The sequence below is a fragment of the Pseudomonas sp. P39-UII1 genome (genome assembly GCF_039672635.1).
Classification (GTDB): Bacteria; Pseudomonadota; Gammaproteobacteria; order Pseudomonadales; family Pseudomonadaceae; genus Aquipseudomonas.
On sequence record NZ_JBDFPP010000003.1, the window covers coordinates 113,461 to 169,057 of the forward strand.

Consider the following 55,597-nt stretch of genomic DNA (forward strand, 5'->3'; position numbering starts at 1 on the left):
CAGCAATGCCAACCGCGATGCCTTCGAGGCGGCACTGGGGCTGCGGGTGCAGGATGAGCTGGCCTTGTATGCGCAGAGTGAGCAGCGGTCGCTGCAGGCTTGTGCGCAGGCGTTGAACCTGCGGTCGCTGTAAAAAAGGGCCGCTTTGCGGCCCATCGCGGCTGAAGCCGCTGCTACAGGTACGGCGCAGGGAGTGCGGTCAACGGGTTATCTATACCCGAAACCGATCCACTTCCTGGCGCAACTGCGCCGCCAACCCCTCCAGCTCACGCGCGGTAAAGGCCAGTTCATTGGCCACATCCCGCTGTTCACTGTTGGCCTGGGCAATGCTCTGCAGGTTGCGGCTGAGCACGGTCGCGGTGCTGCTCTGCTCCTGGGTGGCCGTACTGATCACCGTGAACTGCTCACCCGCCACCCGGCTTTGCTCGTCGATGCGCGCCAGGGCCTCGGCCACCTTGTCGTTGCGCTGCAGGCCTTCCTGCATCAACTGATTACCCTGCTCCAGCGTGCTGATGGCGTGGCCGGTCTGTTGCTGGATGCTGGCAATCATCCCGGAAATCTCATCGGTCGCCTGGCGAGTGCGTGCTGCCAGGCCGCGGACCTCATCTGCGACCACGGCGAAACCGCGGCCCTGTTCGCCAGCACGCGCCGCTTCGATGGCAGCGTTGAGGGCCAGCAGGTTGGTCTGCTCGGCGATCGCGGTAATCACCCCGACGATGCCGCCGATCTCTTGCGAACGTGCGCCCAGCGTGTCCATCACGGTCGCGGTGCCTCCCAGTGCCTCGGCGATCTGGCGCAAAGAGCTCGACGCTTCATCCATGGCCGTGCGGCCAATCCGGGTCTGCTGGGCGTTGTCGCGGGCCATGCGCTCGGTGCCCGCCATGTTGTCGGCAATGTTCATCGAGGTGGCGCTGAATTCTTCCACTGCACCGGCCATGCTGGTGATTTCACCAGACTGCTGGTCCATGCCCTCACAGGCGCCCGCCGACAGGCCGGCCAACGAACGGGCGCGGCCACTGACCTGCTCGGAAGCACCGCGAATGTGCTCGACCATGGTCGCCAGCGCTTCGCCCATCTTGTTGAAACTGCGCGCCAGCTGGCCGATCTCATCATGGCTGGTCACGGCAAGGCGGGCATTGAGGTCGCCAGCGCCCAAGGCATTGGCCTGGCGTACCAGGTCGTCGAGCGGGCGCAGCTTGCGGCGCAGCAACCACAGGGTGGCGGCCACGGCCAGTAGCATCGCCAACAGGCTGCCGATGGCCAGGCGCAGGCCAACGCTCCAGGTTACCTCGCGGATCTCTGCCAAGGGCATGCTGGCAACCACGGTCCATGGGCCTTCGGCAAACGGCGCGGAGGCGCTGAAAGAAGGCTGGTCGGCATTGGCTGGCGGCACCAGCCATTGGCCCTGCTCGTCACGAATGGCCAGCGACCCGGTTTCACCAATACGGAAGCGTTTGAGGTTGCTGAACTGCGCATTCTGCGCGTCGGTGTAGTCGAAACCGACGAACAGTACGGCAATGATCCGGCCGTTGCCGTCGTTCACCGGTACATAGCGGGTCATGTAGTTGCGCTCGAACAGCACCGCCCGGCCCACGTACATCTGCCCCGCCAGCAGCTTCGCGTACGCCGGATGCTGGCGGTCGAGCTGGGTACCGATCGCGCGGCTGCCATCCTGTTTTTTCAGGTTGGTGGTGATGCGCACGAAGTCGTCACCGCTGCGCACGAACAGCGTGGCGATGCCGGCGGTCATCTGCTGGAATTCGTCCACCTGCTGGAAATCGTTGTTCAGCAAGTGGTCACCCAGGTACAGGGCCGGCGTGGCCTGCCCGGCAACCTGTACCGTTTCGCCGGCATGCAGCGAAAGGCCAGAGGCAAAGCGACGCTCGAACAAGCCGCTAAGGCGTTGGGTGTTGTCCTTGAGCGAACCATGGAAGGTTTCCAGCTGGTCGGCCAGCAGCCGCGCTTCGCTGGCCAGGTGCGCCTGGCGCGTGGCGAGGTTGGCGTCGTCCAGGGAACGGAGGGCGAACAGAGTACTGCCGGTGATCACCAACGCCAGCACAATGGCGAGGGCGATACCGAGCTGCGAAGCGATTCGGGCACGCGGTTGAGACATGGGGAAGCTCCTGGCAGGTGGCCTGGATCATCCTGATCACGTGGACCGCCTGCTGTTTGTCGACGGAGAATCGCGCCCTCTTTCCGGGACGCTGGTGCAAGTAAATCGGCGTCGCAGGCGAATACTTGAGTGTCGGACCGGGGTATTCGCAAACGTTTTCTTTAGCCTGCACTGGCCTCATCGCGGGCAAGCCCGCTCCTACAGGGATTGCGGGGGTGCAAGCTCTGCGGTGTGCCTGGGAAGAGGCCAGTGAGGGCGATCAAAGACCCGGCAGAATGCGCACATCCGGCAAGTTCACCGCCGCCGCCTCTTCCTGCAAAAACACACTCAAGCGCCGCAACCGCTCACCCCCTGGGCGGGTGCGCGGCCACACCAGGTAGTAATCCATGCCACTGGGCACTGCTGTCGGCCAGGGCAGGCTCAAGCGCCCGTGGGCCACGTCTTCGGCAACCATCAGCAGGTCGCCCATGGAGATCCCGTAGCCGCGGGCCGCAGCGATCATGCCCAGCTCCAGCGTGTCGAACACCTGCCCGCCCTTGAGCGAAACGCTGTCGGCCAGGCCCATGCGCTCCAGCCATTCGCGCCAGTCACGCTTGTCGGGGGTGGGGTGCAGCAGCTCGATGCCGGCCAACCGGCGTTGGTCCAACGGGCCTTCCTTGAGCAAGTCCGGTGCCCCCACCGGAATCAACAGCTCGGAGAACAAGCGCCGGACCTCCCAGTCCGGCGGGAACACGCCGTCACTGAGCAGTACTGCGCAGTCGAAGGGCTCCTGATTGAAGTCGACATGATCGACGTCCATCCAGGCGCTGGTCAGTTGCACTTCGTTGCCGGGCTGCAAGTGACGGAACTGGCTCAGGCGCGCCAGCAGCCAGCGCATGGTCAGGGTTGAAGGCGCCTTCATGCGCAAGATGTCGTCTTCGCCGCGCAAGGTATCGCACGCCCGCTCCAGTGCGGCGAAGCCCTCACGCACGCCCGGCAACAGCACCCGCGCGGCCTCGGTCAGTTGCAGGCTGCGGCCGCTGCGGATGAACAGGCGGCAGGCGAAGTGATCTTCCAGGGTACGGATGTGCCGGCTGACCGCACTCTGGGTGATCGACAGCTCATGGCCGGCACGGGTGAAAGAGCTGAGCCGGGCGGCGGCTTCGAATGCGCGCAGCGCATACAGCGGAGGCAGCTGACGGGACATGGGGCACCTGCATACGGGGCGGCGAAGGGATGCTTGTGATCATATATGCATGAGTTGAACTCATGCCAACCATCGCTTTTATCCTTTTGTGCAAAGTTGACCGAAGCCTCAGAATCGTCCCTCGCTCACAGAGTCAGGCCAAAAGGACCCCACCATGCACGTTGCGCCCACCACAGAACTCAAGGCTTTGCTGCGCCTGGCCGGGCCGCTGATCGCCTCGCAGTTGGCGCACATGCTGATGGTGCTCACCGACACCCTGATGATGGCCCGCATCAGCCCCCAAGCCCTGGCGGGCGGTGGCCTGGGCGCGGCTAGCTATTCGTTCGTGTCGATCTTCTGCCTGGGCGTGATTGCGGCGGTCGGTACGCTGGTGGCGATTCGCAAGGGCGCCAATGACATCGAAGGCGCCACCCGCCTTGCGCAAAACGGCCTGTGGCTGGCCTGGGGCCTGGCACTGGTCGCGGCGCTGGCCCTGTGGAACCTCAAACCGGTGCTGCTGCTGTTCGGCCAGCAGCCCGAAAACGTCGAGTCGGCCACGCAATTCCTCACTTTGTTACCGCTGGCGCTGCCCGGTTACCTGACCTTCATGGCCTTGCGCGGCTTCACCAGCGCTTTGGGCCGTTCGACGCCGGTGATGGTCATCAGCCTGGTCGGCACGGTGCTCAACTACCTGTTCAACGTCGCGCTGATCGAAGGCATGTTCGGCCTGCCCAAGCTGGGGCTGATGGGCATCGGCATGGTCACTGCCGTGGTATCGATGGGCATGGCAATCGCCTTGGCCCTGTACATCCGCTGGCACCCGGCCTACGCCGAGTACCCGCTGCGCAAGGGCTTGTCGCGCCCTTCCCTGCCCGCCCTGCGCGAACTGTGGCGGCTGGGTTTGCCAATCGGCGGCACCTACATGGTGGAAGTCGGCCTGTTCGCCTTTGCCGCCTTGTGCATGGGCGTGCTTGGCAGCACGGAGCTGGCGGCCCACCAGATTGCCCTGCAGATCGTTTCGACCGCATTCATGGTGCCGACCGGGCTGTCCTATGCGGTGACCATGCGGGTCGGGCTGTACTACGGCGCCGGCAACCTGCTGGCGGCACGCAGTGCCGGGCGCGTGGGCATCAGCTTCGGCGCGATGATCATGTTCGCCTTCGCCGCGCTGTTCTGGCTGCGCCCGGAAATGCTGGTGAGCCTGTTCATCGATGGCAATGACCCGGCGTTTGCGCAGATCTACCAGTTGGCGGTGAGCCTGCTGATGGTCGCGGCCTGGTTTGAACTGTTCGACGGCGTGCAGACCATTGCCATGGGCTCGATACGGGGGCTGAAGGATGCCAAGACCACCTTCCTGATCGGGCTTTGCTGCTACTGGCTGGTTGGGGCGCCGAGTGCGTGGCTGCTGACGTTCAACTTCGGTGGCGGCGCGGTGGGGGTGTGGTGGGGGCTGGCGTTGGGCTTGGCCTGTGCATCGGTGGCGTTGACCATTGCCTTCGAGTGGCGAATGAAGCGGATGCTAGGGAAGGCCGGCGTCAGCAAAGAGGCTGCTGTTTCGGCCTGACTTGAGGGCCCCATCGCCGGCAAGCCGGCTCCTACAGGGATGGCACAGCCCTGGAGGTCGGCGTGGGAGCCGGCTTGCCAGCGATAGGGGCTAGAGCACCTGCGCCAGCTTGCGCTCGGACGCCTGCTGCAAATACGCCACCAACTCCCCCACCGGCAGCGGCTTGCTGACCAGAAACCCTTGCACCTGGTCACAACCAAACCCGCGCAGCAACGCCATCTGTTCGTGGCTCTCGACACCCTCGGCCACGACCTCGAGGTTGAGGTTGTGCGCCAGGTTGATCATCGCGTGCACCAGCTTGCGGTTCTCTTCGCGCATCTCCATGCCAGCGACGAAACTGCGGTCGACCTTGAGCAGAGTGATCGGCAGGCTGTTCAAATGCACGAACGAAGAGAAGCCGGTGCCGAAATCGTCCAGCGAGAACCGCACGCCAAGGCGCCCCAGGGCATCCATGGTCTGGCGGACCAATTCGTTGCGGCGCATGACCGCCGTCTCGGTCAACTCGAACTCCAGCCAGCGAGCATCGACGCCGTGCTCGATGATCAAGCGGCTCAGCGTGGCCAATAGCTGGCTGTCCTGGAACTGGCGAAAGCTCAGGTTTACCGCCATGTGCAGCGGCGCCAGGCCGCTCTCGCGCAGGGCCTGCATGTCGCGCAACGCGCGGGAGATGACCCAGTAGCCCAGCGGCACGATCAGCCCGCTCTGTTCGGCCAGCGGCACGAATTCGCTTGGCGGCAACAGGCCGCGCTCGGCATGGCGCCAGCGCACCAGCGCCTCCAGGCCGACGATGCGGCCGTCGGCCAGGTTCAGCCGCGGCTGGTAGTGCAGTTCAAGTTCATCGCGGCGCAGGGCCCGGCGCAGTTCGCCTTCCAGGTCGGCAAGGCTGCGGGCGTTGCGGTTGATCCGTTCGTTGAATACATGGAAGGTGCAGCCCTGGCTGCTCTTGGCCTGGCGCATGGCGATGTGCGCATGCCACATCAACGGGTCCGCGCCACTTTGCGCGCGGGCGTGGGCCAGGCCCAGGCTGCAGCCGAGCAGCAGGCTTTCGCCGTCGATCCAGTACGGCTCGGCCAAGGCCTCGACGATGCGTTCGGCGATGAACTCGGCGCGGCCAGTGTCGCGGCGCGTGTCGATCAGCAAGGCGAATTCGTCGCTGCCCAGGCGCGCCAGCTGGTCACCGGCCTCCAGTTGCAGCTTGAGGCGCGACACCACCTGCAGGATCAGGCGGTCGCCACCCTGATGGCCGAGGGCATCGTTGACGTGGCGAAAGTTGTCCAGGTCCAGGTGCCCGAGCGCCACCCCGCGCCCTTCGTTCTCGGCCAGGCGAGCGGTCAGCAGGGCCTGGAAGCCCTGGCGGTTGGCGATACCGGTCAGCGGGTCCTGTTCGGCCAGGCGCTGCAAGGTGGCAACCAGCACCCCGCGTTCGCGCACATGACGCAACGAACGGCGCAGGGCATCGGCATTGAGTTGGTCACGCACCAGCCAGTCGCTGACACCCGTGGGCGGCGCCTCGGGCTCGTGATCGAGCAACAGAATGGTCGGCAAGTCGCAGCGCCCGGGCGCCGGTTGCAGGGCCGGGGTGGCCAGTATCACCGCCTGACGGTCATGGCTGAACAGGCTGTCGACCGCCGCCCAGTTCGGCGCGGTCAGCAGTACTGCTGAACCTTCCAACGGCAGCAGGCATTCGCGCAGCAAGGCGGCCCACTCCGGCTCATCAGCCAACAACAGCAAACGCAAAGGTTCGACAGGCGTGGACAAGCGGGCTCCTTAAAGCTTGGACGGTGACACGAGGGAGGCCGGGTATGCTACTGCAGAAATGAAAATGATTTTCACTTTTAGACATATCCCTGCCCACAGCGCGTCCCGACACATTTTGACGTGCATCCTGCTCGAAAGTCGCTCAACCGGCAAATACGATTTTTTCAGTTAATAGCATTAGCCAAACTAATGATCTGCGCAGGCAGAAAGTCTGACTCACACGTCAGACGGTCGCGCCACAACGGCCCCATGCCTGTTAGAATGCGCGGCTATTTTCTGGCGACCCCCGGTTTCTAGCATGTCCCGACTCAATCCCAGGCAACAGGAAGCCCGTGACTACGTCGGCGGCCCTCTTTTGGTGCTCGCCGGTGCAGGCTCCGGCAAGACCAGCGTAATCACGCGCAAGATTGCCCACCTGATCCAGAACTGCGGCATCCGTGCCCAGTACATCGTCGCGATGACCTTCACCAACAAGGCCGCGCGCGAGATGAAGGAACGGGTCGCTACGCTGCTGCGCCCGGGGGAAGGCCGGGGCCTGACGGTGTGCACGTTCCACAACCTGGGGCTGAACATCATCCGCAAGGAGCACGACAAGCTGGGCTACAAGCCAGGCTTCTCGATCTTCGACGAGTCCGACATCAAGGCGCTGCTGTCGGACATCATGCAGAAGGAATACTCGGGCGACGACGGCATCGACGAGATCAAGAACATGATCGGTGCCTGGAAGAACGACCTGATCCTCCCCGCCGAAGCCCTGGAAAAAGCCCGCAACCCGCGCGAACAGACCGCCGCCATCGTCTACACCCACTACCAGCGCACGCTCAAGGCGTTCAACGCAGTGGACTTCGATGACCTGATCCTGCAGCCGGTCAAGCTGTTCCAGGAGCACCCCGAGGTGCTCGAGCGCTGGCAGAACCGCGTGCGTTACCTGCTGGTGGACGAATACCAGGACACCAACGCCAGCCAGTACCTGCTGGTGAAAATGCTCATTGGCATGCGCAACCAGTTCACCGTGGTGGGTGATGACGACCAGTCGATCTACGCCTGGCGTGGCGCGCGCCCCGAGAACCTGATGCTGCTCAAGGAGGATTACCCCTCCCTGAAGATCGTCATGCTCGAGCAGAACTACCGCTCCACCAGCCGCATCCTGCGCTGCGCCAACGTGCTGATCGCCAACAACCCGCATGCGTTCGAGAAGCAGCTGTGGAGCGAAATGGGTGTGGGCGACGAGATCCGCGTGATCCGCTGCAAGAACGAGGAAGCCGAGGCCGAACGCGTAGCCATGGAAATCCTCACCTTGCACCTGCGCACCAACCGCCCGTACAGCGACTTCGCCATCCTCTACCGCGGCAACTACCAGGCCAAGCTCATCGAACTGAAGCTGCAGCACCACCAGGTGCCCTATCGCCTGTCGGGCGGCAACAGCTTCTTCGGCCGCCAGGAGGTCAAGGACCTGATGGCCTACCTGCGCCTGTTGGTGAACCCGGACGACGATAACGCTTACCTGCGGGTGATCAACGTGCCGCGCCGGGAAATCGGCTCGACCACCCTGGAAAAGCTCGGCAACTACTCGACCGAGCGCGGCATCTCGATGTACGCCGCCAGCGAGGAGCTGGGCCTGGGCGAGCACCTGGACGCTCGCTATACCGAGCGCCTGCAGCGCTTCAAGCACTGGCTCGACGGGGTGCGCCACAAGGTGGCCCTCGATGACCCGATCGCGGCGCTGCACGAGATGATCCGCGACATCGACTACGAGAACTGGATCCGCCAGCAGACCGCCAGCGACAAGGCTGCGGAGTTTCGCATCAGCAACGTCTGGTTCCTGGTCGAAGCGCTGAAGAACACCCTCGAAAAGGATGAAGAGGGTGACATGACGATCGAGGACGCCATCGGCAAGCTGGTGTTGCGCGACATGCTCGAGCGTCAGCAGGAAGAGGAAGAAAACGCCGAGGGCGTGCAGATGATGACCCTGCATGCCTCCAAAGGCCTGGAATTCCCTTACGTGTTCATCATGGGCATGGAGGAGGAAATTCTCCCCCACCGCTCGAGCATCGAGGCCGACACCATCGAAGAAGAACGCCGCCTGGCCTACGTGGGCATCACCCGCGCACGCCAGACCCTGGCCTTCACCTTCGCCGCCAAACGCAAGCAATACGGCGAAATCATCGATTGCACGCCCAGCCGGTTCCTGGATGAACTGCCGCCAGACGACCTGGCCTGGGAAGGCCTGGACGATGCGCCCGTTGAAGTCAAAGCCGCGCGGGGCAACAACGCGCTGGCCGATATCCGGGCAATGCTCAAACGCTGATCAACCATTACTCTTTAACTTTGCCGCTTCTTGCGGCCACCTTTGCTACATCGGAGATACACAGTGGAAGCACTGCAGCAGAAGATTCGCGAAGAAGGCATCGTGCTTTCCGATCAAGTTCTCAAAGTCGACGCGTTTCTCAACCACCAGATCGACCCTGCCCTGATGCAGCTGATCGGTGACGAGTTCGCCCGCCTTTACGCCGATGCCGGCGTGACCAAGATCGTCACCATCGAAGCCTCGGGTATTGCCCCGGCGGTGATGACCGGCCTGAAGCTGGGCGTACCGGTGATCTTTGCACGCAAGCACCAGTCGCTGACGCTGACCGAGAACCTGCTGACTGCCACGGTGTACTCCTTCACCAAGCAGACCGAGAACACCGTGGCTATTTCGCCGCGCCACCTCAACAGCAGCGACCGCGTGCTGGTCATCGACGACTTCCTGGCCAACGGCAAGGCGTCGCAGGCGCTGATCTCGATCATCAAGCAGGCCGGCGCCACCGTGGCAGGCCTGGGTATCGTCATCGAGAAGTCGTTCCAGGGCGGCCGTGCCGAGCTGGACAGCCAGGGCTACCGCGTTGAATCGCTGGCTCGGGTGAAGTCGCTGGAAGGTGGCGTGGTCAGCTTTATCGAGTGATCGCCAGGGGGCCCTCCACGGCCCTTTCCGACCGGTCCGGCGCCCCGGCAAGGCCGCTCCTGCAGGGCAATCCATACCCTCGCAGGAGCGGCCTCGTGCGCGATGGCCTGCAACGCAGCCCCGGCAATCTTCAGGTCGCCGCCAACCCTGCCAGCAATAGCCGCTGATACAGCTCTTCCTTCAAGCCCTGCGGAGCGTCCAGCCCCATCCGCTGCAAGTGCCGTTGATACCCCTCCGGCCCCGGCGCATCCAGCGCGGCCTTGCCCAGCTCCAGCAGCTCGCTCAACTTGAACTTGCTCTTGAGCCAGTTCAACGCCCGCAGCAAGTCTCGCTCCTCGGCGGTAAAATCCGTGCCCAGCGGATACTCCGGGAACAGCCGCACATGCCGCGCTCTGATTGCTTCAAGCCGCTCAGGCGTGTTGTCGGTAAACCGCGCATCCAGCTGAAAATCCTTTGCCAACTTGCCGGCCTTTTTGGCCTGCTCGATCAGCTCAGCCTGAAATCGCGAATCACTGACCGCCAGCAATCGCGTAATCACTTCACTGTCGGTCTGCCCGCGCAGGTCAGCGATGCCGTACTCGGTCACCACAATGTCGCGCAAGTGCCGAGGGATGGTGCAGTGGCCGTAGGCCCAAAGCAGGTTGGAACTGACGTCGCCGCCCGCCTCACGCCAACTGCGCAGTAGTAGGATCGAGCGCCCGCCCTCCAGCGCATGGCCCTGGGCGACGAAGTTGTACTGCCCGCCAACACCGCTGAGTACGCGGCCATCCTCCAGCTGGTCGGCCACCCCCGCACCGAGCAAGGTCATGGTGAACACCGTGTTGATGAAGCGCGCATCGCGGCGTTGCCGGCGCTTGAGTTCCTCCTGGCCATACAGCTCGTTGATGAAGCTGATACGCGTCATGGCAAAACGCGCGCGCTGCTCCAGTGGCATGTCCCGCAAACGTTGGTAGAACGCCCGCGGGCCGAGGAAGAAGCCGCCGTGCACCAGCACACCCTGCTCGTCGGCCGGGCGCCGCACCACGCCCGCCTCGGCCAACGCCAGCAGGCCGTTGACGAACATCTCGCTGCAACCGTAGAGGCCTTGGGCGAAGGCATCCAGCCCGCCTTCACGCTCGATCAGCGCCTGCCATGGGCCGACGTCCAGTTCATCCATCAAGGCCCGGTAGCCGACGTTGTCGCCCTGGCGGGCCAGCAACGCGGCGGCCACCGCATCGCCCATGGCACCAATGCCGATCTGCAGCGTGCCGCCATCGCGCACCAGCGTGCTGGCATGCAGGCCGATGCAATGGTCCTGGGTGGTGACCGGCATGTTCGGGGTAGAGAACAGGCGGTGTTGCTCGGCCTGGTCGATCAACAGGTCGAATGCCTCCATGCCCAGCTCCGCGTCGCCGGGCATGTAGGGCAGCTCGGCATGCACCTGGCCGAGCATGAGGATGGTTTCACCGGCCTCGCGCCGCTTGGCGACCATCGGCAGCAGGTCGAGGGTGATGTCGGGGTTGCAGGCCAGGCTCAAGTGCACCGGTTTTTCCGGCGTGGCGGCGACCAGTTGGGCGATCAGGTTCAAACCCTTGGCGTTGATGTCGCGGGCGGCGTGGCTGTAGTTGCTGCTGACGTAGTCCTGCTGGGCGCAATCACTGTGCAGCAGGCTGCCGGGCTGCATGAAGAACTGCTCGACCCGGATGTTCGGCGGTAGCTGATCGTTGCGCAGGTCGGCGAGGTAGGTGAGTTCTTCGTAATCGGCGAATACGCGCTCGATGAAGGGCTCGAGAAAACGCCGTTGCAGGCCGTCGCCCAGGGGTGGCCGCCCAAGCGACAACGCCGTGTAGATCGTCAGCTGTCGCTCCGGCAGTTCGCGCACCCGGGCATACAGCGCATTGACGAAGGCATTGGGTTTGCCAAGACCCAACGGCAGGCCCATGTGAATGTGTGCCGGCAGGCGTGACAAGACCTGCTCGACTGCCTGGTCGATGGAACAGAGGTGCATCTTGGCCTCCTGAGTCTTCCGTGGGTTCAGGGGTTGGACATGAACCGCCGCGGGTTCGTTGCCTGCACAAAAACAAAGCCCGCCATTGCAGGCGGGCCGTGGGTGACTCAGCCGTGGCTCAAAGCCCGGACATCTTCTGGATGGCGCCCTTCAGGTCATCATCCGAGCAATCGGCACAGGTGCCTTTCGGTGGCATGGCGTTGATGCCGGTAATGGCCTTGGCGAGGATGCCATCCAGGCCACCCTGGTGGTCGGCGCGCTCTTTCCAGGCGGCGGTATCACCGATTTTCGGCGCACCCAGCAGGCCGGTGCCGTGGCATGCATTGCAGTGCTTGGCGATGATGTCATCCGGGGTCTTGGCGCCGCCACCGCCGGCGGTGGCCGCCACTTCCATGCCTTTGCATTCCTGGCCCTGAACACACACCTGGCCAACTGGCTCCAGGCGTTTGGCGATGTCGTCGTTGGTCGCAGCGGTTGCGCTCATTGCCCATAGGGCGAATACGGCTGCTGGTACGGCCAGCATCTTCTTGATTTGGTTCACGCGTACACCCTCATGGTGGCTAATCACGCCCGCGGCCACGGTAATGCGAGCGTTGAAAAGTATAGCGGGAACCCGGAAGCCGTGAAACGACCCTACTCGGGAAAGGGATATTGCCGAAACAAAGCACTGCGCTGGATCAAAAGTTCGACGGCGTGGCGGCGCTGATCAGCCGGGCGGGCTCATTGAACGGGTTGCGAAAGCGGTGCGGGCGGGTGCTTTCGAAGTAGTAGCTGTCGCCTTCCTCGAGGATGAAGATCTCGTTGCCGACTACCAGTTCCAGGCGGCCTTCCAGGAGGATGCCGGTTTCTTCGCCATCGTGGGTGAGCATCTCGGCGCCGGTGTCGGCACCCGGTGGGTAGACCTCGGTGAGAAACGCTATGGCACGGTTGGGGTGCGACTTGCCCACCAGTTTCATGGTCACCGCGCCATCGGAGATGTCGATCAGCTCGTGGGCCTTGTAGACGATCTGGGAAGGGCTTTCGGCTTCAAGCTCCACCGAGAAGAACTCGACCATGGACATGGGAATGCCGCTCAGCACCTTGCGCAACGAGCTGATCGAGGGGCTTACGCTGTTTTTCTCGATCATCGAGATGGTGCTGTTGGTCACACCCGCGCGTTTGGCGAGTTCACGCTGGGACAGGCCCTTGAGCTTGCGGATGGCTTGCAGTCGTTCGCCGACGTCCAAAGCTGGAGCCTCCTGAAACGGTGAGATGGCGGGGTGAATGTGAACGATATCATGGCAATGCCGTTCAGTATTTACAACACACCGCCCCTCAGGCTGTCCGCTTCAGCGTGTCATTCGCCGTAATAGTCCAGCGGCACGCGCTTCAGGTTGCAGAAGATCTGGTAGGGAATCGTCCCGGCGTGCATCGCCACTTCGCTGGCCAGCACCTGCTTGCCCCACAACTCGACCGGGCTGCCGATGTTCGCCTCGGGCACATCGGTGAGGTCGATGCACAGCATGTCCATGGAGACGCGGCCAATCAGCTGGCTGCGCTTGCCGGCGACCATCACCGGTGTGCCGGTCGGCGCCTGGCGAGGGTAGCCATCGGCGTAACCCATGGCGACCACACCGACGCGGGTCGGCCGCGGGCTGATGAACTTGGCGCCGTAGCCTACCGGCTCGCCGGCTGGCAGTTCACGCACGCTGATGACGCGCGATTGCAGGGTCATTACCGGCTGCAGGCGCTCGGCCTGGGCCTGCTGCACTTCGAACGGTGTGGCGCCGTACAGCATGATGCCTGGCCGTACCCAGTCACTCGGGGCCTGCGGCCAGGCCAGTACGCCGGGCGAGTTGCGCAGGCTGCATTCCGCGGCCAAGCCTTGGCGGGTGGCGTTGAACACGGCTATCTGCTGGGCGGTGGCGTCGTCGTCCAGTTCGTCGGCACGGGCGAAGTGGCTCATCAGCACGATGCGCGAAACTTTGCCGCTGGCCAGCAGGCGCTGGTAGGCCTCTTGATAGTCCTTGGCGTGCAGGCCGACACGGTGCATGCCGCTGTCGAGCTTGAGCCAGACAGTCAGCGGCTTGTGCACCGAGGTCTTTTCGATGGCTTCCAGTTGCCACAGCGAATGCACCACACACCACAGGTCGTGTTCAGCCATCAGTGCCAGTTCGCTGGCTTCGAAGAAGCCTTCGAGCAGCAATATCGGGGCCTGGATACCCGCCCCGCGCAGCTCCAGCGCCTCTTCGATGCAAGCCACGGCAAAGCCGTCTGCTTCGGTTTCCAGGGCCAGGGCGCAACGCACGGCACCGTGCCCGTAGGCATCGGCTTTGATCACGGCGAGGGCTTTGGCGCCGGTCAGTTCACGGGCGAGGCGGTAGTTGTGGCGCAGGGCCTGCAGGTCGATCAGGGCACGGGCGGGGCGCATGGCGGCAGCCTTATGGTGGTTCAGGTTGAAAACAGTGTTGGATTCATCGCTGGCAAGCCGGCTCCCACAGGTACTGCACAGTGTTCAAACCTGTGCTGCCCCTGTAGGCGCGGGCTTGCCCGCGAGAGGCTGGTGCAGGCGAACTTACTGCTGATGAACGGGTGCCGTCTGGCCTTGCTTGGTAACTTCCCGACTGTTGCCATACCGGGAAATATCCAGGCCTTCGGCGCTGATCTGCGGCTTTCTGCGCGCAATCAGGTCGGCCAGCAGGCGACCGGAACCACAGGCCATGGTCCAACCCAGCGTACCGTGACCGGTGTTGAGGAACAGGTTGCGGAACTTGGTGGCACCTACGATCGGCGTACCGTCCGGGGTGGCCGGGCGCAGGCCAGTCCAGAAACTCGCCTGGCTCAGGTCACCGCCACGAGGATAAAGGTCGTTGACGATCATCTCCAGCGTTTCGCGCCGGCGCGGGTTCAGCGACAGGTCAAAACCGGCGATTTCAGCCATGCCGCCGACCCGGATGCGGTTGTCGAAACGGGTGATCGCAACCTTGTAGGTTTCGTCGAGAATGGTCGAGGTCGGCGCCATGTCGGCGTTGGTGATCGGTACGGTCAGTGAATAACCCTTCAGCGGGTACACCGGCGCCTTGATGCCCAGCGGCTTGAGCATCTGCGGCGAGTAGCTGCCCAGCGCAAGCACGTAGCGGTCGGCGGTTTCCAGCTTGCCGTCGATCCACACACCGTTGATACGGTCGCCGGCGAAGTCCAGGCGCTGAATGTCCTGGCCGAAACGGAATTCCACGCCCAGGTTGCGGGCCATTTCGGCGAGCTTGGTGGTGAACAGCTGGCAGTCGCCGGTCTGGTCGTTGGGCAGGCGCAGGGCGCCGGCGAGGATATCCTTGACCCCAGCCAGCGCCGGTTCGACGCGGGCAATGCCATCGCGGTCGAGCAATTCATAAGGCACGCCGGACTGCTCGAGCACGGCGATGTCCTTGGCGGCGGCATCCACCTGAGCCTGGGTGCGGAACAGCTGGGTGGTGCCCAGGGTACGGCTTTCGTAGGCGATGCCGGTTTCGGCACGCAGCTCGTCGAGGCAGTCGCGGCTGTACTCGGACAGGCGCACCATGCGTTCCTTGTTCACCGCATAACGGTTGGCGGTGCAGTTGCGCAGCATCTGCGCCATCCACAGGTACTGATCGACGTCGCCGGTCAGCTTGATGGCCAGCGGCGCGTGGCGCTCCAACAGCCATTTCACGGCTTTCAGCGGCACACCTGGGGCAGCCCAGGGCGAGGCATAGCCGGGCGAGATCTGGCCGGCGTTGGCAAAGCTGGTTTCCATGGCCACCGCCGGCTGGCGATCGACCACCGTGACCTCGAAACCTTGCCGGGCCAGATAATAGGCACTGGCGGTTCCGATGACACCGCTCCCAAGTACCAGAACTCGCATTGTTGATCCCTCGCACGCGGCGCACCGCATTTTTGTTGAAATGGCTTGGATGCGCGCAGTATAAAAATTACAGACCAGTGCAATTCACTATATAAAAGCCTATATTTGGCGAGAATTCTCGGCAAAATCGCCTTTCACGGAGGGGCATCCCCTATGAGAACCCAGCACCAGAGCAAGCGTGAACTGGACAAGATCGACCGCAACATCCTGCGGATCCTGCAGAATGACGGGCGTATTTCCTTCACCGAACTGGGCGAAAAAGTTGGGCTGTCCACCACCCCTTGCACCGAACGCGTACGCCGCCTGGAGCGCGAGGGCATCATCATGGGCTACAACGCCCGGCTCAACCCGCAGCACCTGAAGGGCAGCCTGCTGGTGTTCGTGGAGATCAGCCTGGACTACAAGTCTGGCGACACCTTCGAGGAATTCCGCCGCGCGGTGCTCAAACTGCCGCACGTGTTGGAATGCCACTTGGTATCGGGTGATTTCGACTACCTGGTGAAGGCACGTATTTCGGAGATGGCGTCGTATCGCAAGCTGCTGGGCGACATCCTGCTCAAACTGCCGCACGTGCGCGAATCGAAGAGCTACATCGTGATGGAAGAAGTGAAGGAAAGCCTCTGCCTGCCGATCCCGGACTGAGGCTAGACCAGCACCTGGCGGGTAGTGGCAATGAACCGGTGAACGAGCTGCTCGGCCTCGGGCTCGATCATCGGGTCCGGGCCGCGCCCGCGGGGGCAGGCCATGCGTGGGGTGGTGCCGAACAGGCGGCAGATCATCGGCCGCTCTTCGTACACCGTGCAGCCGTTGGGGCCCAGGTGCACGCAGTCCAGGCGTTGCATGGCCGCCTCCTGCTCGGCCTGCGACTTGCGCGGCAGGCGGGCCATTTCTTCGGCAGACGTGGTCACCGGGCCGCAGCAATCGTGGCAGCCGGGTTCGCATTCGAAAGAAGGGATGAGTTCACGCAGGAACTGGATCTTGTGGCGGTTGCAGGACATGGTGGATACAAGGCAAAGAATTTGGGTGGATTATAGGCCCATTCCCCGGCAAGCCGGCTGCCACCGGTAACCCACTGGTCTCATGAGAGGTGAAGATTCAGTAGGCGCCGGCTTGCCGGCGATGAGGCCGGTTGCCCCACCTTGAAACCCCACTTATCCTCCCCTTTCTGTCTAGACACCCAGGACCTGCCCAATGATCCACAGCGCGCAGCACGCCGCCTCCTACTACGCCGCCAGCAGCGCGCCACACCCTGACCACCCCTTCCTGCAAGGCGAGCACAGCGCAGACGTGTGCATCATCGGCGGCGGCTACTCGGGCCTGAACACTGCCATCGAGCTGGCCGAACGCGGCCTGTCGGTGATTCTGCTGGAGGCACGCAAGCTTGGCTGGGGTGCCAGCGGGCGCAATGGTGGCCAGCTCATACGCGGCGTCGGCCATGGCCTGGAGCAGTTCCTGCCGGTGATTGGTGAGGACGGTGTGCGCAGCATGAAGTTGATGGGGCTGGAAGCCGTGGAAATCGTCCGTGAACGGGTCGAGCGCCACGCCATCGCTTGCGACCTGACCTGGGGCTACTGCGATTTGGCCAACAAGCCCGGCGAGCTGCAAGGCTTCGCCGAAGAGGCTGAGGAACTGCGCAGCCTGGGCTACCGCCACGAACTGCGGCTGGTGCAAAAGGACGATATCCACAGCGTGGTCGGCTCCAACCGTTACGTTGGTGGCCTGATCGACATGGGCTCGGGGCACCTGCACCCACTCAACCTGGCACTGGGCGAAGCGGCGGTGGCCAGCCGCCTGGGTGTGCAGTTGTTCGAGCAGTCAGAGGTCAGCCGGATCGAGTACGGCCCTGAGGTAAAGGTGCATACCGCCCAGGGCCGGGTGCGCGCCAAGACCTTGGTGATGTGCTGCAACGCCTACCACAACGACCTCAACCGCGAGCTGGGCGGTAAGGTGCTGCCGGCCGGCAGCTATATCATCGCCACCGAACCGCTTGGCCAGGCACGCGCGCGCCAGCTGTTGCCGCAGAACATGGCGGTGTGCGACCAGCGCGTGGCACTGGACTACTATCGCCTGTCCGCCGACCACCGCCTGCTGTTCGGTGGCGCCTGCCATTACTCCGGCCGCGACCCGCAGGACATTGCCGCCTACATGCGGCCAAAGATGCTCAAGGTCTTTCCCGAACTGGCCGACGTGCGCATCGACTACCAGTGGGGTGGCATGATCGGCATCGGCGCCAACCGCCTGCCGCAGATCGGCCGCCTGGCCAGCCAGCCGAACGTCTATTACGCCCAGGCCTACTCCGGCCATGGGCTCAACGCCACTCACCTGGCTGCGCGCCTGCTGGGCGAGGCGATCAGCGGCCAGCAGAGCGGGCGCTTTGACCTGTTCGCCAAAGTGCCGCACATCACCTTCCCCGGCGGCAAGCATTTACGCTCGCCGCTGCTGGCGTTGGGGATGCTCTGGCACAGGCTCAAAGAGCTGGCGTGAAGCCGCAGCGATTGAGGTGGGCGTCTCATTCCTTCCAGAAGGGTTTTTGCCCTTCAACCCGGGCCTGCTCCCAGCTCAGCCCGATATCACGCAGCTGATTGTCATCCAGCTGCAGCAGCGCCCTGCGGGTGCGCCAGCGGTGCAGCATCAGCCCCCAGCGGCCCAGGTCGGCCGGTGCATTGCAGACCTTGGCTTTCTGCCCTGCTTCCAGTTCCTTGACCATCAGTTGCAAGCGCACATCGCTCATGCCACCCATCGCTGCGTTCTCCCATTCAGTGGTTACCGTAGAGAGAGCATGCGCGCTGACGACCTAAGCAATACAGAACCAACACAGCCTTATTATTCCCATACAGAATTGGCGGCAAACCAGCTGAATGCTGTATTTTCGGCAAAACTGTACTGGTCTGTGCTGTGATTTTGCGCTGGAGTATGCCGTGACGCTCTACCTGAACCTCGCCGAACTGCTCGGCGCCCGCATTGAGCAAGGTCTTTACCGCCCCGGCCAGCGCCTGCCATCGGTGCGCGCACTGAGCATGGAGCATGGCGTCAGCTTGAGTACCGTGCAGCAGGCCTACCGCATGCTGGAAGACAGCGGCATGGTGTCGCCAAGGCCCAAGTCGGGCTATTTCGTCAGCGACCATCGCCACTCCGCCGCCCTGCCCGCCGTCAGCCGCCCGGCCCAACGCCCGGTGGACATCTCGCAGTGGGAGCAGGTGCTCGAGCTGGTGCGCAGCACCCCGCGCAAGGACGTGATCCAGCTCGGCCGCGGCATGCCCGACATCGACAGCCCCAGCCTCAAGCCCTTGCTGCGCAGCCTCGCCCAGCTCAGCCGCCGGCAGGACATGCCGGGGCTGTATTACGACAATATTCACGGCAACCTCGCCCTGCGCGAACAGATCGCTCGCCTGATGCTCGACTCCGGCTGCCGCCTGGGGCCTGCCGACCTGGTGGTAACGACCGGTTGCCACGAGGCGCTGTCGTGCAGCATCCGCGCGGTGTGCGAGCCAGGTGACATTGTTGCGGTCGACTCGCCAAGCTTCCACGGTGCCATGCAGACCCTCAAGGGCCTGGGCATGAAAGCCTTGGAAATCCCCACCGACCCGATCACCGGCATCAGCCTGGAAGCGCTGGAGCTGGCCTTGGAGCAGTGGCCGATCAAGCTCATCCAGATCACCCCGAGCTGCAACAATCCGCTCGGCTACATCATGCCCGAAGCACGCAAGAAGGCCCTGCTAAGCCTGGCCCAGCGCTATGACGTGGCGATCCTGGAAGACGATGTGTATGGCGACCTGGCCTACACCTACCCGCGCCCGCGTACCCTCAAGTCGTTCGACGACGACGGCCGCGTGCTGCTGTGCAGCTCGTTCTCCAAGACCCTCGCCCCTGGCCTGCGCATCGGCTGGGTCGCCCCTGGGCGCTACCTGGAGCGGGTGCTGCACATGAAATACATCAGCACCGGCAGCACCGCCACCCAGCCACAGCTGGCCATCGCCGATTTCATCGCCGCCGGGCATTACCAGCCGCACGTGCGGCGCATGCGCAGCCAGTACCAGCGCGGCCGCGACCTGATGAGCGATTGGGTAAGCCGCTACTTCCCAGCGGGCACCCGCGTCAGCCGGCCCCAGGGCGGCTTCATGCTGTGGGTGGAATTACCTGAACATTTCGATACGCTGCGGTTGAACCGCGCTTTACTGGAACAGGGCGTGCAGGTGGCCGTAGGCAGCATTTTTTCGGCCTCGGGCAAGTTCCGCCACTGCCTGCGGATGAACTTCGCCGCGCGGCCCACCCCGCAAATCGAGGATGCGGTGCGCAAAGTGGGTGAAACCGCCCTTCGTCTACTGGATGAAGACAACACTGGCGGGTAACTTTGCGCCGCCTTCCACGGTCCAACCTCTCAGGCCTTTGCTGTACAGGACGATTCACCTTTGAGACTCCAGCGAGCTCTGCCTCTGCTGCTGGTGCTGCTCGGCCTTGCAGGCTGCGCCAGCGTCGGCATGCCCCGCGAAACCAGCCAGGCACTACCGGCCAAGGATTCTGCCTTCGGCCGCTCGGTGCTGCGCCAGGCCGCCCCCTATGAAGGGCGCTCCGGCTTTCGCCTGCTACCCAACAGCAACGAGGCCTTCCGCGCCCGTGCCGAGCTGATCCGCAACGCTCAGGCGAGCATCGACCTGCAGTACTACATCGTGCACGATGGCCTCAGCACCCGCGCCCTTGTTCACGAACTGCTGCGCGCCGCCGACCGGGGTGTGCGCGTGCGCATCCTGCTCGACGACACCACCAGTGATGGCCTGGACACCATCATGGGCACCCTCGACGCCCATCCGAATATCCAGATCCGCGTGTTCAACCCGCTGCACCTGGGCCGCAGCACCGGCGCCACCCGGGCGGTGGGCCGTCTATTCAATTTGTCGCGCCAGCACCGGCGCATGCACAACAAGCTGTTCCTGGTGGACAGCAGCATGGCGATCGTCGGCGGGCGCAACCTGGGCGACGAGTATTTCGATGCCGAGCCCAACCTCAACTTCACCGACATCGACATGCTCGGCGTGGGCCCGGTCGCGGAACAGCTCGGGCACGGCTTCGACCAGTACTGGAACAGCGCCCTCAGCCGGCCTATCGGTGACTTCCTCTGGCAGCAGCCTGACGCTGACGACCTGCGCGCCAGCCGCCATCGTCTGGAGGTATCGCTGGCCGAGGCACGGGTAAAACGCAAGGCGCTGTATGACCGCTTGATGGCCTACCAGTCCCAACCGCGCCTGGATGTCTGGCGCAACGAGCTGATCTGGGCCCACAGCTCGGCACTCTGGGATGCGCCGAGCAAGGTGCTGGCCGATGACGAGCCGGACCCGCACCTGTTGATGAGCCAGCAGTTGGCGCCGGACCTGGCCAGCGTGCACAAGGAGCTGATCCTGGTATCAGCCTACTTCGTGCCGGGGGAGCCAGGCCTGCTGTACCTGACTGGCCGTGCCGACGCCGGGGCGTCGGTGAGGCTGCTGACCAATTCGCTGGAAGCCACCGATGTACCGGCGGTGCATGGTGGGTATGCGCCGTACCGCCGGGCGCTGCTCGAGCACGGCGTGCAGCTGTTCGAGCTGCGGCGCCAGCCTGGCGACCCCAGCGCCGGCCGGCTGAGCTTCCGTGGCAGCTCCGATTCGAGCCTGCACAGCAAGGCGATCGTCTTCGACCGGCGCAAGACGTTCATCGGCTCGTTCAACTTCGACCCGCGCTCGGTGCTGTGGAACACCGAGGTGGGCGTGCTGGTGGACAGCCCGGAACTGGCCGAATACACCCGCGAGCTGGCCTTGCAGGGTATGGCGCCAGCGCTGAGCTATCAGGTCAGGTTGGCAGATGACAACCTGGTCTGGGTGACCGAGGACAACGGCCAGCTGCACACACTGACGGCAGAGCCCGGCGGGCTGTGGCGGCGTTTCAATGCGTGGATCAGCAAGGCGGTCGGTCTGGAGAAGATGCTGTAGCTGCCGTGGGCGCTTTGCGCCCCACAGGACATCAGGCAGCGGCAGGTTCGAAGGCGCCACGACGGCGGGTCAACACCACCAGCCCCGCCGCCCCGAAAGCCATCAGCAGCGGCAACGCATGACCGCTGAGCCACTGGCTCCCCGCACCGGCCAGCAACGGCCCCAACAGGCAGCCTATACCCCACAGCTGCGCCACATGGGCGTTGGCGCGCACTAGCGCATCATCCCGATAACGCTCGCCGATCAGTATCAGCGACAAGGTGAACAAACCACCGGCACTGGCCCCGAACAGCACCCACAACGGCCAGATCACCGGCGTGTGCAGCAGCAGCGGAATCGCCAGGCTGGAACACAGCAAGGTGACCGCGCAACCGGTGAACAGCGTGCGCCGCGACATGTGGTCGGCCAACGCACCAATGGGCAGCTGCAGCACCGCGTCACCGACCACCACCGTGCTGACCATGAACAGCGCGAGCTCGGTGCTGAACCCCTGCTGCAGGCAATACACCGGCAACAGGGTGAGGATCATGGCTTCGAAAGAAGCGAACAATGCAATCGCCCAGGCGATCACTGGCAGACGACGGCAGAAGGCAAACAGATCGCGGAAGGTAACGCTGCACGCCTCGGTGCTCGGCGCACCGCCGCGCCCCAACAGCAACAAGGGCGCCAGCAGCAACAGGCCGGTCGCGGCCCAGAAACCGAAGTCATCGTCGGACCCGAGAAAGCCCAGCACCAGCGGCCCGGCCAGTTGGCTCAAGGCATAGCTGCTGCCATACAGCGCCACCAGCCGACCACGCCACTGCTCGACCACCAACTGGTTGATCCAGCTTTCGCCGAGAATGAACACCACGGTCAGCGACATGCCGATCAATAAGCGCAGCGCCAGCCACAACGGGTAGCTCGGCAGCAAGGCCAGCAGGCCAATCGACAACGCCCCGCCCCACAGGCACAGGCGCATGGCCGAAGGCACGCCGACCCAACCGGCCAGGCGACTGGCCAGGCTGGCACCAATCAGTACGCCCAGCGCCGGCATCGCGGCCATCACGCCGATGGCAAAGCTGCCATAGCCCCAGGCCTCCAGGCGCAGGGACACCAGCGGCATGCTCACACCAAGCGCCAGCCCGACACTGAGCACCGATGCCAGTACGGCGAAGTAGGTCCCCCAACGCATTGCAGCCTCCCAGGCAGAATTCGTGAACAGCAAAAACGACGAAGCCGGGGCAGCGTGAGCCGACCCGGCTATTGTTGGGGCTGCTGTGCAGCCCATCGCCGGCAAGCCGGGCTCCCACAGGTACATCGGAGGCCTTGAGGGCTGCGAAGAGCCTGTGGGAGCTGGCTTGCCGGCGATTGGGCCGCAACGCGGCCCCCTGGTATTACAGCTTGATCCAGGTCGCTTTCAGCTCGGTGTACTTCTCCAGTGCGTGCAGCGACTTGTCACGGCCATTGCCCGACTGCTTGAAGCCACCGAACGGCGCGGTCATGTCGCCGCCGTCGTACTGGTTGACCCAGACGCTGCCAGCGCGCACGGCGCGGGCGGTCTTGTGGGCCTTGGAGATGTCCGAGGTCCAGATACCAGCGGCCAGGCCGTACGGGGTGTCGTTGGCGATGGCGATGGCTTCTTCGGCGGTGTCGAAGGTGATCACCGACAACACTGGGCCGAAGATTTCTTCCTGGGCGATCTTCATGGCATTGGTCACGCCGTCGAAGATGGTTGGCTCGACGTAGGTACCGCCCGTCTCTTCGAGGATGCGCTTGCCACCGGCCAGCAGCTTGGCGCCGTCCTGGTGCCCGGCGTCGATGTACGACAGCACGGTGTTCATCTGCTGGGTGTCGACCAGCGCGCCGACGGTGGTCTGCGGGTCCAGTGGATTGCCCGGTTTCCAGCCTTTGAGGGCCTCGACCACCAACGGCAGGAATTTGTCCTTGATCGAACGCTCGACCAGCAGGCGCGAACCCGCAGTGCAGACTTCGCCCTGGTTGAAGGCGATGGCGCTGGCAGCGGCTTCGGCAGCGGCCTGCAGGTCCGGCGCGTCGGCGAAGACGATGTTCGGGCTCTTGCCGCCGGCTTCCAGCCAGATGCGCTTCATGTTGGATTCGCCGGCGTAGATCATCAGTTGCTTGGCGATCTTGGTCGAACCGGTGAACACCAAGGTGTCGACGTCCATGTGCAGGGCCAGGGCCTTACCCACGGTGTGGCCGTAACCCGGCAACACGTTCAGCACACCGGCCGGGATGCCGGCTTCGATGGCCAACTGAGCGATGCGGATGGCGGTCAGCGGGGATTTTTCGGATGGCTTGAGCACCACCGAGTTACCGGTGGCCAGGGCCGGGCCGAGTTTCCAGCAGGCCATCAGCAGCGGGAAGTTCCACGGTACGATGGCACCGACCACGCCCACTGGCTCACGGGTAACCAGGCCCAGCTGGTCGTGCGGGGTTGGCGCGACTTCGTCGTAGACCTTGTCGATGGCTTCGGCATTCCAGTGCAGGGCTTGGGCCGCGCCTGGGATGTCGATGCTGGAGGAGTCGCCGATCGGCTTGCCCATGTCCAGGGTTTCGAGCAGCGCCAGCTCTTCAACGTTCTTGCGCAGCAGTTCGGCGAAGCGAATCAGCTTGGCCTTGCGCTTGGCCGGGGCCAGGCGCGACCAGACGCCGGAGTCGAAGGTGGCGCGGGCGTTTTCCACGGCGCGGTTGGCGTCGGCCAGGTCGCAGCTGGCGACCTTGGCCAGGAAGCGTCCGTCGACCGGGCTCAGGCAGTCGAACGTTTCACCGGATGCGGCGTCGGTGTATTCGCCGTTGATGAAGGCACGGCCTTCGATCTTCAGTTGCTGGGCACGTTGTTCCCAGTCCGCACGGGTCAGGGTGGTCATACGAAACTCCTCCTCTTGTTTAGGTGCAACGCCGCACTGAGGACTCACAGGCGTTGTCAGAATTCTGGCCGGGCGACAAGCGCACACTGGCAAGCGATACCCTAAACCAGGCCGTGTAAACTATCAATATATTTGACACGAAAGGCCTAAATGCCTACTGATGTGCATTTTATTAAACAACAACAGGAGCCGCACCATGAGCATCGCCAGCATCATCGACTTCGCCCAGGTCCTCACCGAGGCCGAACGCTACCGCCCAGCGGCGGAAAAAATCCTCAAGGGCGAGCCGGATCAGGCGGTCTACAACCACTACTCCAGCCCTTGCGGCCAATTTGCGGCAGGCGTCTGGGAAGGCGAAGTGGGGCAATGGACCGTGAGCTACACCGAGCACGAGTATTGCGAGATCGTTCAAGGCGTTTCGGTGCTGCGCGACCAGGATGGCGGCGCCAAGACCCTGCGGGCGGGTGATCGGTTCGTCATCCCGGCGGGCTTCAAGGGCACTTGGGAGGTACTGGAGCCGTGCCGCAAGATCTATGTGATGTTCGAGCAGAAATAATTATGTAGCTCATGCTTCACGCAGCACTGAAAGAGGATAGCTCTGCCCGCTTCGGGCCATCCTCTTTCAAAGGAAGTCATCATGAACAACGAACAAGTCCTGCAAGCCCTGGCACACCTGATCGGCACCCCATACGAGCCCTCGGTAAAAGCGACCATTTCTGAAATCACAGGCCGCGCTAGGGTCGTGGGGCCCAACGAAATGACCACCAAGGAATACGACACCAATCGCATTCACATCAACACCGACGCCAGCTGCCTGATCCAGGGCTTCGGTTTCGGCTGACCTGTTGCGCAAGCATAAAAAAACCCGCGTCCTTTCGGATGCGGGTTTTTTTTCAGGTCGCCGATCAATTACTTGATCTTGGCTTCCTTGTACACCACGTGCTTGCGAACAACCGGATCATATTTCTTGATCTCGATTTTGTCCGGGGTGGTGCGCTTGTTCTTGTCGGTGGTGTAGAAGTGGCCGGTACCGGCACTCGAAACCAGACGGATCAATTCACGCATGATGTTCTCCCTTAAACCTTGGCGCCAGCTTTACGGATGTCAACCAGAACGGCGTCGATGCCGCGCTTGTCGATGATACGCATGCCCTTGGCAGAAACGCGCAGACGCACGAAGCGGTTCTCGGTTTCAACCCAGAAACGGTGGTGCTGCAGGTTTGGCAGGAAACGACGACGGGTTTTGTTGTTTGCGTGGGAAATGTTGTTCCCGGTTACTGGACCCTTACCAGTAACTTGACAGACTCTCGACATGACTCAGCCCTCTAAAACCACATGCCCAACCCGGCATGGGTTGGCCGCTTAATCTCTCAGTCTTTGGCGCCAGGCGCCGTGATTCTGGAGGTCTTATCGACCGGATCCGCTGATGCGACAGGCCGAGCCCCTAGAAAAGAGCGCTGCTTTATACCAGAAAGACTGCGTTGCAACAACAGATGATGAGCATCTAGCTGAGACAAATGGTGCGCGAGCAGCATAGCGACTGGCTCGCCGCGCTGTCGACCACTCGTCGCCAACCGGCAGAAAAAGAGGGTGGTCATTTGCTGATCCGCGCACTAGGGTAGGACGTTTCCAGACTGCACTGGCAGATGGGCCACTGACAGCCAAGGAGTCACGATGCGTGCCGCCGCCTTTTCCTTATTGATTACCTCCCTGTTTGCCGCCGGCATCGCCCAGGCAGCCCCGCTGAGTGTCTGCAGCGAAGCCAGCCCCGAAGGCTTCGACGTGGTCCAGTATAACTCGCTGACCACCACCAATGCCTCGGCAGACGTGCTGATGAACCGGCTGGTGGAGTTCGACGCCACCCAAGGCAAGGTCGTACCCAGCCTAGCGCAAAGCTGGACGGTTTCGGCTGACGGCCTGACCTACGACTTCAAGCTGCGCGATGGCGTCAAATTCCACACCACGCCGTACTTCAAGCCAACCCGTGAACTGAACGCCGACGACGTGCTGTTCAGCTTCCAGCGCATGCTCTACCCCGCCCACGCCTGGCACAAGACCGCGCCAGGTGGCTACCCGCACGCGCAGTCGTTGCAACTGAGCAGCCTGATCAAGTCGATCGATGCGACGGAGCCGAACAGCGTGCGCTTCACCCTGAGCCACGCCGACGCCACTTTCCTGGCCACCCTGAGCATGGGCTTCGCTTCGATCTACTCCGCCGAATACGCCGACAAGCTGCTCAAGGCCGGTACGCCGGAAAAACTCAACAGCCAGCCGATCGGCACCGGCCCGTTCGTCTTCCAGCGCTTCCAGAAGGATGCCGTGGTGCGCTACCGCGCCAACCCTGACTACTTCGACGGCAAACCTGCCGTCGACCCGCTGATCTTCGCGATCACCACCGATGCCAACGTGCGCTTGCAAAAGCTCAAGCGCGGCGAATGCCAGGTAGCCCTGTCGCCCAAGCCCTTGGACATCGCCGAAGCGGGCAAGGACGGTAACCTCAAGGTCGCGACCACGCCTGCCTTCATGACTGCCTTCGTCGCCATCAACAGCGAACACCCGCCGCTGGACAAGCCCGAAGTACGCCAGGCCATCAACCTGGCCTTCGACAAGCAGGCCTACCTCAAGACCGTTTTTGAAGACACTGCCACCGCCGCCAATGGCCCCTACCCACCCAACACCTGGAGCTACGCCAAGGACCTGCCCGGCTACCCGCAGGACCTGAACAAAGCCAAGGCCCTGTTGACCAAGGCCGGCTTTGCCGATGGTTTCAGCACCACTATCTGGACCCGCCCGTCGGGCAGCCTGCTCAACCCCAACCCGAGCCTGGGCGCGCAGATGCTGCAGGCAGACCTGGGCAAGATCGGCATCAAGGCCGAGATCCGCGTGATCGAATGGGGCGAGCTGATACGCCGGGCCAAAGCGGGCGAGCATGACCTGCTGTTCATGGGCTGGGCCGGTGACAACGGCGACCCGGACAACTTCCTCAGCCCGCAGTTTTCCTGCGCAGCGGTCAAGTCGGGCACCAACTTCGCGCGGTTTTGCGACAACCGCCTCGATCAGCTGATCAGTGCCGGCCGTACCACCAACGACCAGAGCGTGCGCAGTCGGCTTTACCAGCAGGCGCAGACCTTGATTCAGCAGCAGGCTTTGTGGGTGCCGCTGGCGCACCCGACGGCAGCGACGCTGTTGCGTGACGGGGTCGAAGGGTATCAGGTGAGCCCGTTCGGGCGCCTGGATTTCAGCAAGGTTTCGGTAAACCGCTGAGTCCGAGGGCGCCTGCACTGGCCCTTTCGCGGGGCAAGCCCGCTCCCACAGAGTAAACGCTAACTTACTGATTTGGCGGGGATCCTGTAGGAGCGGCTTCAGCCGCTCCCACAGGTTCTCCACCCTTCCCTGCGGGGAGTGGGAGCGGGCCTGCCCTGCGAAGAGGCCGGCACATGGACACCGCTAAGCAACAATCCACCCCTGCTCGACCATCGACAACGGCTCCCCATCACCGACAATGATGTGATCGAGTACCCGCACATCGATCAGCCCCAACGCGCGCTTCAACGATAGCGTCATGTGCACATCCTCCTGGCTCGGCTCGCTGTTCCCCGAAGGGTGGTTGTGGCAAAGAATCAACGCCGCCGCATTGTGCAGCAACGCCCGGCGCACTACTTCGCGCGGGTAGATGCTGGCCCTGTCAATCGTCCCCCTGAACAGGATCTCGAACGCCAGCGGCCTATGCTTGGTATCCAGAAAAAGGCAACCGAACACTTCACTGGTCTCATGGCGCAGCATGGCCTTCAGGTAACGCCGCACCGCCACTGGGCTTTCCAGAACAGGCGTGCGCTCGATGCCTTCATCCAGATAACGTCGGCCAATTTCCAGCAGCGCCTGCAACTGCGCGTATTTCACCGGCCCCAGGCCAGGCTCGCGCAAAACGGCTTCGCGATCCGCCTCAAGAAATTGCCGCAGCCCTCCAAACCGCACCAGCAGCCCGCGCGCCAGGTCCAGCACGTTACGCCCGGCCACGCCCGAGCCCAGCAACACGGCCACCAGTTCGGCATCCGATAACACCACCGCCCCTCGCGACAACAGCTTCTCCCTCGGCCGTTCATCAACCGGCCACTCCCTGATATTCATCCCTGCTCCTTGGTCCTGCTGCGGCACGTTTGGGCCCTGTGTTAATCTATTTCGCCTCGTACATGCGACGTTCTGCCGCAGGCAGTCTTGTTCGTCGCCGCCCGCTCTCACTGGAAAAAGGCAAGCCTATGCAGCGGCTGTATCGCAAGCGCATCGTTCTCGGCGTAGGGGGCGGCATTGCCGCCTACAAGAGCGCCGAACTGATTCGCCGTCTCCTGGAGCACGGCGCGCAAGTGCGCGTCGTCATGACCCGCGGTGGTGCTGAATTCATCACCCCGCTGACCTTGCAGGCGCTGTCCGGCCACCCGGTACACATGGATCTGCTCGACCCCGCCGCCGAAGCGGCCATGGGCCACATCGAACTGGCCAAGTGGGCCGACCTGGTGCTGATTGCCCCGGCTACCGCCGACCTCATGGCACGCATGGCCCAAGGCATGGCCGACGACTTGCTGACCACCCTGGTGCTGGCCACGGACGCCACCGTGGCCGTGGCCCCGGCCATGAACCAGGCGATGTGGCGCGACCCGGCCACCCAGGCCAACCTGGAGGTGCTCAAGGGCCGTGGCATCCAGGTGTTCGGCCCGGCGTCCGGCAGCCAGGCCTGCGGCGACGTGGGCCTGGGCCGCATGCTCGAAGCCACCGACCTGGCCTGGTGCGCCGCCGAAAGCTTCAAGCGCCAGGCGCTCACCGGCAAGCACGTGCTGATCACCGCCGGCCCGACTCAGGAAAACATCGACCCGGTGCGCTACATCACCAATCATAGCTCGGGGAAGATGGGTTTCGCCCTGGCCGAAGCGGCCGCTGAAGCTGGTGCTCGGGTGACCCTCGTCACCGGCCCGGTGCACCTGCAGACCCCCGACCGGGTCAACCGGATCGACGTGGTCAGCGCGCGGGACATGCTCGCAGCCTGTGAGGCGGCCATGCCATGCGACCTGTTCATCGCCTCGGCAGCAGTTGCGGACTACCGCCCAGAGGTGGTTGCCACGCAAAAACTCAAGAAGGATCCTACGACCGGCGACGGCATGCTGCTGCAGATGGTGCGCAATCCCGATATCCTTGCCACTATCGCTGGCCGCAACGACCGCCCGTTCAGCGTCGGCTTTGCCGCCGAGACCGAACATTTGCTCGATTACGCCACGCGCAAGCTCAAGGACAAGAACCTCGACCTGATCGTCGCCAATGATGTGGCCAACCCCAGCATCGGCTTCAACAGCGAAGAGAACGCCTTGACCGTGATCGACCGCCAGCAGCACCAGACCCTCTTCGCGCAGACCAGCAAGGGCAAAATTGCCCGGCAACTGGTCGCCTTCATCGCCGAACGGCTCAATCAGGTTCAATAAGCTCCATGCACGCTCTTCAAGCCAAGATTCTCGACCCACGCCTGGGCAGCGAATTCCCGCTGCCGCAATACGCCACACCCGGCTCTGCCGGCCTCGACCTGCGCGCCCTGCTGAAAGAAGACACCGTCCTCGAGCCGGGCCAGACCCTGCTGATCCCTACCGGCCTGTCGATCTACATCGGCGACCCGGGTTTGGCGGCCATGATCCTGCCGCGCTCGGGCCTGGGCCATAAGCACGGCATCGTGCTGGGCAACCTGGTCGGCCTGATCGACTCGGATTACCAGGGCGAGCTGATGGTGTCGTGCTGGAACCGCGGCAACACGCCATTCACCATCGCTGTCGGCGAACGCATCGCCCAGCTGGTGCTGGTGCCGGTGGTGCAAGCGCATTTCGACATCGTCGAGGCGTTTGACGAAAGCCAGCGCGGCAGCGGCGGGTTTGGCCACTCCGGCAGTCACTGACCGCCCGTCGAACGTTCAGGCCATGGATGGCGAACTCTCTGACGAAACCACCGTCCAAGCGTTCAGTTTGCGCCTGCCCAGACAGCCTTTGACTAATGGAGCTTCCAGAGATGAACGATATGGCCCACCTGGTCCCCGCATTGCCTGACAGCATTTTCCGCGCCTATGACATCCGCGGCGTGGTCGGCAAGACCCTGCACGCCGAAACCGCCTACTGGATCGGCCGCGCCATCGGCGCCCAGACCCTCGCCCAGGGCGAGCCACAGATCTCCGTTGGCCGCGACGGCCGCTTGTCCGGCCCGATGTTGGTCGAGCAACTGATCCAAGGCCTGGTCGACGCCGGTTGCCAAGTCAGCGACGTCGGCCTGGTGCCGACACCCGCGCTGTACTACGCAGCCAACGTGCTGGCCGGCAAGTCCGGTGTGATGCTTACCGGTAGCCACAACCCGTCTGACTACAACGGTTTCAAGATCGTCATCGCCGGCGATACCTTGGCCAACGAGCAGATCCAGGCCCTGCTGACCCGCCTGAAAACCAACGACCTGACCCGTGCCGAAGGCAGCGTGGAAAAGGTCGAGATCCTTCAGCGCTATTACCAGCAAATCGTTGCCGACGTGAAGCTGGCGAAGAAGCTCAAGGTAGTGGTGGACTGCGGCAACGGCGCTGCCGGTGTGATCGCGCCACAGCTGATCGAAGCCTTGGGCTGCGAAGTCATCCCGCTGTTCTGCGAGGTGGATGGCAACTTCCCCAACCACCACCCGGACCCGGGCAAGCCCGAAAACCTTGAAGACTTGATCGCCAAGGTCAAGGAAACCAACGCCGACATCGGCCTGGCCTTCGATGGCGACGGCGACCGAGTGGGCGTGGTGACCAACACCGGCAGCATCGTCTACCCCGACCGCCTGCTCATGCTGTTTGCCCAGGACGTGCTGTCGCGCAACCCAGGCGCCGAGATCATCTTCGACGTCAAATGCACCCGCCGCCTGACCCCGCTGATTGAACAGCACGGCGGCCGCGCACTGATGTGGAAGACCGGCCACTCGTTGATCAAAAAGAAGATGAAACAGACTGGCTCGCTGCTGGCAGGCGAGATGAGTGGGCACATCTTCATCAAGGAACGCTGGTTCGGCTTCGACGACGGCATCTACAGCGCCGCCCGCCTGCTGGAGATCCTCAGCAAGGCCGGGCAAGACGCCGAAAGCCTGTTCGCGGCGTTCCCGAACGATATTTCCACGCCGGAAATCAATATTGATGTGACCGACGAGGGTAAATTCAGCATCATTGATGCACTGCAACGCGACGCCGACTGGGGCGACGCCAGCCTGACCACCATCGACGGTGTGCGGGTCGACTACGCCCAGGGCTGGGGCCTGGTACGCGCCTCCAACACCACACCGGTGCTGGTACTGCGCTTCGAGGCCGAAAGCGACGCCGAATTGCAACGTATCAAGGATGTTTTCCGCGCCCAGTTGCTGCGGGTTGCCCCTGAGCTGCAACTGCCGTTCTGACCGACTATCTGTTCCTTACAGGAGCCCTGCATGACCCTCGATCGCGATGCCGCTTCCCATGTAGCCGAGGTTTTGTCCGAAGCACTGCCTTACATCCGCCGCTTTGTCGGCAAGACCCTGGTGATCAAGTACGGCGGCAACGCGATGGAGAGCGAAGAGCTCAAGACCGGCTTTGCCCGGGACATCGTGCTGATGAAGGCCGTGGGCATCAACCCGGTGGTCGTGCACGGCGGTGGCCCGCAGATCGGTGACCTGCTCAAGCGCCTGTCGATCGAAAGCCACTTCATCGATGGCATGCGCGTCACCGACGCGGCGACCATGGACGTGGTTGAAATGGTGCTGGGTGGCCAGGTCAACAAGGACATCGTCAACCTGATCAACCGCCACGGCGGCAGCGCCATCGGCCTGACCGGCAAAGACGCGGAACTGATCCGCGCCAGGAAGCTCACCGTGAGCCGCCAGACGCCAGAGATGACCCAGCCGGAAATCATCGACATCGGCCACGTAGGCGAGGTGGTCAGCGTCAATACCGACCTGCTCAACATGCTGGTGAAGGGCGACTTCATCCCGGTGATCGCGCCCATCGGCGTGGGTGCCAACGGTGAGTCGTACAACATCAACGCCGACCTGGTTGCGGGCAAGGTGGCCGAAGCACTGAAAGCCGAGAAGCTGATGCTGCTGACCAACATCGCCGGCCTGATGGACAAGCAAGGCCAGGTGCTGACCGGCCTGACCACCGAGCAGGTCAATGAGCTGATCGCCGACGGCACCATCTACGGCGGCATGCTGCCGAAGATCAAGTGCGCATTGGATGCGGTGCAGGGCGGCGTAACGACCTCGCACATCATCGACGGCCGCGTGCCGAATGCGGTCTTGCTGGAGATCTTCACAGACAGTGGCGTGGGCACCCTGATCAGCAACCGCAAGCGTCACTGATTCGTCTGCATTGGCTTCATCGCCGGCAAGCCGGCTCCCACAGGTAACTCACTGAACCAAAAAAACAGCGGGGATCATTGTGGGAGCCGGCTTGCCGGCGATAGGGCCAGAAAAGGCACAGATACAAAAAAAGGCGACCCGCAAAGGTCGCCTTTTTCGTTACCGAGCCGGCATCAGATACCGTACTGCGCCCGATAAGCCTCGACAGCAGGCAGATGCTGCTTGAGCTGCGGGTCATCAGCCAGGAACTCCAGTACCTGGGTCAGCGAAACGATGCTGACTACCGGGATACCGAAGTCACGTTCCACTTCCTGGATCGCCGACAGCTCGCCATTGCCGCGCTCTTCGCGGTTGAGGGCGATCAGCACGCCAGCGGCCTTGGCCTGCTGGGCGTTGATGATCTGCATGACCTCGCGGATGGCGGTACCGGCAGTGATCACGTCGTCGATGATCAACACTTCACCGGCCAGAGGCGCGCCTACCAGGCTGCCGCCTTCACCGTGATCCTTGGCTTCCTTGCGGTTGAAGCACCATGGCACGTCGAGCTGATGCTGATCGGCCAGGGCCACGGCGGTGGTCGCCGCCAGGGGGATGCCCTTGTAGGCGGGGCCGAACAACACGTCGAAGGGGATCTTGCTGTCGACGATGGCCGCCGCGTAGCAACGACCCAGCTCAGCCAGGGCGGAGCCCGTGTTGAACAGGCCGGCATTGAAGAAATACGGGCTGGTACGCCCCGATTTCAGGGTGAATTCACCGAAGCGCAGAACGCCGCGATCGATGGCAAAACGGATAAAGTCGCGCTGATACGGCTGCATGGAAAGTCCCGGACACCACGGATTTAGCTAAATGGGTTGAGCTCGGGTATCATACACGCACGAGATTTTTGGGGCCATTTATGCGGATCATCAGTGTGAACGTAAATGGCATTCAGGCTGCGGCCGAGCGTGGATTGCTCAGCTGGTTGCAAGCCCAGAATGCCGACGTCATCTGCCTTCAGGATACCCGCGCCTCGGCCTTTGAACTCGACGACCCAGCTTTCCAGCTCGATGGCTATTTCCTTTATGCCTGCGACGCGGAGGTGCCCGCCCAAGGTGGCGTGGCGCTTTACTCGCGCATGCAGCCCAAGGCAGTCATCACCGGCCTGGGCTTCGAGACAGCCGACCGCTACGGGCGTTATCTGCAAGCAGATTTCGACAAAGTCAGTATTGCCAGCCTGCTGCTGCCTTCGGGCATGAACGGCGACGACGACTTGAACCAGAAATTCAAGTTGATGGACGACTTCGCCAAGTACCTGGACAAGCAGCGCCGCAAGCGCCGCGAATACATCTACTGCGGCTCGTTCTACGTGGCACAGCAGAAGCTCGACATCAAAAACTGGCGTGACAGCCAGCAGTCGCCGGGCTTCCTGCCGCCGGAGCGTGCCTGGATGGATGCGATCACTGGCGACATGGGCTACGTGGATGCCCTGCGTGAAGTCAGCCGTGAAGGCGACCAGTACAGCTGGTGGCCAGACAACGAACAGGCCGAGATGCTCAACCTGGGCTACCGGTTCGACTACCAGATCCTCACCCCGGGCCTGCGCCGCTTCGTGCGCAATGCTCGCCTGCCGCGTCAGCCGCGCTTCTCGCAACACGCGCCGCTGATCGTCGACTACGACTGGACGTTGACCATCTAAAAAGCATTGGGGCCGCTTCGCGCCCCATCGCCGGCAGCCCGGCTCCCACAACGACCGCGCAGACCTCAAGTCATGCGCCGTAGCTGTTGGAGCCGGCTTGCCGGCGATGGGCCGCAAGGCGGCCCCAATTGCTATCAATCAGTCAGCGAGCGCGGCGTTCTGCAGCTCGAAGATATCGTTCATGCCCTTTTGCGCCAGCGCCAGCATGGCGTTGAAGTCTTCAGGCTGGAACGGCGCACCTTCGGCAGTACCCTGCACTTCGATGAAACCACCGGCGCTGGTCATGACCACGTTCAAGTCGGTTTCGGCAGCGGAGTCTTCCGGGTAGTCCAGGTCGAGCACCGCTTCGCCCTGGTACATGCCCACCGATACCGCAGCGATCATGTGCTTGAGCGGGTTGCCAGCCTTCAGGCCGCCACGCTTCTTGATCACTGCCAGGGCATCGACCAGCGCGACCATGGCGCCAGTGATCGACGCGGTGCGGGTACCGCCGTCGGCCTGGATCACGTCGCAATCGATGTACAGGGTGATGTCACCCAGCTTGCTCATGTCCAGCGCGGCACGCAGCGAGCGGCCGATCAGGCGCTGGATTTCCAGGGTACGGCCACCCTGCTTGCCACGGCTGGCTTCACGCTGGTTACGCTCACCGGTGGAGCGCGGCAGCATGCCGTATTCGGCAGTCAGCCAACCTTGGCCCTGACCTTTGAGGAAGCGCGGCACGCCGTTTTCAACGCTGACCGTGCAGATGACCTTGGTGTCACCGAACTCGACCAGTACCGACCCTTCGGCGTGCTTGGTGTAGTTGCGGGTGATGCGGATCGAGCGGAGCTGATCGGCGGCGCGACCACTTGGACGTTTCATCTGGGATACCTGTACTGGGACTTTGAATCTGCCCAGCATTATAGAGCCCGCTGCCCGGCGAGGACATGCTTATTGTCGCGTCGCGGACAGCCTGTCGCCTTTTCCCCCTGCCAGATGGCGGCTCTGTAACATGGGCGGATTGGGCGCCAAGGCGCCACTGCGCTACAATCCTGCGCCTTGCAGCCAAAAGGCTGCCCCCCCGTTCACTTCATCTACGCGAGGTACCCCCCATGGTGCACAGCATGACCGCTTTTGCTCGTGTCGAGCGCGCAGGCAGCCAAGGCACCCTGGTCTGGGAACTGCGCTCGGTCAACCACCGGTACCTGGAACCCCACCTGCGCCTGCACGACGCCCTGCGCGACCTGGAAGGCGCGGTGCGTGAAGGCCTGCGCCAAGGCCTGTCGCGCGGCAAGGTCGAGTGCACCTTGCGCCTGCACGAAGACAGCAACGGCAAACCGCTGAAAGTCGACCACGTACGCGCTGCACAACTGGTCGCCGCCGCCGAAGAGGTGGCCGGCCTGATCAAGCAGCCGGCGCCGCTCAACCCTCTGGAAGTGCTGTCCTGGCCGGGCGTGCTGGTGGCCGATGCCAGCGACCCGCAGGCACTCAATGCCGAAGCCTTGGCGCTGTTCGACGAAGCCTTGGCTGAACTCAAGGCCGGGCGCCTGCGCGAAGGCCAGGAACTGGCCAGGCTGATCAACGAGCGCCTGGACCAAATGGCCACCGAGGTCACCACCTTGCGCGCCCTGGTCCCGCAGATGCTGGCAGCCCAACGGCAGAAGATCATCGACCGCTTCGGCGACCTCAAGGCCGAGCTCGACCCACAGCGCCTGGAGCAGGAGATGGTGCTGCTGGCGCAAAAGAGCGACGTTGCCGAGGAACTCGACCGCCTCAGCACCCACGTCAACGAAGTACGCCGGGTGCTCAAGTCCGGCGGTGCTGCGGGGCGGCGCCTGGACTTCCTGATGCAGGAACTCAACCGTGAGGCCAACACCCTGGGCTCCAAGGCCTTCGACCCGCGTAGCACGCAAGCGGCGGTCAACCTGAAGGTGCTGATCGAACAGATGCGTGAACAAGTACAGAACATCGAGTAAGGCCACCCCAACCATGAATCACAGCAGCGGCACCCTTTATATCGTCTCGGCCCCATCCGGCGCCGGCAAGACCAGCCTGGTAACGGCCTTGACCAAGGACGACCAGCAGATCCGCGTCTCGGTCTCGCACACCACCCGCGCCATGCGCCCGGGTGAGCAGCACGGGGTGAACTACCACTTCGTCGTTCACGAAGAATTCAAGGCACTGATCGACCAGGGCGACTTCCTGGAGCACGCCGAAGTATTCGGCAACTTCTACGGCACCTCGCGCAGCGCGCTGCAGCAGACCCTCGACCAAGGCTTCGACCTGATTCTCGAAATCGACTGGCAAGGCGCCCAGCAGGTCCGCAAGCTGATGCCTGAGGCCCTGTCGGTATTCATTCTGCCGCCAAGCCAGGAAGCCCTGCGCCATCGTCTGGACGGCCGCGGCCAGGATAGCGAAGCGATCATCGACGGGCGCATGAAGGAAGCGGTCAGCGAGATGGTGCACTACGACGAGTACGACTACGTCATCATCAACGATGAGTTCGGCGCGGCGCTGGAGGAGTTGAAGGCGGTGTTTGTCGCCAACCGGTTGCTGCTGAAGAAACAGCAGCAGCGTCACGGGGCGCTGCTGAAAGAACTGCTTTCCTGATAGAGCGAACGGGGCTGCTCTGCAGCCCAATCGCCGGCAAGCCGGCTCCTACAGAACATGCAACACTGCCATGACTGTGGGAGCCGGCTTGCCGGCGATTGGGCCGCAAAGCGGCCCCTTTCGTTTATTCCTGCAACTGCAGGGTCGCCTGCTGTCGCAGGGTAGCCCCCAGGAAGTAAGCCGGCGCGCGCATCCGCGAGAGCATCATCAGCACGATGCCCAGTGCAGAGATGATCGCCGCAATCACGAACACCAAACCAAGCCCTGCCACATGCGAGCCGCTGCCGAATTCCGGCGAGGCGCTGTCGATGGCGGTGCGCACGAAGATTACCGACAGGATCACCCCACCCACCAGCGGGCACAGGCCGCGCATGAAGAAGTGGCGCAGGCTGGTGAACAGGCTGTGGCGGAAGTACCAGACGCAGGCGAAAGCCGTCAGCGAATAGTAGAAGCAGATCATCATGCCCAGCGCGGTGATGGTGTCAGCCAGCACGTTTTCGCTCAGGGTACGCATGGTCACGTAGAACAGCCCTGCGGCAATGCCGGCGCAGATGGTCGCGTAGCGCGGCGTCTGCGAGCGCGGGCAGACCTTGGCAAAGCGTTCTGGCACCGCCCCGTAGTAGCCCATCGCAAGCAAGGTGCGCGCCGGCGAGACGAAGGTCGACTGCAGCGAAGCTGCGGTGCTGGCCAGCACCGCGATGGACATCAGAATCGCCAGCGGCCCCATGACTGGACCTGCCAGGTGAGCGAAGACGTTCTCCTGGATGCGCGGGTTGTTCAGGCCCAGGCCGTGCTCGCTGATACCGGCAAATTGCAGGGTAGCGATGGCGGTCAACAGGTACAGGCCGAGAATCAGCAGTACCGTCCAGGTCGCCGCCTTGCCCGGCACCTCGTCGCTGCCTATCGATTCTTCGCTGACAGTCAGGCACACGTCCCAGCCCCAGAAGATGAAGATCGACAGCGAGAGCCCCGCGGCAAAGGCCGAGAACGACTCGACCCCGAACGGGTTGAACCAGGCGAAGTCGAATTCCAGCGGCGGCGGCGCGGTGGTCTCGCCGAAGGCGGCGAAGGCGAAGCCGATCAGCACCAGCAGCTGCAACGCCACCAGGCCATATTGCACGGTCATGGTAGTGGCCATGCCGCGGCAACAGATCCACACCGCCATGGCGATGAACACGCAACAGGTCGTGATGTTGATCAGCAGGTTGTCCGCCAGGGCCGCCAGCCCGGAGTTGCCGGTGATCTGACCAAGGAACAGGTAGAAGAAGTCGACGGCAACGCCCGCCAGGTTGGACAACACGATGGTGGTGGCGACGACCAGCCCCCAACCACCGATCCAGCCGATCATTGGGCCGAAGGCGCGGGCCGACCAGGTAAAGGAAGTACCGCTGTCAGGCTCCGCTGCGTTCAGCTCGCGGTAGCCCAGGGCAACCAGCAGCATGGGCAGGAAACCAACGATGAAAACGGCCGGAAGGTGAGCACCGACCTCCCGCACGGTGGGGCCAAGGGCGCCAGTCAGGGTGTAGACCGGAGCGATCGTGGAAATGCCCAACACCACGCTGGCCAGCAGGCCGAGTCGGCCTTTGGCCAAGCCTTTGCTGCGCTGAGTGCTGCCCGAGTCGGCCACATCGGGTGGGCGGCCGGCTTCTGAATAATTGCTCATGAGTATTTGCCGTAAATATTGGTATTGTTTTCGCAGGCCCTGCAAACAGGCCTGCGTTCACTCATAGAAAGCGTGCAGCGGGAGGTGCGTCATCCAGGACTTGCGGCTGACATCAACCGGCCTTGCGGCGTGAAACCTCCCGAGCAGCATGGGCAATGCAGGCCTCGCGGAACGCCTGGAAAAGGCGCAGGGAGACCGGGTTTTCGGCGAAACGCCATTCCGGGTGCCACTGCACGCCGAGGACAAAGCCCGGCGCATCAGGCATCGACACCGCTTCGATCAGGCCATCCGGGGCCCGTGCTTCGACACGCAGGCCCGGGGCCAGGCGGTCGATGCCCTGGCTGTGCAGCGAGTTGACCTCGAATTGCGCAGCCAGGCCCAGGCGCTCGAACACCCCGCCAGGCTCTATGCCGACAGGGTGACGAGGGCCGTATTGCACCTCCAGGGGTGCATCCTCAGGTTCTCGGTGGTCCAGGTAGCCCGGCAGCTCCTGCACACGCTGGTGCAAGCTGCCGCCAAGGGCCACGTTCAATTCCTGAAAGCCACGACAAATGCAGAACACCGGCACGCCGGCGGCAATGGCTGCCTGCAGCAGCGGCAAGGTCAGCCTGTCACGAGCAAGATCGTGCCGGGTCCCTTCCGCGCTGGGGGCGCCATTGTAATGATGCGGCTCGACATTTGAAGGCGAGCCGGTAAAAAGAATGCCGTCGAGCTGGGCCAGCAGCGCCTGCGTGTCGCTGCCGCCATCGCGGGCCGGCAGGATCAGCGGAAGCCCGGCGAAGCCGGCCGCCTCGACATACTTGTCGCCCACCGTGTGCGACGAGTTCTTCCCCACCTGCTGGCGGCAGGCGCTGACACCGATCAAGGGGACCGCATTTGCGCTCATGGGCTTACACCGTGTGCAGGTACCAGTTGTACTCGAGGTCGGAAATCGACACTTCGAACTCGGCCAGTTCGCTTTCTTTGCAGGCCACGAAGATATCGATGTAGTCCGGGCTGATGTATTGGTTGAGCACTTCGCTGTCATCCAGCGCACGCAGGGCGTCACGCAGGTTGTTCGGCAGGCTCTGCTCCAGCTGCTCGTACGAATTGCCTTCGATCGGCGCGCCAGGCTCGACCTTGCTGGTCAGGCCGTGGTGGATGCCGGCAAGCACGGCCGCGAGCATCAGGTACGGGTTGGCGTCGGCGCCGGCAACCCGGTGCTCGATGCGCACGTTTTCGCTGCTGTCGGTCGGCACGCGAACGGCTACGGTGCGGTTGTCCAGGCCCCAGCTCGGCGCATTCGGCACGTAGAACTGTGCGCCAAAGCGGCGGTACGAGTTGATGTTCGGGCACAGAAACGCCATCGACGCCGGCATGGTCTCCAGCACGCCGCCGATGGCATGGCGCAGGGCATCGCTTTGCAGCGGGTCTTCATGGGCGAAGATGTTCTTGCCGGTTTTCTTGTCCAGCAGCGAAATATGCACGTGCAGACCGTTACCCGCCTGGCCCGGGTAGGGCTTGGCCATGAAGGTGGTGTCCATTTCATGGTCGTAGGCGACGTTCTTGATCAGGCGCTTGAGCAGGATCGCGTAGTCGCAGGCCTTCAGCGGATCGGCCACGTGGTGCAGGTTGACTTCGAACTGCGCCGGGGCGCTTTCCTTGACGATCGCATCGGCCGGCAGGCCTTGCTCCTTGGCCGCTTCCAGCATGTCCTGGAGGCAGTCGGCATATTCGTCGAGGTCGTCGATGAGATAAACCTGGGTCGATTGCGGACGCTTGCCGGAGATCGGCGAACGCGGCGGTTGCGGGCGACCGTTGAGGTTGTCCTGGTCGATCAGGTAGAACTCCAGCTCGAACGCCGCGCAGATATCCAGCCCCAGGTCGTCGAATTTGCTCACCACTTGGCGAAGCACCTCGCGCGGGTCGGCGAAGAACGGCTCGCCTTCGATCTCGTGCATGGTCATCAGCAACTGGGCGGTGGGGCGTTTCTGCCAGGGTTCGTTGCACAGGGTGCCGGGGATCGGGAAGCAGATGCGGTCAGCATCACCGATATCCAGGCCCAGGCCGGTGCTTTCAACCGTCGAGCCGTTGATATCCAGGGCAAACAACGAAGCCGGCAGGTTGATCCCCTTCTCGTACACCTTGTGCAGGCTGGCCCGCTCGATGCGCTTGCCGCGTACCACGCCGTTCATGTCGGAGATCAGCAGATCGACGTACTGGGTGTCCGGATGGGCCTGGAGGAAGTCTTTCATCTCGCTGGAAGAACTGGCGCACGGGGTGACCGACGTCATGGTGTACATCCTTTGATTTGCTGCGGCGATGTGGGGATACGGCTGGCGCCTCACGGGCGACGATGGTTGCAGCTGTTGTTTTTTTCACTTTCCCATCGTGGGGATTGGTTACCCGACCGGGCGCATTGATTCCCAGGGGCGGTTCCACTATAAAATGGCCTCAACGCAACAGACATTGGCATTTCGGCAAGCAGAGCGTGCACCAATGCAATATCAGATTACCCATGCCGACCTCTCGTTGGTCCTGGCCTTGGAGCGCGGGCGCTCATTGGCCAAGGCCGCTGAGCTGCTCAAAGTCGACGTTTCGACCGTGTTCCGTTCGATCCGCCGGCTTGAATCGGCACTCGGCACCGCGCTGTTCGTCAAAAGCCGCAAAGGCTACCTGCCGACCGACACCGCACAGGCCCTGGCCGAACAGGCCGAACGCGCCGAGCAGGCGCTGGAAGCCGCGCGCATCGCCATGACCAGTGGCGAGCAGGTGGTCAGTGGTACCGTTCGTCTGACCTGTACCGAAGCAGTCATGCATAGCTTGCTGCTGCCGGCGTTGGCCGAGTTCATGCCGAATTACCCGGCGCTGTCGCTGGAAATGGGCACCTCCAACACCTTTGCCAACCTCAGCCGGCGCGATGCCGACATCGCCCTGCGGCTGACCAATACGCCACCGGAACATCTGGTCGGCCGCTGCCTGGGTTCCACGTCCTACGTGATCTGTGGCCAGCCGCAGTGGCGCGAGCGCTTGGCCGAGGGGCATGCCAGCGTGCCATGGATAGCCCCTGACGACTCGATGCAGGACCACCCCACCGTGGTTTGGCGCAACCAGCAATACCCGGGGCTGAGCCCCCGTTACCAGTGCAGCAGCATGTCGACCATCGCCCAGTTGGTAAGCACCGGGCTGGGCGTGGCGGCCCTGCCCGACTACATGGTGCATGCCCTGCCCGGTGTCGACGCCCTCAGCGGGCCACTGGCCGGGTGCGACACTCAGCTGTGGCTGCTGACCCGGCCGGATTGCCGCGCGTTGCGATCGGTGCAGACATTGTTCGAAGAACTGACACCGCGGTTGCGTGGCGCGATGTTGTGAGATACAAGATGAGGGTGTCTGTTCCGGGCCTTTCGCGGGCAAGCCCGCTGCTGCAGGGATCGGCCCTGGCCTGTTGACTTACACTGCCCCTGTGGCAGCGGGCTTGCCCACGCAGCAAGCACCACAGGTCTGCAAGGCAACCACCCGGCAAAACAGCGCTTCCCTATTGGCTGGTGATTTTTTAAACTATCGAGTCCGCCTGCCCATATTGGGCTGCAGCCCATCGCATTTGCTACTGAGGAAGACCATGGCCCGCGTAACTGTTGAAGACTGCCTGGAACACGTGGATAACCGTTTTGAGCTGGTCATGCTCTCGACCAAGCGCGCCCGTCAGCTGGCTACCGGCGGCAAAGAGCCACGTGTAGCATGGGAAAACGACAAACCAACCGTCGTTGCGCTGCGTGAAATCGCCGAAGGCATCGTCACCAACGAATTCATCGCTGCTGAAGAGATCGTCACCGAGGATCCGGTCTTCGCCGCGTTCGAGGACGAGTCCAACGAGGCTGTCTAAGCCATGCCTGGTCGACGTCGCGCGGCACAAGGCCCTCTTCCTCGGCAAGAGGTGAAACCATGCCGGGCATAGAAGCCTTAGCCGAACGGCTGTCGACCTACCTGGGCCCCGAACAGGTCAACCTGGTTCGCCGGGCCTATTTCTACGCCGAACAGGCCCACGATGGGCAGCGCCGCCGCAGCGGCGAGCCCTACGTGACCCATCCGCTGGCTGTGGCCAGCATCCTCGCAGACATGCACATGGACCATCAAAGCCTGATGGCGGCCATGCTGCACGACGTGATCGAAGACACCGGCATCGCCAAGGAAGCCCTCAGCCAGCAGTTTGGCGAGACAGTTGCCGAACTGGTCGATGGGGTCAGCAAACTGACCCAGATGAACTTCGAGACCAAAGCCGAGGCGCAGGCCGAAAACTTCCAGAAGATGGCCATGGCCATGGCCCGCGACATCCGCGTGATTCTGGTCAAGCTGGCCGACCGCCTGCACAACATGCGCACCCTGGAAGTGCTGTCTGGCGAAAAACGCCGACGCATTGCCAAGGAAACCCTCGAAATCTACGCCCCCATCGCCAACCGCCTGGGTATGCACACAGTGCGCGTGGAATTCGAAGACCTCGGCTTCAAGGCCATGCACCCGATGCGGTCATCGCTGATCCACCGGGCAGTGAAGAGCGCTCGCGGCAATCGCAAAGAGATCGTCGCCAAGATCGAACACTCGCTGGCCAACTGCCTGGCCGCCGACGGTATCCAGGGCGAAGTCAGCGGGCGGCAGAAACACCTCTATGGCATCTACAAGAAGATGCGCGGCAAGCGCCGCGCCTTCACCGAGATCATGGACGTGTACGCCTTCCGCATCATCGTCGACAAGGTCGACACCTGCTACCGCGTGCTCGGCGCCGTGCACAACCTGTACAAGCCGCTGCCCGGGCGCTTCAAGGATTACATCGCGATCCCCAAGGCCAACGGCTATCAGTCGTTGCACACCACGCTGTTCGGCATGCACGGCGTGCCCATCGAAATCCAGATCCGCACCCGCGAGATGGAAGAGATGGCCAACAACGGCATCGCTGCGCACTGGTTGTACAAATCCAATGACGACGAGCAGCCCAAGGGCAGCCATGCCCGCGCGCGCCAGTGGGTCAAGGGCATCCTCGAACTGCAGCAGCGTGCCGGCAACTCGCTCGAGTTCATCGAGAGCGTGAAGATCGACCTGTTCCCCGACGAGGTCTACGTCTTCACGCCCAAAGGCCGGATCATGGAGCTGCCCAAAGGCTCCACCGCCGTCGACTTTGCCTACGCGGTGCACACCGATGTCGGCAACAGCTGCATCGCCTGCCGCATCAACCGCCGCCTGGCGCCGCTGTCCGAGCCGTTGCAGAGCGGCTCGACGGTCGAGATCGTCAGCGCCCCGGGCGCACGGCCGAACCCGGCCTGGCTCAACTTCGTGGTCACCGGCAAGGCGCGCACGCACATCCGCCACGCGCTCAAGCAGCAACGCCGCTCCGAGTCGATCAGCCTCGGCGAGCGCCTGCTGAACAAGGTGCTGACCGGCTTCGACAGCAGCCTGGAGAAGATCCCGCAGGAGCGTGTGAACGCGATCCTCGCCGAGTACCGCCTCGAGCTGATCGAAGACTTGCTCGAAGATATCGGCCTGGGCAACCGCATGGCCTATGTGGTCGCCCGCCGCCTGCTGTCGGCCGAAGGCGAACAGCTGCCGGCACCGGAGGGCCCACTGGCGATCCGTGGCACCGAAGGCCTGGTGTTGAGCTACGCCAAGTGCTGCACGCCGATCCCGGGCGACCCGATCGTCGGCCACCTGTCGGCAGGCAAAGGCATGGTCGTGCACCTGGAGAACTGCCGCAACATCAGTGAAATCCGCCATAACCCCGAGAAATGCGTGCAGCTTTCCTGGGCCAAGGACATCACCGGCGAATTCAATGTCGAATTGCGTGTCGAGCTGGAGCACCAGCGCGGCCTGATTGCGTTGCTGGCCAGCAGCGTCAATGCCGCCGACGGCAACATCGAGAAGATCAGCATGGATGAACGCGACGGCCGCATCAGCGTTGTCCAACTGGTGGTCAGTGTGCACGACCGCGTGCACCTGGCTCGTGTGATCAAGAAGCTGCGTACGCTTACCGGCGTGGTCCGCATCACCCGCATGCGTACGTAGTCCGCCAACCGCAAGGAGTCATCATGAGCAAGACCGTCATCAACAGCGACAAGGCCCCTGCCGCCATCGGTACCTACTCGCAAGCGATCAAGGCCGGCAACACCGTGTACATGTCGGGCCAGATCCCGCTGGACCCGAAAACCATGGAGCTGGTCGAAGGCTTCGAAGCCCAGACCGTGCAGGTGTTCGAGAACCTCAAGTCGGTGGCCGAAGCCGCTGGCGGTTCGTTCAAGGACATCGTCAAGCTGAACATCTTCCTCACCGACCTGAGCCACTTCGCCAAGGTCAACGAAGTGATGGGCCGCTACTTCGAGCAGCCGTACCCAGCCCGCGCCGCCATTGGCGTTGCCGCGCTGCCGAAAGGCGCCCAGGTCGAAATGGACGCCATCCTGGTCATCGAGTGATGCCGCAGGTGACGGGCGCCCTGCCCGTCACCTTCCTGTTCAAGGTTACCCACCATGCGTCAAGCACTGCCCCTCGCGCTGGCAGCCCTGCTTCTGAGCGGCTGCGCCAGTCACAAACCCGAAGATTTCAACGGCACCTGGATCAACCAGGACGCCATCAAAGCCGCCGTCAAAGGTGGCAGCCTGCGCCAAGCCCTGAACGAACATGGCCCGGTCTTCGAGTGGAAGCTCGATGTGGCCAATCAGCAGGCCAGCTTCAGCAACGGCTTCGAGGCTGCCGATGGCCAGCTGATCGCCAACGACAAGCAATGGCAAGCCAGCTTCCCGGGCGGCCAGACCGAACAACTGGCACTGGATGGCGACGAACTTAAAACCGTCGACCCGTCCGGCGCCGAACAGACCTTCATGCGCGCCCAGCAGCCCGGCAATGCGCCGCTGGGTGGCAGCTTCGAAAAAGCGCTGTACCAGGCGTACCTGGGCGGTGACTGGAAGATCATCGAAGGTGAGGGCAAAGGCAGCGTGGTGCGTTTCGCCGACAACGGCGCCGTGACCGGCCTGCCCGGCCCCGACCGTTATGCGCTGTGCCTGGCAGGCGACTGCGCCAGCATGGGCGGCAGCAACGACAGCCTGTGGCTGGAGCGCAACCAGCGCGGCGCGCCGTTCATCTTCAAGCGTGATGACGACAAGCTGGAGATTTTCCAGGCGGTGAACCGTGCGCAGCCGGATGAGATGCCACAGTTGGCTGCTGGTGCTCGTCAGTGGGTGCTGGAGACAGACTGACTCAAGCCCCGCCTGGCTTCACAGGCCCTATCGCCGGCAAGCCGGCTCCCACAGTTACAGTGCGGCCTCAGGCCTGACACTGCCCAGAGTGGGAGCCGGCTTGCCGGCGACAGGGCCAGCAGGGACATGGCAGGTTTCAGCCCTCGCCTTTCAGGATGGCCGCGTACCCTTCTTTGTAACTGGCATACTGCGGCACCCAGCCCAATGCCCGCACCCGGGCATTGCTGCAACGCTTGCTGCCGGTGCGGCGCACGCGCTGTTCATCGGACCATTCGGTGACGCCCATGTACGAACGAAGCCAGGCCACCACATCGGCCAGTGGCGCCGGGTCATCGTCGACCCCTATGTAGCAATCGTCCAACGCCACGCCATCGGCGTCGGCCTGCAGCAGGAACGCCAACAGGCTGGCAGCATCCTCGGCATGAATGCGGTTGCCATAAAGTGGCGGCTCTTCAGCCACACGGTACCCTTGGCGCACCTGGCTCAGTAACCACTCACGGCCCGGCCCGTAAATGCCGGTCAGCCGCACGATACTGGCCGGGATGCCGCTGCCCAGCGCCAGCCGCTCGGCCTCCAGCATCACACGGCCCGAATACCCTTCAGGCTCGGTGGCCGCGGCCTCATCGACCCACTCACCGTCTTTTTGTGCAAATACGCTGCTGCTGGATACAAACAGCAGGCGCCGCGGCTGTTGCCCGCGCTCGGCCAGCCACGCCAGCACATGGCGCAAACCTTCAACGTACGCAGCCTGATAGCCGGCCTCGTCATGCTGGCTGGCGGCTACGCAGTACACCAGGTAATCGGGCGCGCGCTGCGGCCAGGCTAGCGGAATGCCTGGGTCGGCGAGGTCGGCAGCGACCGGCATAACACCCTGCGCAAGCTGATCGACCGAGCGCCGCAGGCCACTCACCTGCCAACCACGAGCAAGCAGTTGCCGGGCCAGGCGACCACCTACATCGCCACAACCTACGATCATTGCGGAAAGGTCTGACATCACAAAACTCCCTAGACCAAAGGCTCAGGCTAGCCGGATTACACGATAGGCGGCTAGACCATAGGCGAAAAAAGCAACAAGATTACTTTTGTTAACAAGAATTACTTGCAATAATGGCGCCCCTATATGTTCTCGGCCTATCTCGAGGCCTTGGAGAACGCTCACTCTTTTTCTTCATCAGGTCCGGCCAGCATGACACGTACTCAACCTTCCGCTTCGCCAACCCCGTCGCGCGCCTGGCGCGCCATCGCCGCGCTGATGTTCAGCCTGGTGCTGGCCCCAGTGGCCATGGCCGATGAGCCTAACGCCAACGCCGCCACCCCGGCTGCCGCAGCTGCCCCGGCCAACCCGGCACCGGCTGCAGCCGATGGCCAGGCCGCCACTCCGGTCGATGCCGCTGCGCCCGCCGCCGCCGACCCAGCCGTGCAGGAACTGGTCGAAGATACCTCGCTGGGCATGGCCCACGACTTGTCCCCATGGGGCATGTACAAGAACGCCGATATCGTGGTCAAGATCGTCATGATCGGCCTGGCCATCGCCTCGATCATCACCTGGACCATCTGGATCGCCAAAGGCTTCGAGCTGATGGGCGCCAAGCGTCGCCTGCGCGGCGAGATCGCCCAGCTGAAGAAGTCCGCCACCCTCAAGGAAGCCAGCGACGTCTCCAACAAGGAAGGCACCCTGGCCCATACCCTGGTCCACGATGCCCTCGAAGAGATGCGCCTGTCGGCCAACGCGCGCGAAAAAGAAGGCATCAAGGAACGCGTCAGCTTCCGCCTGGAGCGTCTGGTTGCCGCCAGCGGTCGTACCATGAGCAACGGCACCGGCGTGCTGGCCACCATCGGTTCCACCGCACCGTTCGTGGGCCTGTTCGGGACCGTGTGGGGCATCATGAACAGCTTCATCGGCATCGCCAAAACCCAGACCACCAACCTGGCCGTAGTCGCCCCAGGTATCGCCGAAGCCCTGCTTGCCACCGCCCTGGGCCTGGTTGCAGCAATCCCGGCCGTGGTGATCTACAACGTCTTCGCTCGCTCCATCGCCGGCTACAAGGCACAGGTTTCCGACGCTTCTGCACAGGTACTGCTGCTGGTCAGCCGTGACCTCGACCATCAGGGTGGCGAGCGCGCCGCCCCGCACATGGTGAAAGTGGGGTAAGCCATGGGCCTGCATCTCAACGAAGGTGGCGACGACCTCGCCGAAAACCACGAAATCAACGTCACGCCGTTCATCGACGTCATGTTGGTACTGCTGATCATCTTCATGGTTGCTGCGCCCCTGGCTACGGTCGACATTAAAGTCGACCTGCCAGCCTCGACCGCCAAACCGGCGCCGAGGCCCGAAAAACCGGTGTTCGTCAGCGTCAAGGCCGACCAGAAGCTGTATGTCGGCGACGATCAGGTGCCTGCCCCCGACCGCCTTGGCCCGATGCTCGATGCCAAGACCAAGGGTGACAAGGAAACCACCATCTTCTTCCAGGCCGATAAAGGCGTGGATTACGGTGACCTGATGGAAGTGATGAACAACATGCGCGCGGCCGGCTACCTCAAGGTCGGTCTGGTAGGTCTAGAGACGGCAGCCAAGAAATGACGAAACCGCGCTCAAACGTGGCGCGCTACGGTGGCAGCCTGGCGATCGTGCTGGGCGTGCACGTGGTCGCTGTGCTGCTGACGCTCAACTGGTCGGTGCCCCAGGCCATCGAACTGCCCCCGGCAGCCATGATGGTCGAGCTGGCACCGCTGCCCGAGCCCGCACCGCCGCCACCCCCCAAGGCCGCACCACAGCCGCCGGCACCGGTTGAAGAACCGCCGTTGCCAAAAGTTGCCGAGGCGCCAAAACCGAAAATCGCCATCGCCAAGCCGCCCAAGCCCAAACCCAAGCCTCAACCGCCGAAGCCTGAGAAAAAGCCTGAGCCGCCGAAAGATGAACCACCGGCCAAGGAACAAGTAGCCGACACGCCGCCAAGCAACACGCCACCGCAGAAGTCGGCGGCACCGGCGCCAAGCATTGCCTCCAACAGCCAAGCGTTGCCGACCTGGCAGAGCGACCTGCTGCGCCACCTGGCGAAGTACAAGCGCTACCCGGAAGACGCACGCCGTCGCGGCCTGCAGGGCATCAACCGCCTGCGGTTCGTGGTCGACGCCGAAGGCAAGGTGGTTTCGTACTCGATGGCTGGGGGTTCGGGCAGCGCGGCACTGGACCGGGCAACCCTGGAAATGATCCGCCGAGCTGGCACCGTACCCAAGCCGCCAGCAGAGTTGCTGAACAACGGCACGATCGAAGTAGTGGCACCGTTCGTCTACTCGCTGGACCGTCGCTGATACTTTTGTTTCTGTCACAAATCGGCAAGTCTGATAACGTGCGTCTATCAATTGCAGCCGCTATGCTGGGCTCGCAACTTCATGGACGCACGTTATGACCCTCACAGAATTACGCTACATCGTCACCCTCGCCCAGGAGCAGCACTTCGGCCACGCCGCCGAGCGTTGCCATGTGAGCCAGCCGACCCTGTCCGTCGGGGTGAAGAAGCTCGAGGACGAGCTTGGCGTGCTGATCTTCGAACGCAGCAAGAGCGCGGTACGCCTGACCCCGGTCGGCGAAAGCATCGTCGCCCAGGCGCAGAAGGTATTGGAGCAGGCCCAGGGAATTCGTGAGCTGGCCCAGGCTGGCAAAAACCAGCTGACCGCCCCGCTCAAGGTCGGCGCCATCTATACCGTCGGCCCTTATCTGTTCCCGCACCTGATCCCCCAGCTGCACCGTGTGGCGCCGCAGATGCCGCTGTACATCGAAGAAAACTTCACCCACGTGCTGCGCGAAAAGCTGCGTAACGGCGAACTGGACGCGGTGATCATTGCCCTGCCGTTCAACGAAGCCGACGTGCTGACCCTGCCGCTGTACGATGAGCCCTTCTGTGCCCTGATGCCTGCCGACCACCCATGGACGGCGAAAAAGACCATCGACACCGCCATGCTCAACGACAAGAGCCTGCTGCTGCTCGGCGAGGGTCACTGCTTCCGCGACCAGGTCCTGGAAGCTTGCCCGACACTGAACAAAGGCGGTGAAGGTGCCAAGCACACCACGGTCGAGTCCAGCTCGCTGGAAACCATCCGCCACATGGTCGCCTCGGGCCTGGGCGTGTCGATCCTGCCGCTGTCGGCGGTGCACAGCCACCATTACGCACCGGGCATCATCGAAGTGCGCCCGCTCACCGCGCCAGCACCGTTCCGTACCGTAGCCATCGCCTGGCGCGCCAGCTTCCCACGGCCGAAGGCCATCGAGATCCTTGCCGACTCGATCCGCCTCTGCTCGGTGGCCAAGCCGGCTGTGGAACAAACGGCCTGATTCATGACTGAGCTGTCGAAGGTCTCGGTCACCGCGCTCAAGGGCGTAGGCGAAGCCATGGCGGAAAAACTCGCCAAGGTCGGCCTGGAAAACCTGCAGGACGTACTGTTCCACCTGCCCCTGCGTTACCAGGACCGCACCCGCGTGGTGCCTATCGGTGCCCTGCGCCCGGGTCAGGATGCCGTGATCGAAGGTGTGGTCAGTGGTGCCGATGTAACCATGGGCAAGCGCCGCAGCCTTGTCGTGCGCCTTGGGGATGGCACCGGCGTGCTGAGCCTGCGCTTCTACCATTTCAGCAATGCGCAAAAAGAAGGCCTCAAGCGTGGCACCCACCTGCGGTGCTACGGCGAAGCTCGCCCCGGCGCCTCGGGCCTGGAGATTTACCACCCCGAGTACCGTGCACTGAATGGCGATGAGCCGCCGCCCCCGGTCGAGCAGACCCTGACGCCGATCTACCCGTCCACCGAGGGCCTCACTCAGCAGCGCCTGCGCCTGCTCTGCCAGCAGAGCCTGGGCATGCTGGGCCCGCGCAGCCTGCCAGACTGGCTGCCGGACGAGTTGGCCCGGGATTACCACCTGGCGCCGCTGGACGACGCTATCCGCTACCTGCACAACCCGCCAGCCGACGCCGACCTCGACGAACTCGCCGAGGGCCAGCACTGGGCCCAGCACCGCCTGGCCTTCGAAGAGCTGCTCACCCACCAGCTGTCGCAACAGCGCCTGCGTGAAAGCCTGCGCAGCCTGCGTGCGCCAGTACTGCCCAAGGCCAAGCGCCTGCAGGCGCAGTACCTGGCCAACCTGGGCTTCCAGCCCACCGGCGCGCAACAGCGGGTGGCCAACGAGATCGCCTACGACCTCAGCCAGGCAGAGCCAATGCTGCGCCTGGTGCAGGGCGATGTCGGCGCTGGCAAGACCGTGGTTGCCGCCCTGGCTGCGTTGCAGGCGCTGGAAGCCGGCTACCAGGTGGCGCTGATGGCGCCGACCGAAATCCTCGCCGAGCAGCACTACATCACCTTCAAGCGCTGGCTCGAACCGCTGGGCCTGGAGGTCGCCTGGCTGGCCGGCAAGCTCAAGGGCAAGGCCCGCGCCAGCGCCCTGGAGCAGATCGCCAACGGCGCACCGATGGTGGTGGGTACCCATGCGCTGTTCCAGGAAGAAGTGCAGTTCAAGCACTTGGCCCTGGCGATCATCGACGAGCAGCACCGGTTCGGTGTGCAGCAGCGCCTGGCCCTGCGCAAGAAGGGTGTGGCCGGCGAACTGTGCCCGCACCAGCTGATCATGACCGCCACGCCGATTCCGCGAACCCTGGCCATGAGCGCCTATGCCGACCTCGACACCTCGGTACTCGACGAACTGCCGCCAGGGCGTACGCCGGTGAATACCGTGCTGGTCGTCGACAGCCGCCGCTTCGAAGTGGTCGAGCGGGTGCGCGCCGCGTGCGCCGAGGGGCGCCAGGCCTACTGGGTCTGCACTCTGATCGAAGAATCCGAAGAGCTGACCTGCCAGGCGGCCGAGAGCACCTACGAAGAGCTTGGCAGCGCCTTGGGCGAGCTGCGCGTGGGCCTGATCCACGGGCGCATGAAGCCTGCGGAAAAGGCTGCAGTGATGGCTGAATTCAAGCAAGGCAACCTGCAGCTACTGGTTGCAACCACGGTGATCGAGGTGGGCGTGGATGTGCCCAACGCAAGCCTGATGATCATCGAGAACCCTGAGCGCCTGGGCCTGGCCCAGCTGCACCAGCTGCGCGGGCGGGTAGGTCGGGGCAGCGCGGTGAGCCACTGTGTATTGCTCTATCACCCGCCTTTGTCACAGATCGGCCGCGAACGCCTGGGGATCATGCGCGAAACCAATGACGGCTTCATCATCGCCGAAAAAGACCTGGAGCTGCGCGGCCCTGGCGAAATGCTCGGCACGCGCCAGACCGGCCTGCTGCAGTTCAAGGTCGCCGACCTGATGCGCGATGCCGACCTGTTGCCAGCCGTGCGCGATGCAGCCCAGGCCCTGATTGCGCGCTGGCCGGAGCATGTCAGCCCACTCCTCGACCGCTGGCTGCGCCACGGCCAGCAATATGGCCAAGTGTGACGCCAGTACCAGAATGGATCCAGCTTTGCGACCAGACTGGTTATACTTCGCGTTTAAAAGAATCAGTGGATACGGACCATGACTGAAGTTGCCCTGGACACCGCAGCCCCACACACACCGTCTGTCATCCGGCTGTTGCTCGAAAAACTCGGCATAGCCTACCGCGAGGTGCCAGAGCACCCGCAACTGCCAGCCAGCTCACGCGTGCAGGCGATCCTGCTCGACGACGAGATTGGCGCATTGATGGTGCTGTTTCCGCAGAGCAAGCTGCTGGACCTCAATCGCCTTGAGGAACTGACCGGCCGCAAGCTCAAGGCCGTGCCGGTGGCACGCCTCACGCAGATGCTCGACAAGCACCACCTCAAGGCCCTGCCGGCCATTCCGGCACTCACCAGCTCGCCCTGCCTCTACGAAGAAAAGTTGCTTGGTGCCGAAAGGTTGCTGATCCAGTCTGGCGAAGCCGGCCTGTTGTTGGAAATCGAGGCCGACGCTTTCAAGCGCATGTTGAAAAAGGCCAGCGGTGGCAGTTTCGGCCAACCGGTTCGGGAGATTCGCCCCAACCTCGACCGCCCGGACGACGACTCCAAAGAGATTACCCAGGCCGTTCAGGCATTCACTGCCCGGCGCATCCAGAAACGCCTGGAAGAAACCATCGAGATTCCACCGCTGGCCAATACCGCGCAGAAGATCATCAAGCTGCGTGTCGACCCTAACGCCAGCATCGACGATATCACCGGCGTGGTCGAAACCGACCCGGCGCTGGCCGCCCAGGTGATCAGCTGGGCGGCGTCGCCCTACTACGCCTCACCCGGCAAGATCCGTTCGGTGGAGGATGCCATCGTGCGGGTGCTGGGCTTTGATCTGGTCATCAACCTGGCCCTTGGCCTGGCGCTTGGCAAGACCTTGAGCCTGCCCAAGGATCAACCGCAGCAGGCCACACCGTACTGGCAGCAGTCGATCTACACCGCTGCGATCATCGAAGGCCTGACCCGCGCCATGCCGCGCGCAGAGCGGCCTGAAGCCGGCCTGGCTTACCTGTCGGGGTTGCTGCACAACTTCGGTTATCTGCTGCTGGCGCACGTGTTCCCGCCGCACTTCTCGCTGATTTGCCGGCATCTGGAGGTCAACCCGCACCTGTGCCACACCTATGTTGAACAGCACCTGCTGGGCATCAGCCGCGAGCAGATCGGTGCCTGGCTGATGAAGCTGTGGGACATGCCGGAAGAACTTCAGACCGCGCTGCGTTTCCAGCATGACCCGTCGTACGAAGGCAGTTACTCCGCATATCCCAACCTGGTGTGCCTGGCGACCCGCCTGCTGCGCTCGCGCGGGATCGGTTCGGGCCCGCAGGAAGCGATCCCCGACGCGCTGCTGGAGCGCTTGGGGATCACCCGCGAGAAGGCCGAGGATGCCGTGAACAAGGTACTCGAGGCCGAGAACCTGTTGCGTGAACTGGCTTCGCAGTTCAACGCGCCGCATTGATTTGCCTGGGGCCGCTATGCGGCCCATCGCCGGCAAGCCGGCTCCCACAGGTCCCGGCCCGGTAGTATCCCCTGTGGGAGCCGGCTTGCCGGCGATTGGGCTGCAAAGCAGCCCCAACGATTTCAGCCCTTCTTCTTCGGCTTCAGGTACTTCATCAAACCCTGGAACCACATCACCAGCGCCGGATTACCTTTGATCTGGATGCTCTTGTCCTGAATGCCCTGCATGAACGCCAGCTGCTTGTTGCTCGCCTGCATCGTGGCAAAGCCGTAGGCCGCGTCTTTGAAGGCTATAGCGAAGGCCGGTTGAGGATGGCTGCCGCCCTTGCTGCTGATGCGCTCGCCGCTGACGATGAAGTGCCGGGCAACCTTGCCGTCCAGCGTCTGCATCTGGAACACCAGGTCCTTGTCCTTGAGTTGTTGCTGAAACGCCGGGTTGTTACGGCTGGCTCTGGCCATCAGCAGCCCCATGGCCCAGAGCAGAAAGCGAAACTTCATCAACATGCCCCGAATAAAAAATGACTGAGGCGCGCAGTTTAGCCTTTTCCAGAACTATTTATGCAAGTTCGCTGCACGATGTTTGCAGAACGAACAACGGGCGCCCGGAGGCGCCCGTTTGGACAGAGGCTAAGGGTTTGTCAGCCGTCGATCACTTGGCTTTCTTGGCCGGCTTGGCGGGAACGTTGACGCTGTCGCGCAGGTTCTTGCCCGGTTTGAAGGCAACGGTATTGCTGGCCTTGATCTTTACCGGCTCACCGGTCTGGGGGTTCTTGCCGGTACGCGCACCCCGATGGCGTTTTTCGAAGGTGCCGAAACCGACCAGCGTAACGGTGTCCTTGTCCAGGGCACCGGTGATGCTGTCGAGAATCGCATTCAGCACCTCATTGGCCTTTTCCTTGGTCAGATCGGCCCTTTCGGCGATGACGGCGGCGAGTTCTGGTTTACGCATAGTGAAGCCTCTTTGACGGGATTTCTTGTTGTTATTGCCGTGCTGCCAGAAAGCAGCGTTCAAGGCACCGCAGGCTCTAATCTGCGGCAGACGGAAGTGAGAATGGCACGCCCTCCGGGGCCGCGCCAGTATCTGGGCGGCCATTGTGCAGGCAATAACAGGATAAACCCGACAGAACGCCCGCTATTTACGCCATGAGCGCCGGTAACTGCCGATTCAACGCCAGTTTTTCCATGACCGCGTTACCCGTCAGGGCGTAACCCAGCAACTGGCCATCGGCGGCGAAACAGAGGGCTTTCAGGTCACTGCCTTGCCCTTCGACCTGCCAGCTACCTTCACGGCCCTGCGGCACAGGGGAAACCACCAAGGGGCAGGCCGGCGTTTTCACGGTGACGGGCATCGGCCCATAGCTGACCGCCGTCGGGTTGCCTGCCAGCGTTTGCGCCAGGGCACGTGCGCAGGCCATCAGGGGCATCACATAGAGCAGGTTGATGCCATCGACCTCGGCGCAATCGCCCAGCGCGAAGATGTTGGCGTGGGAAGCCCGCAGTTGGCGGTCCACGACCACCCCGCGATTGGTCTGCAGGCCGGCGGCAGCAGCCAGGTCGGAGCGCGGGCGCAGGCCGATGGCCGACACCACCAGGTCGCAGGGGATGACACTGCCATCGGACAGATGCGCTTCAAGGCCATCACTCACCTGCTGCAGGCGTGTCAGCACCGGGCCGAGGTGAAAGCGCACGCCCAGGCCCTGCAGGCCACCCTGCACTGCAGCGGCCGCTGCGGGGTGCAGTAGCGTCGGCATGACCTGTTCACACGGCGCCACCACATCCACCTGGAAGCCGCCCAGGCTCATGTCATTGGCGAACTCGCAGCCGATCAGGCCGGCGCCGAGGATCAACACACGCCGCTTGCCAACTGCGGCAGCACGGAAACGCGCATAGTCCTCCAGGTCATTGATCGGGAACACCTGCCCGGCGCCGTCGCCCTCGATCGGCACCTGGACGGTCTGCGCGCCCCAG

At 63.2% G+C, this 55,597-nt stretch carries 52 protein-coding genes and 1 pseudogene (2 of these 53 running past the window's edge); 29 read left to right on the forward strand and 24 right to left on the reverse strand.

Going from position 1 to position 55,597, the window contains the following annotated elements; all coding sequences use genetic code 11:
• Nucleotides 1-133, forward strand: the 3' portion of a protein-coding gene (locus ABEH27_RS05675; RefSeq protein ID WP_346612625.1) for a VOC family protein. 1,262 nt of this gene lie to the left of the window's left edge; the window shows 133 of its 1,395 coding nt (coding positions 1,263-1,395); the start codon falls outside the window, past its left edge; its stop codon occupies nt 131-133.
• 78 nt (nt 134-211) lie between these two features.
• Here ABEH27_RS05675 and ABEH27_RS05680 read toward each other — a convergent pair whose 3' ends face one another.
• Together ABEH27_RS05680 and ABEH27_RS05685 are read right to left on the reverse strand one after the other, a co-directional pair.
• A complete protein-coding gene (locus ABEH27_RS05680; protein ID WP_346612626.1) occupies nt 212-2,113 on the reverse strand; it encodes a methyl-accepting chemotaxis protein in 1,902 nt (633 codons plus the stop codon).
• Nucleotides 2,114-2,372: 259 nt separating this feature from the next.
• A complete protein-coding gene (locus ABEH27_RS05685; protein WP_346612627.1) occupies nt 2,373-3,299 on the reverse strand; it encodes a LysR substrate-binding domain-containing protein in 927 nt (308 codons plus the stop codon).
• A 154-nt stretch (nt 3,300-3,453) separates the two neighbouring features.
• Here ABEH27_RS05685 and ABEH27_RS05690 point away from each other — a divergent pair, with 154 nt between their 5' ends.
• The gene (locus ABEH27_RS05690; RefSeq protein WP_346612628.1) at nt 3,454-4,842 is read left to right on the forward strand and encodes a NorM family multidrug efflux MATE transporter; all 1,389 of its coding nucleotides are present in this window, start codon (nt 3,454-3,456) and stop codon (nt 4,840-4,842) included.
• 90 nt (nt 4,843-4,932) lie between these two features.
• On the opposite strand, the gene ABEH27_RS05695 is transcribed toward ABEH27_RS05690, so the two are convergent.
• Nucleotides 4,933-6,600: an EAL domain-containing protein gene (locus ABEH27_RS05695; protein ID WP_346612629.1), complete on the reverse strand. Its 1,668-nt coding sequence runs from the start codon at nt 6,598-6,600 to the stop codon at nt 4,933-4,935.
• A gap of 298 nt (nt 6,601-6,898) precedes the next feature.
• On the opposite strand from ABEH27_RS05695, the gene rep reads away from it, so the two are divergent.
• Together rep and ABEH27_RS05705 are read left to right on the forward strand one after the other, a co-directional pair.
• Nucleotides 6,899-8,908 (forward strand): DNA helicase Rep, encoded by a 2,010-nt coding sequence (gene rep, locus ABEH27_RS05700; RefSeq protein WP_346612630.1) that lies wholly within the window; start codon nt 6,899-6,901, stop codon nt 8,906-8,908.
• Between the two features lie 63 nt (nt 8,909-8,971).
• Nucleotides 8,972-9,544 carry a xanthine phosphoribosyltransferase gene (locus tag ABEH27_RS05705; RefSeq protein WP_346612631.1) on the forward strand — a complete coding sequence of 191 codons (573 nt, stop codon included), beginning with the start codon at nt 8,972-8,974 and terminating at the stop codon, nt 9,542-9,544.
• A 130-nt stretch (nt 9,545-9,674) separates the two neighbouring features.
• Here the strand turns inward: ABEH27_RS05705 and ABEH27_RS05710 are convergent, their stop codons facing one another.
• From ABEH27_RS05710 to dadA, 5 genes are all read right to left on the reverse strand, one after another.
• Nucleotides 9,675-11,531: an acetyl-CoA hydrolase/transferase C-terminal domain-containing protein gene (locus ABEH27_RS05710; protein ID WP_346612632.1), complete on the reverse strand. Its 1,857-nt coding sequence runs from the start codon at nt 11,529-11,531 to the stop codon at nt 9,675-9,677.
• Between the two features lie 118 nt (nt 11,532-11,649).
• On the reverse strand, nt 11,650-12,054 hold the full coding sequence (locus ABEH27_RS05715; RefSeq protein ID WP_346612857.1) for a c-type cytochrome: 405 nt from the start codon (nt 12,052-12,054) through the stop codon (nt 11,650-11,652).
• A 154-nt stretch (nt 12,055-12,208) separates the two neighbouring features.
• Entirely contained in the window at nt 12,209-12,757 is a 549-nt protein-coding gene (locus tag ABEH27_RS05720) for a cupin domain-containing protein (protein ID WP_346612633.1), read from the reverse strand.
• 110 nt (nt 12,758-12,867) lie between these two features.
• Entirely contained in the window at nt 12,868-13,941 is a 1,074-nt protein-coding gene (gene alr / locus ABEH27_RS05725; protein WP_346612634.1) for an alanine racemase, read from the reverse strand.
• A 144-nt stretch (nt 13,942-14,085) separates the two neighbouring features.
• A complete protein-coding gene (dadA, locus tag ABEH27_RS05730) occupies nt 14,086-15,390 on the reverse strand; it encodes a D-amino acid dehydrogenase (protein WP_346612635.1) in 1,305 nt (434 codons plus the stop codon).
• A gap of 153 nt (nt 15,391-15,543) precedes the next feature.
• On the opposite strand from dadA, the gene dadR reads away from it, so the two are divergent.
• Nucleotides 15,544-16,032: a transcriptional regulator DadR gene (gene dadR, locus ABEH27_RS05735; RefSeq protein ID WP_003258963.1), complete on the forward strand. Its 489-nt coding sequence runs from the start codon at nt 15,544-15,546 to the stop codon at nt 16,030-16,032.
• A gap of 2 nt (nt 16,033-16,034) precedes the next feature.
• On the opposite strand, the gene ABEH27_RS05740 is transcribed toward dadR, so the two are convergent.
• Nucleotides 16,035-16,388, reverse strand: a complete 354-nt coding sequence (locus ABEH27_RS05740) for a YkgJ family cysteine cluster protein (protein WP_346612636.1) — start codon at nt 16,386-16,388, stop codon at nt 16,035-16,037.
• A 193-nt stretch (nt 16,389-16,581) separates the two neighbouring features.
• Between ABEH27_RS05740 and ABEH27_RS05745 the strand changes: the two genes are divergently transcribed.
• The gene (locus ABEH27_RS05745) at nt 16,582-17,874 is read left to right on the forward strand and encodes an FAD-binding oxidoreductase (protein ID WP_346612637.1); all 1,293 of its coding nucleotides are present in this window, start codon (nt 16,582-16,584) and stop codon (nt 17,872-17,874) included.
• A gap of 25 nt (nt 17,875-17,899) precedes the next feature.
• Here the strand turns inward: ABEH27_RS05745 and ABEH27_RS05750 are convergent, their stop codons facing one another.
• Nucleotides 17,900-18,130: a DUF1127 domain-containing protein gene (locus ABEH27_RS05750; protein WP_346612638.1), complete on the reverse strand. Its 231-nt coding sequence runs from the start codon at nt 18,128-18,130 to the stop codon at nt 17,900-17,902.
• Nucleotides 18,131-18,308: 178 nt separating this feature from the next.
• Between ABEH27_RS05750 and ABEH27_RS05755 the strand changes: the two genes are divergently transcribed.
• Both ABEH27_RS05755 and ABEH27_RS05760 read left to right on the forward strand, forming a co-directional pair.
• Nucleotides 18,309-19,739 carry a PLP-dependent aminotransferase family protein gene (locus tag ABEH27_RS05755; protein WP_346612639.1) on the forward strand — a complete coding sequence of 477 codons (1,431 nt, stop codon included), beginning with the start codon at nt 18,309-18,311 and terminating at the stop codon, nt 19,737-19,739.
• Nucleotides 19,740-19,799: 60 nt separating this feature from the next.
• Entirely contained in the window at nt 19,800-21,350 is a 1,551-nt protein-coding gene (locus tag ABEH27_RS05760; RefSeq protein ID WP_346612640.1) for a phospholipase D family protein, read from the forward strand.
• A gap of 31 nt (nt 21,351-21,381) precedes the next feature.
• On the opposite strand, the gene ABEH27_RS05765 is transcribed toward ABEH27_RS05760, so the two are convergent.
• Together ABEH27_RS05765 and ABEH27_RS05770 are read right to left on the reverse strand one after the other, a co-directional pair.
• A complete protein-coding gene (locus tag ABEH27_RS05765) occupies nt 21,382-22,521 on the reverse strand; it encodes an MFS transporter (protein WP_346612641.1) in 1,140 nt (379 codons plus the stop codon).
• 202 nt (nt 22,522-22,723) lie between these two features.
• On the reverse strand, nt 22,724-24,217 hold the full coding sequence (locus ABEH27_RS05770) for an aldehyde dehydrogenase (RefSeq protein WP_346612642.1): 1,494 nt from the start codon (nt 24,215-24,217) through the stop codon (nt 22,724-22,726).
• A 196-nt stretch (nt 24,218-24,413) separates the two neighbouring features.
• Between ABEH27_RS05770 and ABEH27_RS05775 the strand changes: the two genes are divergently transcribed.
• Both ABEH27_RS05775 and ABEH27_RS05780 read left to right on the forward strand, forming a co-directional pair.
• Nucleotides 24,414-24,773: a cupin domain-containing protein gene (locus ABEH27_RS05775; protein WP_346612643.1), complete on the forward strand. Its 360-nt coding sequence runs from the start codon at nt 24,414-24,416 to the stop codon at nt 24,771-24,773.
• Nucleotides 24,774-24,854: 81 nt separating this feature from the next.
• Nucleotides 24,855-25,058: an I78 family peptidase inhibitor gene (locus ABEH27_RS05780; RefSeq protein WP_346612644.1), complete on the forward strand. Its 204-nt coding sequence runs from the start codon at nt 24,855-24,857 to the stop codon at nt 25,056-25,058.
• A gap of 68 nt (nt 25,059-25,126) precedes the next feature.
• On the opposite strand, the gene rpmG is transcribed toward ABEH27_RS05780, so the two are convergent.
• On the reverse strand, nt 25,127-25,282 hold the full coding sequence (rpmG, locus tag ABEH27_RS05785; RefSeq protein ID WP_003253507.1) for a 50S ribosomal protein L33: 156 nt from the start codon (nt 25,280-25,282) through the stop codon (nt 25,127-25,129).
• Nucleotides 25,283-25,293: 11 nt separating this feature from the next.
• Entirely contained in the window at nt 25,294-25,530 is a 237-nt protein-coding gene (rpmB, locus tag ABEH27_RS05790) for a 50S ribosomal protein L28 (protein WP_346612645.1), read from the reverse strand.
• Nucleotides 25,531-25,890: 360 nt separating this feature from the next.
• On the opposite strand from rpmB, the gene ABEH27_RS05795 reads away from it, so the two are divergent.
• Nucleotides 25,891-27,480 (forward strand): ABC transporter substrate-binding protein, encoded by a 1,590-nt coding sequence (locus ABEH27_RS05795; protein WP_346612646.1) that lies wholly within the window; start codon nt 25,891-25,893, stop codon nt 27,478-27,480.
• Nucleotides 27,481-27,663: 183 nt separating this feature from the next.
• Here the strand turns inward: ABEH27_RS05795 and radC are convergent, their stop codons facing one another.
• Nucleotides 27,664-28,344, reverse strand: a complete 681-nt coding sequence (gene radC, locus ABEH27_RS05800) for a DNA repair protein RadC (RefSeq protein WP_346612858.1) — start codon at nt 28,342-28,344, stop codon at nt 27,664-27,666.
• Nucleotides 28,345-28,472: 128 nt separating this feature from the next.
• Here radC and coaBC point away from each other — a divergent pair, with 128 nt between their 5' ends.
• The 4 genes and pseudogenes from coaBC to argB all read left to right on the forward strand — a co-directional run bounded on the left by coaBC (nt 28,473) and on the right by argB (nt 32,589).
• The gene (gene coaBC / locus ABEH27_RS05805) at nt 28,473-29,684 is read left to right on the forward strand and encodes a bifunctional phosphopantothenoylcysteine decarboxylase/phosphopantothenate--cysteine ligase CoaBC (RefSeq protein ID WP_346612647.1); all 1,212 of its coding nucleotides are present in this window, start codon (nt 28,473-28,475) and stop codon (nt 29,682-29,684) included.
• Nucleotides 29,685-29,689: 5 nt separating this feature from the next.
• A complete protein-coding gene (dut, locus tag ABEH27_RS05810; protein WP_346612648.1) occupies nt 29,690-30,145 on the forward strand; it encodes a dUTP diphosphatase in 456 nt (151 codons plus the stop codon).
• Nucleotides 30,146-30,285: 140 nt separating this feature from the next.
• Nucleotides 30,286-31,653: pseudogene (locus tag ABEH27_RS05815) on the forward strand (phosphomannomutase/phosphoglucomutase); the annotation flags it as partial.
• Between the two features lie 30 nt (nt 31,654-31,683).
• On the forward strand, nt 31,684-32,589 hold the full coding sequence (gene argB, locus ABEH27_RS05820; RefSeq protein ID WP_346612649.1) for an acetylglutamate kinase: 906 nt from the start codon (nt 31,684-31,686) through the stop codon (nt 32,587-32,589).
• 173 nt (nt 32,590-32,762) lie between these two features.
• Here the strand turns inward: argB and pyrE are convergent, their stop codons facing one another.
• A complete protein-coding gene (pyrE, locus tag ABEH27_RS05825; protein ID WP_014861506.1) occupies nt 32,763-33,404 on the reverse strand; it encodes an orotate phosphoribosyltransferase in 642 nt (213 codons plus the stop codon).
• An 80-nt stretch (nt 33,405-33,484) separates the two neighbouring features.
• Between pyrE and ABEH27_RS05830 the strand changes: the two genes are divergently transcribed.
• Nucleotides 33,485-34,264 (forward strand): exodeoxyribonuclease III, encoded by a 780-nt coding sequence (locus ABEH27_RS05830; protein ID WP_012312131.1) that lies wholly within the window; start codon nt 33,485-33,487, stop codon nt 34,262-34,264.
• A 138-nt stretch (nt 34,265-34,402) separates the two neighbouring features.
• Here the strand turns inward: ABEH27_RS05830 and rph are convergent, their stop codons facing one another.
• Nucleotides 34,403-35,125: a ribonuclease PH gene (rph, locus tag ABEH27_RS05835; protein WP_346612650.1), complete on the reverse strand. Its 723-nt coding sequence runs from the start codon at nt 35,123-35,125 to the stop codon at nt 34,403-34,405.
• A 230-nt stretch (nt 35,126-35,355) separates the two neighbouring features.
• Here rph and ABEH27_RS05840 point away from each other — a divergent pair, with 230 nt between their 5' ends.
• Entirely contained in the window at nt 35,356-36,219 is an 864-nt protein-coding gene (locus tag ABEH27_RS05840; RefSeq protein WP_346612651.1) for a YicC/YloC family endoribonuclease, read from the forward strand.
• A 13-nt stretch (nt 36,220-36,232) separates the two neighbouring features.
• A complete protein-coding gene (gene gmk, locus ABEH27_RS05845) occupies nt 36,233-36,853 on the forward strand; it encodes a guanylate kinase (protein ID WP_346612652.1) in 621 nt (206 codons plus the stop codon).
• A gap of 124 nt (nt 36,854-36,977) precedes the next feature.
• Here the strand turns inward: gmk and ABEH27_RS05850 are convergent, their stop codons facing one another.
• The 3 genes from ABEH27_RS05850 to ABEH27_RS05860 all read right to left on the reverse strand — a co-directional run bounded on the left by ABEH27_RS05850 (nt 36,978) and on the right by ABEH27_RS05860 (nt 40,789).
• Complete coding sequence (locus ABEH27_RS05850) at nt 36,978-38,516, reverse strand: APC family permease (RefSeq protein ID WP_346612653.1); 1,539 nt, start codon at nt 38,514-38,516, stop codon at nt 36,978-36,980.
• Between the two features lie 112 nt (nt 38,517-38,628).
• Nucleotides 38,629-39,402 (reverse strand): gamma-glutamyl-gamma-aminobutyrate hydrolase family protein, encoded by a 774-nt coding sequence (locus ABEH27_RS05855; protein ID WP_346612654.1) that lies wholly within the window; start codon nt 39,400-39,402, stop codon nt 38,629-38,631.
• Nucleotides 39,403-39,406: 4 nt separating this feature from the next.
• Entirely contained in the window at nt 39,407-40,789 is a 1,383-nt protein-coding gene (locus tag ABEH27_RS05860; RefSeq protein WP_346612655.1) for a glutamine synthetase family protein, read from the reverse strand.
• A gap of 205 nt (nt 40,790-40,994) precedes the next feature.
• On the opposite strand from ABEH27_RS05860, the gene ABEH27_RS05865 reads away from it, so the two are divergent.
• From ABEH27_RS05865 to ABEH27_RS05885, 5 genes are all read left to right on the forward strand, one after another.
• A complete protein-coding gene (locus ABEH27_RS05865; RefSeq protein WP_346612656.1) occupies nt 40,995-41,867 on the forward strand; it encodes a LysR family transcriptional regulator in 873 nt (290 codons plus the stop codon).
• Nucleotides 41,868-42,114: 247 nt separating this feature from the next.
• Nucleotides 42,115-42,378, forward strand: a complete 264-nt coding sequence (gene rpoZ, locus ABEH27_RS05870) for a DNA-directed RNA polymerase subunit omega (RefSeq protein ID WP_012312123.1) — start codon at nt 42,115-42,117, stop codon at nt 42,376-42,378.
• Nucleotides 42,379-42,437: 59 nt separating this feature from the next.
• A complete protein-coding gene (gene spoT, locus ABEH27_RS05875; protein ID WP_346612657.1) occupies nt 42,438-44,546 on the forward strand; it encodes a bifunctional GTP diphosphokinase/guanosine-3',5'-bis pyrophosphate 3'-pyrophosphohydrolase in 2,109 nt (702 codons plus the stop codon).
• Nucleotides 44,547-44,569: 23 nt separating this feature from the next.
• The gene (locus tag ABEH27_RS05880; protein WP_043199829.1) at nt 44,570-44,950 is read left to right on the forward strand and encodes a RidA family protein; all 381 of its coding nucleotides are present in this window, start codon (nt 44,570-44,572) and stop codon (nt 44,948-44,950) included.
• 54 nt (nt 44,951-45,004) lie between these two features.
• Nucleotides 45,005-45,730 carry a hypothetical protein gene (locus tag ABEH27_RS05885; RefSeq protein ID WP_346612658.1) on the forward strand — a complete coding sequence of 242 codons (726 nt, stop codon included), beginning with the start codon at nt 45,005-45,007 and terminating at the stop codon, nt 45,728-45,730.
• 136 nt (nt 45,731-45,866) lie between these two features.
• Here ABEH27_RS05885 and ABEH27_RS05890 read toward each other — a convergent pair whose 3' ends face one another.
• On the reverse strand, nt 45,867-46,724 hold the full coding sequence (locus ABEH27_RS05890; protein ID WP_346612659.1) for an SDR family oxidoreductase: 858 nt from the start codon (nt 46,722-46,724) through the stop codon (nt 45,867-45,869).
• 192 nt (nt 46,725-46,916) lie between these two features.
• Here ABEH27_RS05890 and exbB point away from each other — a divergent pair, with 192 nt between their 5' ends.
• From exbB to ABEH27_RS05920, 6 genes are all read left to right on the forward strand, one after another.
• Nucleotides 46,917-47,882 carry a tonB-system energizer ExbB gene (gene exbB, locus ABEH27_RS05895; RefSeq protein ID WP_346612660.1) on the forward strand — a complete coding sequence of 322 codons (966 nt, stop codon included), beginning with the start codon at nt 46,917-46,919 and terminating at the stop codon, nt 47,880-47,882.
• 3 nt (nt 47,883-47,885) lie between these two features.
• A complete protein-coding gene (exbD, locus tag ABEH27_RS05900) occupies nt 47,886-48,314 on the forward strand; it encodes a TonB system transport protein ExbD (RefSeq protein ID WP_028632883.1) in 429 nt (142 codons plus the stop codon).
• Nucleotides 48,311-49,045, forward strand: coding sequence for an energy transducer TonB (locus ABEH27_RS05905; RefSeq protein ID WP_346612661.1), 735 nt, complete (start codon nt 48,311-48,313; stop codon nt 49,043-49,045). The genes exbD and ABEH27_RS05905 overlap by 4 nt, the downstream gene beginning before the upstream one ends.
• Before the next feature lie 94 nt (nt 49,046-49,139).
• Complete coding sequence (locus ABEH27_RS05910) at nt 49,140-50,066, forward strand: LysR substrate-binding domain-containing protein (protein ID WP_346612662.1); 927 nt, start codon at nt 49,140-49,142, stop codon at nt 50,064-50,066.
• A 3-nt stretch (nt 50,067-50,069) separates the two neighbouring features.
• Nucleotides 50,070-52,148 carry an ATP-dependent DNA helicase RecG gene (recG, locus tag ABEH27_RS05915; RefSeq protein WP_346612663.1) on the forward strand — a complete coding sequence of 693 codons (2,079 nt, stop codon included), beginning with the start codon at nt 50,070-50,072 and terminating at the stop codon, nt 52,146-52,148.
• Nucleotides 52,149-52,226: 78 nt separating this feature from the next.
• Entirely contained in the window at nt 52,227-53,630 is a 1,404-nt protein-coding gene (locus ABEH27_RS05920; protein WP_346612664.1) for an HDOD domain-containing protein, read from the forward strand.
• A gap of 122 nt (nt 53,631-53,752) precedes the next feature.
• Here the strand turns inward: ABEH27_RS05920 and ABEH27_RS05925 are convergent, their stop codons facing one another.
• The 3 genes from ABEH27_RS05925 to ABEH27_RS05935 all read right to left on the reverse strand — a co-directional run.
• On the reverse strand, nt 53,753-54,127 hold the full coding sequence (locus tag ABEH27_RS05925; RefSeq protein ID WP_346612665.1) for a helicase: 375 nt from the start codon (nt 54,125-54,127) through the stop codon (nt 53,753-53,755).
• Between the two features lie 151 nt (nt 54,128-54,278).
• The gene (locus ABEH27_RS05930; RefSeq protein WP_346612666.1) at nt 54,279-54,578 is read right to left on the reverse strand and encodes an HU family DNA-binding protein; all 300 of its coding nucleotides are present in this window, start codon (nt 54,576-54,578) and stop codon (nt 54,279-54,281) included.
• Between the two features lie 187 nt (nt 54,579-54,765).
• Nucleotides 54,766-55,597, reverse strand: the 3' portion of a protein-coding gene (locus ABEH27_RS05935; RefSeq protein WP_346612667.1) for an FAD-dependent oxidoreductase. The gene runs 317 nt beyond the window's last position; 832 of the gene's 1,149 nt are visible here — the last part of the coding sequence; the start codon falls outside the window, past its right edge; its stop codon occupies nt 54,766-54,768.

Excerpts from the sequence above, each read along its gene's own strand:
- ABEH27_RS05680 (WP_346612626.1), bottom strand. The coding sequence starts at position 2,113 with ATGTCTCAACCGCGTGCCCGAATCGCTTCGCAGCTCGGTATCGCCCTC.
- ABEH27_RS05685 (WP_346612627.1), bottom strand. The coding sequence starts at position 3,299 with ATGTCCCGTCAGCTGCCTCCGCTGTATGCGCTGCGCGCATTCGAAGCC.
- ABEH27_RS05690 (WP_346612628.1), top strand. The coding sequence starts at position 3,454 with ATGCACGTTGCGCCCACCACAGAACTCAAGGCTTTGCTGCGCCTGGCC.
- rep (WP_346612630.1), top strand. The coding sequence starts at position 6,899 with ATGTCCCGACTCAATCCCAGGCAACAGGAAGCCCGTGACTACGTCGGC.
- ABEH27_RS05710 (WP_346612632.1), bottom strand. The coding sequence starts at position 11,531 with ATGCACCTCTGTTCCATCGACCAGGCAGTCGAGCAGGTCTTGTCACGC.
- ABEH27_RS05715 (WP_346612857.1), bottom strand. The coding sequence starts at position 12,054 with ATGCTGGCCGTACCAGCAGCCGTATTCGCCCTATGGGCAATGAGCGCA.
- alr (WP_346612634.1), bottom strand. The coding sequence starts at position 13,941 with ATGCGCCCCGCCCGTGCCCTGATCGACCTGCAGGCCCTGCGCCACAAC.
- dadA (WP_346612635.1), bottom strand. The coding sequence starts at position 15,390 with ATGCGAGTTCTGGTACTTGGGAGCGGTGTCATCGGAACCGCCAGTGCC.
- dadR (WP_003258963.1), top strand. The coding sequence starts at position 15,544 with ATGAGAACCCAGCACCAGAGCAAGCGTGAACTGGACAAGATCGACCGC.
- ABEH27_RS05740 (WP_346612636.1), bottom strand. The coding sequence starts at position 16,388 with ATGTCCTGCAACCGCCACAAGATCCAGTTCCTGCGTGAACTCATCCCT.
- ABEH27_RS05745 (WP_346612637.1), top strand. The coding sequence starts at position 16,582 with ATGATCCACAGCGCGCAGCACGCCGCCTCCTACTACGCCGCCAGCAGC.
- ABEH27_RS05750 (WP_346612638.1), bottom strand. The coding sequence starts at position 18,130 with ATGGGTGGCATGAGCGATGTGCGCTTGCAACTGATGGTCAAGGAACTG.
- ABEH27_RS05765 (WP_346612641.1), bottom strand. The coding sequence starts at position 22,521 with ATGCGTTGGGGGACCTACTTCGCCGTACTGGCATCGGTGCTCAGTGTC.
- ABEH27_RS05770 (WP_346612642.1), bottom strand. The coding sequence starts at position 24,217 with ATGACCACCCTGACCCGTGCGGACTGGGAACAACGTGCCCAGCAACTG.
- ABEH27_RS05775 (WP_346612643.1), top strand. The coding sequence starts at position 24,414 with ATGAGCATCGCCAGCATCATCGACTTCGCCCAGGTCCTCACCGAGGCC.
- ABEH27_RS05780 (WP_346612644.1), top strand. The coding sequence starts at position 24,855 with ATGAACAACGAACAAGTCCTGCAAGCCCTGGCACACCTGATCGGCACC.
- rpmG (WP_003253507.1), bottom strand. The coding sequence starts at position 25,282 with ATGCGTGAATTGATCCGTCTGGTTTCGAGTGCCGGTACCGGCCACTTC.
- rpmB (WP_346612645.1), bottom strand. The coding sequence starts at position 25,530 with ATGTCGAGAGTCTGTCAAGTTACTGGTAAGGGTCCAGTAACCGGGAAC.
- ABEH27_RS05795 (WP_346612646.1), top strand. The coding sequence starts at position 25,891 with ATGCGTGCCGCCGCCTTTTCCTTATTGATTACCTCCCTGTTTGCCGCC.
- radC (WP_346612858.1), bottom strand. The coding sequence starts at position 28,344 with ATGAATATCAGGGAGTGGCCGGTTGATGAACGGCCGAGGGAGAAGCTG.
- coaBC (WP_346612647.1), top strand. The coding sequence starts at position 28,473 with ATGCAGCGGCTGTATCGCAAGCGCATCGTTCTCGGCGTAGGGGGCGGC.
- dut (WP_346612648.1), top strand. The coding sequence starts at position 29,690 with ATGCACGCTCTTCAAGCCAAGATTCTCGACCCACGCCTGGGCAGCGAA.
- argB (WP_346612649.1), top strand. The coding sequence starts at position 31,684 with ATGACCCTCGATCGCGATGCCGCTTCCCATGTAGCCGAGGTTTTGTCC.
- pyrE (WP_014861506.1), bottom strand. The coding sequence starts at position 33,404 with ATGCAGCCGTATCAGCGCGACTTTATCCGTTTTGCCATCGATCGCGGC.
- ABEH27_RS05830 (WP_012312131.1), top strand. The coding sequence starts at position 33,485 with ATGCGGATCATCAGTGTGAACGTAAATGGCATTCAGGCTGCGGCCGAG.
- rph (WP_346612650.1), bottom strand. The coding sequence starts at position 35,125 with ATGAAACGTCCAAGTGGTCGCGCCGCCGATCAGCTCCGCTCGATCCGC.
- ABEH27_RS05840 (WP_346612651.1), top strand. The coding sequence starts at position 35,356 with ATGGTGCACAGCATGACCGCTTTTGCTCGTGTCGAGCGCGCAGGCAGC.
- gmk (WP_346612652.1), top strand. The coding sequence starts at position 36,233 with ATGAATCACAGCAGCGGCACCCTTTATATCGTCTCGGCCCCATCCGGC.
- ABEH27_RS05850 (WP_346612653.1), bottom strand. The coding sequence starts at position 38,516 with ATGAGCAATTATTCAGAAGCCGGCCGCCCACCCGATGTGGCCGACTCG.
- ABEH27_RS05855 (WP_346612654.1), bottom strand. The coding sequence starts at position 39,402 with ATGAGCGCAAATGCGGTCCCCTTGATCGGTGTCAGCGCCTGCCGCCAG.
- ABEH27_RS05860 (WP_346612655.1), bottom strand. The coding sequence starts at position 40,789 with ATGACGTCGGTCACCCCGTGCGCCAGTTCTTCCAGCGAGATGAAAGAC.
- ABEH27_RS05865 (WP_346612656.1), top strand. The coding sequence starts at position 40,995 with ATGCAATATCAGATTACCCATGCCGACCTCTCGTTGGTCCTGGCCTTG.
- rpoZ (WP_012312123.1), top strand. The coding sequence starts at position 42,115 with ATGGCCCGCGTAACTGTTGAAGACTGCCTGGAACACGTGGATAACCGT.
- spoT (WP_346612657.1), top strand. The coding sequence starts at position 42,438 with ATGCCGGGCATAGAAGCCTTAGCCGAACGGCTGTCGACCTACCTGGGC.
- ABEH27_RS05880 (WP_043199829.1), top strand. The coding sequence starts at position 44,570 with ATGAGCAAGACCGTCATCAACAGCGACAAGGCCCCTGCCGCCATCGGT.
- ABEH27_RS05885 (WP_346612658.1), top strand. The coding sequence starts at position 45,005 with ATGCGTCAAGCACTGCCCCTCGCGCTGGCAGCCCTGCTTCTGAGCGGC.
- ABEH27_RS05890 (WP_346612659.1), bottom strand. The coding sequence starts at position 46,724 with ATGTCAGACCTTTCCGCAATGATCGTAGGTTGTGGCGATGTAGGTGGT.
- exbB (WP_346612660.1), top strand. The coding sequence starts at position 46,917 with ATGACACGTACTCAACCTTCCGCTTCGCCAACCCCGTCGCGCGCCTGG.
- exbD (WP_028632883.1), top strand. The coding sequence starts at position 47,886 with ATGGGCCTGCATCTCAACGAAGGTGGCGACGACCTCGCCGAAAACCAC.
- ABEH27_RS05905 (WP_346612661.1), top strand. The coding sequence starts at position 48,311 with ATGACGAAACCGCGCTCAAACGTGGCGCGCTACGGTGGCAGCCTGGCG.
- ABEH27_RS05910 (WP_346612662.1), top strand. The coding sequence starts at position 49,140 with ATGACCCTCACAGAATTACGCTACATCGTCACCCTCGCCCAGGAGCAG.
- recG (WP_346612663.1), top strand. The coding sequence starts at position 50,070 with ATGACTGAGCTGTCGAAGGTCTCGGTCACCGCGCTCAAGGGCGTAGGC.
- ABEH27_RS05920 (WP_346612664.1), top strand. The coding sequence starts at position 52,227 with ATGACTGAAGTTGCCCTGGACACCGCAGCCCCACACACACCGTCTGTC.
- ABEH27_RS05925 (WP_346612665.1), bottom strand. The coding sequence starts at position 54,127 with ATGAAGTTTCGCTTTCTGCTCTGGGCCATGGGGCTGCTGATGGCCAGA.
- ABEH27_RS05930 (WP_346612666.1), bottom strand. The coding sequence starts at position 54,578 with ATGCGTAAACCAGAACTCGCCGCCGTCATCGCCGAAAGGGCCGATCTG.